The organism is Streptococcus sp. 22.1 (genome assembly GCF_016648645.1).
Lineage (GTDB): Bacteria > Bacillota > Bacilli > Lactobacillales > Streptococcaceae > Streptococcus.
Map to the genome: position 1 here is coordinate 1 of NZ_JACLQK010000012.1, position 57,671 is coordinate 57,671.

General features: G+C 37.1%; 53 protein-coding genes, 3 tRNA genes, 1 pseudogene and 1 other annotated feature (1 of these 58 running past the window's edge). Of the genes and pseudogenes, 25 read left to right on the forward strand and 32 right to left on the reverse strand.

Annotation, left to right across the window (positions count from 1 at the left end; all coding sequences use genetic code 11):
• Window positions 1-408: 408 nt before the first annotated feature.
• From H7U04_RS06995 to H7U04_RS07015, 5 genes are all read right to left on the reverse strand, one after another.
• Window positions 409-1,893, reverse strand: coding sequence for a tyrosine-type recombinase/integrase (locus H7U04_RS06995; protein ID WP_145517055.1), 1,485 nt, complete (start codon window positions 1,891-1,893; stop codon window positions 409-411).
• Window positions 1,894-1,902: 9 nt separating this feature from the next.
• Entirely contained in the window at window positions 1,903-2,151 is a 249-nt protein-coding gene (locus tag H7U04_RS07000; protein ID WP_145517054.1) for a hypothetical protein, read from the reverse strand.
• A gap of 65 nt (window positions 2,152-2,216) precedes the next feature.
• Window positions 2,217-3,245: a replication initiation factor domain-containing protein gene (locus H7U04_RS07005; RefSeq protein WP_145517053.1), complete on the reverse strand. Its 1,029-nt coding sequence runs from the start codon at window positions 3,243-3,245 to the stop codon at window positions 2,217-2,219.
• Window positions 3,246-3,247: 2 nt separating this feature from the next.
• Window positions 3,248-3,679 (reverse strand): hypothetical protein, encoded by a 432-nt coding sequence (locus H7U04_RS07010; protein WP_145517052.1) that lies wholly within the window; start codon window positions 3,677-3,679, stop codon window positions 3,248-3,250.
• A 274-nt stretch (window positions 3,680-3,953) separates the two neighbouring features.
• Entirely contained in the window at window positions 3,954-4,409 is a 456-nt protein-coding gene (locus H7U04_RS07015) for a hypothetical protein (protein ID WP_145517050.1), read from the reverse strand.
• Window positions 4,410-4,685: 276 nt separating this feature from the next.
• On the opposite strand from H7U04_RS07015, the gene H7U04_RS07020 reads away from it, so the two are divergent.
• The 6 genes and pseudogenes from H7U04_RS07020 (at window position 4,686) to H7U04_RS07040 (ending at window position 9,268) form a co-directional block, all read left to right on the forward strand.
• Window positions 4,686-5,606, forward strand: a complete 921-nt coding sequence (locus H7U04_RS07020) for a helix-turn-helix domain-containing protein (protein WP_145517049.1) — start codon at window positions 4,686-4,688, stop codon at window positions 5,604-5,606.
• Window positions 5,605-5,843: pseudogene (locus tag H7U04_RS11540) on the forward strand (Fic family protein); the annotation flags it as partial. The gene H7U04_RS07020 and the pseudogene H7U04_RS11540, both read left to right, overlap by 2 nt.
• Window positions 5,844-5,990: 147 nt before the next feature.
• Window positions 5,991-6,800, forward strand: a complete 810-nt coding sequence (locus H7U04_RS07025) for a hypothetical protein (RefSeq protein ID WP_201059459.1) — start codon at window positions 5,991-5,993, stop codon at window positions 6,798-6,800.
• A gap of 267 nt (window positions 6,801-7,067) precedes the next feature.
• Window positions 7,068-8,000, forward strand: coding sequence for a hypothetical protein (locus H7U04_RS07030; RefSeq protein WP_110980782.1), 933 nt, complete (start codon window positions 7,068-7,070; stop codon window positions 7,998-8,000).
• A 1-nt stretch (window position 8,001) separates the two neighbouring features.
• Entirely contained in the window at window positions 8,002-8,793 is a 792-nt protein-coding gene (locus H7U04_RS07035) for a hypothetical protein (RefSeq protein ID WP_110980781.1), read from the forward strand.
• Window positions 8,768-9,268, forward strand: coding sequence for a hypothetical protein (locus H7U04_RS07040; RefSeq protein ID WP_110980780.1), 501 nt, complete (start codon window positions 8,768-8,770; stop codon window positions 9,266-9,268). The genes H7U04_RS07035 and H7U04_RS07040 overlap by 26 nt, the downstream gene beginning before the upstream one ends.
• Before the next feature lie 233 nt (window positions 9,269-9,501).
• Here the strand turns inward: H7U04_RS07040 and H7U04_RS07045 are convergent, their stop codons facing one another.
• Window positions 9,502-10,110: an NUDIX hydrolase gene (locus H7U04_RS07045; RefSeq protein ID WP_110980779.1), complete on the reverse strand. Its 609-nt coding sequence runs from the start codon at window positions 10,108-10,110 to the stop codon at window positions 9,502-9,504.
• Between the two features lie 162 nt (window positions 10,111-10,272).
• Between H7U04_RS07045 and H7U04_RS07050 the strand changes: the two genes are divergently transcribed.
• The 3 genes from H7U04_RS07050 to H7U04_RS07060 are packed head-to-tail and all read left to right on the forward strand — an operon-like array spanning window position 10,273 to window position 12,012.
• On the forward strand, window positions 10,273-10,599 hold the full coding sequence (locus H7U04_RS07050) for a PadR family transcriptional regulator (protein ID WP_110980778.1): 327 nt from the start codon (window positions 10,273-10,275) through the stop codon (window positions 10,597-10,599).
• Complete coding sequence (locus H7U04_RS07055) at window positions 10,586-11,170, forward strand: DUF1700 domain-containing protein (protein ID WP_110980777.1); 585 nt, start codon at window positions 10,586-10,588, stop codon at window positions 11,168-11,170. The genes H7U04_RS07050 and H7U04_RS07055 overlap by 14 nt, the downstream gene beginning before the upstream one ends.
• A complete protein-coding gene (locus H7U04_RS07060) occupies window positions 11,167-12,012 on the forward strand; it encodes a DUF4097 family beta strand repeat-containing protein (RefSeq protein ID WP_110980776.1) in 846 nt (281 codons plus the stop codon). The genes H7U04_RS07055 and H7U04_RS07060 overlap by 4 nt, the downstream gene beginning before the upstream one ends.
• A 38-nt stretch (window positions 12,013-12,050) precedes the next feature.
• On the opposite strand, the gene H7U04_RS07065 is transcribed toward H7U04_RS07060, so the two are convergent.
• On the reverse strand, window positions 12,051-14,420 hold the full coding sequence (locus H7U04_RS07065; protein ID WP_110980775.1) for a YhgE/Pip domain-containing protein: 2,370 nt from the start codon (window positions 14,418-14,420) through the stop codon (window positions 12,051-12,053).
• Window positions 14,421-14,548: 128 nt separating this feature from the next.
• Here H7U04_RS07065 and H7U04_RS07070 point away from each other — a divergent pair, with 128 nt between their 5' ends.
• Window positions 14,549-15,088, forward strand: coding sequence for a TetR/AcrR family transcriptional regulator (locus tag H7U04_RS07070; protein ID WP_110980774.1), 540 nt, complete (start codon window positions 14,549-14,551; stop codon window positions 15,086-15,088).
• Window positions 15,089-15,162: 74 nt separating this feature from the next.
• Here the strand turns inward: H7U04_RS07070 and H7U04_RS07075 are convergent, their stop codons facing one another.
• A complete protein-coding gene (locus H7U04_RS07075) occupies window positions 15,163-15,525 on the reverse strand; it encodes a DUF1304 domain-containing protein (protein ID WP_110980773.1) in 363 nt (120 codons plus the stop codon).
• A gap of 115 nt (window positions 15,526-15,640) precedes the next feature.
• Between H7U04_RS07075 and H7U04_RS07080 the strand changes: the two genes are divergently transcribed.
• Window positions 15,641-15,829 carry a hypothetical protein gene (locus H7U04_RS07080; RefSeq protein ID WP_110980772.1) on the forward strand — a complete coding sequence of 63 codons (189 nt, stop codon included), beginning with the start codon at window positions 15,641-15,643 and terminating at the stop codon, window positions 15,827-15,829.
• Between the two features lie 210 nt (window positions 15,830-16,039).
• Here H7U04_RS07080 and rpsD read toward each other — a convergent pair whose 3' ends face one another.
• The 18 genes from rpsD to yfmF form a co-directional block, all read right to left on the reverse strand.
• Window positions 16,040-16,651 (reverse strand): 30S ribosomal protein S4, encoded by a 612-nt coding sequence (gene rpsD / locus H7U04_RS07085; RefSeq protein ID WP_002885833.1) that lies wholly within the window; start codon window positions 16,649-16,651, stop codon window positions 16,040-16,042.
• Between the two features lie 197 nt (window positions 16,652-16,848).
• Entirely contained in the window at window positions 16,849-17,151 is a 303-nt protein-coding gene (locus H7U04_RS07090; RefSeq protein ID WP_002885699.1) for a Veg family protein, read from the reverse strand.
• Window positions 17,152-17,176: 25 nt separating this feature from the next.
• Window positions 17,177-18,538, reverse strand: coding sequence for a replicative DNA helicase (dnaB, locus tag H7U04_RS07095; protein WP_073689270.1), 1,362 nt, complete (start codon window positions 18,536-18,538; stop codon window positions 17,177-17,179).
• A gap of 43 nt (window positions 18,539-18,581) precedes the next feature.
• Complete coding sequence (gene rplI / locus H7U04_RS07100) at window positions 18,582-19,040, reverse strand: 50S ribosomal protein L9 (RefSeq protein WP_002885729.1); 459 nt, start codon at window positions 19,038-19,040, stop codon at window positions 18,582-18,584.
• A gap of 1 nt (window position 19,041) precedes the next feature.
• The gene (locus H7U04_RS07105) at window positions 19,042-21,006 is read right to left on the reverse strand and encodes a DHH family phosphoesterase (RefSeq protein WP_073689269.1); all 1,965 of its coding nucleotides are present in this window, start codon (window positions 21,004-21,006) and stop codon (window positions 19,042-19,044) included.
• A 73-nt stretch (window positions 21,007-21,079) separates the two neighbouring features.
• Window positions 21,080-22,981 carry a tRNA uridine-5-carboxymethylaminomethyl(34) synthesis enzyme MnmG gene (gene mnmG, locus H7U04_RS07110; protein WP_110980771.1) on the reverse strand — a complete coding sequence of 634 codons (1,902 nt, stop codon included), beginning with the start codon at window positions 22,979-22,981 and terminating at the stop codon, window positions 21,080-21,082.
• A 179-nt stretch (window positions 22,982-23,160) separates the two neighbouring features.
• Window positions 23,161-23,775: a MarC family protein gene (locus H7U04_RS07115; protein ID WP_073689267.1), complete on the reverse strand. Its 615-nt coding sequence runs from the start codon at window positions 23,773-23,775 to the stop codon at window positions 23,161-23,163.
• A 19-nt stretch (window positions 23,776-23,794) separates the two neighbouring features.
• On the reverse strand, window positions 23,795-24,916 hold the full coding sequence (mnmA, locus tag H7U04_RS07120) for a tRNA 2-thiouridine(34) synthase MnmA (protein ID WP_060972944.1): 1,122 nt from the start codon (window positions 24,914-24,916) through the stop codon (window positions 23,795-23,797).
• 144 nt (window positions 24,917-25,060) lie between these two features.
• Window positions 25,061-26,770: a hypothetical protein gene (locus tag H7U04_RS07125; RefSeq protein WP_073689287.1), complete on the reverse strand. Its 1,710-nt coding sequence runs from the start codon at window positions 26,768-26,770 to the stop codon at window positions 25,061-25,063.
• 100 nt (window positions 26,771-26,870) lie between these two features.
• Window positions 26,871-27,569 (reverse strand): transglycosylase SLT domain-containing protein, encoded by a 699-nt coding sequence (locus tag H7U04_RS07130; RefSeq protein ID WP_073689266.1) that lies wholly within the window; start codon window positions 27,567-27,569, stop codon window positions 26,871-26,873.
• Window positions 27,570-27,752: 183 nt separating this feature from the next.
• On the reverse strand, window positions 27,753-28,334 hold the full coding sequence (locus H7U04_RS07135; RefSeq protein ID WP_073689265.1) for a LysM peptidoglycan-binding domain-containing protein: 582 nt from the start codon (window positions 28,332-28,334) through the stop codon (window positions 27,753-27,755).
• 300 nt (window positions 28,335-28,634) lie between these two features.
• Window positions 28,635-29,429: an energy-coupling factor transporter transmembrane component T family protein gene (locus tag H7U04_RS07140; RefSeq protein ID WP_002892171.1), complete on the reverse strand. Its 795-nt coding sequence runs from the start codon at window positions 29,427-29,429 to the stop codon at window positions 28,635-28,637.
• On the reverse strand, window positions 29,422-30,264 hold the full coding sequence (locus H7U04_RS07145) for an energy-coupling factor transporter ATPase (protein ID WP_073689264.1): 843 nt from the start codon (window positions 30,262-30,264) through the stop codon (window positions 29,422-29,424). The genes H7U04_RS07140 and H7U04_RS07145 overlap by 8 nt, the downstream gene beginning before the upstream one ends.
• Window positions 30,240-31,070, reverse strand: a complete 831-nt coding sequence (locus H7U04_RS07150) for an energy-coupling factor ABC transporter ATP-binding protein (protein ID WP_073689263.1) — start codon at window positions 31,068-31,070, stop codon at window positions 30,240-30,242. Before H7U04_RS07150 ends, H7U04_RS07145 begins: the two co-directional genes overlap by 25 nt.
• A 12-nt stretch (window positions 31,071-31,082) precedes the next feature.
• Window positions 31,083-31,625 (reverse strand): CDP-diacylglycerol--glycerol-3-phosphate 3-phosphatidyltransferase, encoded by a 543-nt coding sequence (gene pgsA, locus H7U04_RS07155; RefSeq protein ID WP_002892178.1) that lies wholly within the window; start codon window positions 31,623-31,625, stop codon window positions 31,083-31,085.
• Window positions 31,626-31,637: 12 nt separating this feature from the next.
• A complete protein-coding gene (locus H7U04_RS07160) occupies window positions 31,638-32,486 on the reverse strand; it encodes a helix-turn-helix domain-containing protein (protein WP_201059461.1) in 849 nt (282 codons plus the stop codon).
• Between the two features lie 58 nt (window positions 32,487-32,544).
• Window positions 32,545-33,822 (reverse strand): EF-P 5-aminopentanol modification-associated protein YfmH, encoded by a 1,278-nt coding sequence (yfmH, locus tag H7U04_RS07165; RefSeq protein WP_201059463.1) that lies wholly within the window; start codon window positions 33,820-33,822, stop codon window positions 32,545-32,547.
• A 1-nt stretch (window position 33,823) separates the two neighbouring features.
• On the reverse strand, window positions 33,824-35,074 hold the full coding sequence (gene yfmF, locus H7U04_RS07170; RefSeq protein ID WP_073689260.1) for an EF-P 5-aminopentanol modification-associated protein YfmF: 1,251 nt from the start codon (window positions 35,072-35,074) through the stop codon (window positions 33,824-33,826).
• A 77-nt stretch (window positions 35,075-35,151) separates the two neighbouring features.
• Between yfmF and yaaA the strand changes: the two genes are divergently transcribed.
• Both yaaA and recF read left to right on the forward strand, forming a co-directional pair.
• A complete protein-coding gene (yaaA, locus tag H7U04_RS07175; RefSeq protein ID WP_037599372.1) occupies window positions 35,152-35,529 on the forward strand; it encodes a S4 domain-containing protein YaaA in 378 nt (125 codons plus the stop codon).
• 2 nt (window positions 35,530-35,531) lie between these two features.
• On the forward strand, window positions 35,532-36,632 hold the full coding sequence (gene recF, locus H7U04_RS07180) for a DNA replication/repair protein RecF (RefSeq protein ID WP_073689259.1): 1,101 nt from the start codon (window positions 35,532-35,534) through the stop codon (window positions 36,630-36,632).
• Window positions 36,633-36,814: 182 nt separating this feature from the next.
• Here recF and guaB read toward each other — a convergent pair whose 3' ends face one another.
• Window positions 36,815-38,296 (reverse strand): IMP dehydrogenase, encoded by a 1,482-nt coding sequence (gene guaB / locus H7U04_RS07185; RefSeq protein WP_021144763.1) that lies wholly within the window; start codon window positions 38,294-38,296, stop codon window positions 36,815-36,817.
• A gap of 178 nt (window positions 38,297-38,474) precedes the next feature.
• Window positions 38,475-39,497 carry a tryptophan--tRNA ligase gene (gene trpS / locus H7U04_RS07190; protein WP_073689258.1) on the reverse strand — a complete coding sequence of 341 codons (1,023 nt, stop codon included), beginning with the start codon at window positions 39,495-39,497 and terminating at the stop codon, window positions 38,475-38,477.
• Window positions 39,498-39,542: 45 nt separating this feature from the next.
• Window positions 39,543-39,782: a binding site (T-box leader), on the reverse strand.
• A 144-nt stretch (window positions 39,783-39,926) separates the two neighbouring features.
• On the opposite strand from trpS, the gene H7U04_RS07195 reads away from it, so the two are divergent.
• The 3 genes from H7U04_RS07195 (at window position 39,927) to H7U04_RS07205 (ending at window position 45,132) form a co-directional block, all read left to right on the forward strand.
• Window positions 39,927-40,799 (forward strand): YitT family protein, encoded by an 873-nt coding sequence (locus tag H7U04_RS07195; RefSeq protein WP_037599377.1) that lies wholly within the window; start codon window positions 39,927-39,929, stop codon window positions 40,797-40,799.
• A 66-nt stretch (window positions 40,800-40,865) separates the two neighbouring features.
• Window positions 40,866-42,488, forward strand: coding sequence for an ABC-F family ATP-binding cassette domain-containing protein (locus tag H7U04_RS07200; protein ID WP_037602413.1), 1,623 nt, complete (start codon window positions 40,866-40,868; stop codon window positions 42,486-42,488).
• A gap of 49 nt (window positions 42,489-42,537) precedes the next feature.
• Window positions 42,538-45,132: a YfhO family protein gene (locus H7U04_RS07205; RefSeq protein WP_107372429.1), complete on the forward strand. Its 2,595-nt coding sequence runs from the start codon at window positions 42,538-42,540 to the stop codon at window positions 45,130-45,132.
• 96 nt (window positions 45,133-45,228) lie between these two features.
• Here the strand turns inward: H7U04_RS07205 and H7U04_RS07210 are convergent.
• A tRNA-Asn gene (locus tag H7U04_RS07210) sits at window positions 45,229-45,302 on the reverse strand.
• A gap of 22 nt (window positions 45,303-45,324) precedes the next feature.
• Window positions 45,325-45,396: transfer RNA gene (locus H7U04_RS07215), tRNA-Glu, on the reverse strand.
• A 186-nt stretch (window positions 45,397-45,582) separates the two neighbouring features.
• On the opposite strand from H7U04_RS07215, the gene H7U04_RS07220 reads away from it, so the two are divergent.
• Window positions 45,583-45,656 (forward strand) — tRNA-Arg (locus H7U04_RS07220).
• Window positions 45,657-45,680: 24 nt separating this feature from the next.
• Here the strand turns inward: H7U04_RS07220 and H7U04_RS07225 are convergent.
• Both H7U04_RS07225 and rlmH read right to left on the reverse strand, forming a co-directional pair.
• Entirely contained in the window at window positions 45,681-46,364 is a 684-nt protein-coding gene (locus H7U04_RS07225; protein WP_002892206.1) for a YoaK family protein, read from the reverse strand.
• Window positions 46,365-46,380: 16 nt separating this feature from the next.
• Window positions 46,381-46,860, reverse strand: a complete 480-nt coding sequence (gene rlmH / locus H7U04_RS07230; protein WP_107373293.1) for a 23S rRNA (pseudouridine(1915)-N(3))-methyltransferase RlmH — start codon at window positions 46,858-46,860, stop codon at window positions 46,381-46,383.
• 205 nt (window positions 46,861-47,065) lie between these two features.
• On the opposite strand from rlmH, the gene H7U04_RS07235 reads away from it, so the two are divergent.
• The 8 genes from H7U04_RS07235 to mfd all read left to right on the forward strand — a co-directional run.
• Window positions 47,066-48,301, forward strand: coding sequence for a S1C family serine protease (locus H7U04_RS07235; protein WP_002892211.1), 1,236 nt, complete (start codon window positions 47,066-47,068; stop codon window positions 48,299-48,301).
• Window positions 48,302-48,366: 65 nt separating this feature from the next.
• Window positions 48,367-49,134, forward strand: coding sequence for a ParB/RepB/Spo0J family partition protein (locus tag H7U04_RS07240; RefSeq protein ID WP_037598566.1), 768 nt, complete (start codon window positions 48,367-48,369; stop codon window positions 49,132-49,134).
• Window positions 49,135-49,372: 238 nt separating this feature from the next.
• On the forward strand, window positions 49,373-50,737 hold the full coding sequence (gene dnaA, locus H7U04_RS07245; protein WP_037599382.1) for a chromosomal replication initiator protein DnaA: 1,365 nt from the start codon (window positions 49,373-49,375) through the stop codon (window positions 50,735-50,737).
• A gap of 155 nt (window positions 50,738-50,892) precedes the next feature.
• Window positions 50,893-52,029 carry a DNA polymerase III subunit beta gene (gene dnaN / locus H7U04_RS07250; protein ID WP_110980770.1) on the forward strand — a complete coding sequence of 379 codons (1,137 nt, stop codon included), beginning with the start codon at window positions 50,893-50,895 and terminating at the stop codon, window positions 52,027-52,029.
• A gap of 51 nt (window positions 52,030-52,080) precedes the next feature.
• Window positions 52,081-52,272 carry a DUF951 domain-containing protein gene (locus H7U04_RS07255; protein WP_110980769.1) on the forward strand — a complete coding sequence of 64 codons (192 nt, stop codon included), beginning with the start codon at window positions 52,081-52,083 and terminating at the stop codon, window positions 52,270-52,272.
• 209 nt (window positions 52,273-52,481) lie between these two features.
• Window positions 52,482-53,597 carry a redox-regulated ATPase YchF gene (gene ychF / locus H7U04_RS07260; protein WP_073690163.1) on the forward strand — a complete coding sequence of 372 codons (1,116 nt, stop codon included), beginning with the start codon at window positions 52,482-52,484 and terminating at the stop codon, window positions 53,595-53,597.
• 71 nt (window positions 53,598-53,668) lie between these two features.
• Window positions 53,669-54,238 carry an aminoacyl-tRNA hydrolase gene (gene pth, locus H7U04_RS07265; protein ID WP_037597255.1) on the forward strand — a complete coding sequence of 190 codons (570 nt, stop codon included), beginning with the start codon at window positions 53,669-53,671 and terminating at the stop codon, window positions 54,236-54,238.
• On the forward strand, window positions 54,231-57,671 hold the 5' portion of the coding sequence (gene mfd / locus H7U04_RS07270; protein ID WP_110980768.1) for a transcription-repair coupling factor. 66 nt of this gene lie beyond the right edge of the window; only the first 3,441 of its 3,507 coding nucleotides appear in the window; the start codon lies at window positions 54,231-54,233; its stop codon lies off the right edge, out of view. Before pth ends, mfd begins: the two co-directional genes overlap by 8 nt.

The following is a 57,671-nucleotide window of genomic DNA, read 5'->3' on the forward strand; positions in this document are numbered from 1 at the left end:
TCCATGTACATATTCTTTCTAATAGTAAAAGCACTCTAATTTCTACAGTTTTAGCTCAATCATAGAAGTTAGGGTGCTTTTTAATCAAATGTTTTAAGAAAGTGTTACTATTCTGGATGTTTTTATAATATACGCAATTGTTTACACTACCAATCTATATCTTTTACTATTAAGAGTTTATGTCTGAGTCAACTCAATTTGACTTAAAAAGCGCACAAATTATCTACAATTAGAAAATCAGAAATGCGATTATACCAATATTCTTCGAAATCATACCATATGCCAGACCATATCTTGCACTCGTGGAAATTAAGTAAATCAGTACAAAGAAAGCCTTATGAAATTAATATTTCTAGGCTTTTTCTGTTGTTCAAAATTTAGTTTTGCCTGATTAAAACGTTACTTTTGTTATTCAATCAGCTTTTCTAGCTTTTCTACCGCTCCTCTCATGGTGTCTTTTTGCTTCTTAATCACATGAAGATAGACACGTTCAATCTCCTTGGAATCCTCCGAATGTCCTACAAACTCTCGAATGGTGGGAAGGTCAATGCCTTCACTTGCCATAATAGAGATAAAGCTATGACGGAACATATGAGGAATGACATGAATCGGTCTGCCAAAGTTTAGAAAGCTATCGATATCCTTATAGGGTTTACCAGCTTTCTTGTTATACTTTGCTGACTGACTAGAACCGCCTCTCAGGAATTGTGAAAGCTCGTTGTGATAAAGCGGAGAACCTTGCCGATTACCTGCCCTGATATAGGTTCTAGTAAAGAGATATCCCAAGTCTTGGTAAGTCGGATTGAATTGAGCTTGAAACTTATTTCTGTCAATGTAATGTCGCAAGATTTTCTCTATCTCGGGGCTCATTGGAATCGTACGGACACTTTCCTTGGTCTTAAGGTCTGAACGGTAACGTTCCTTTTCATCAAGATCAAGAGCTTCCATCACCTCGTCTGACTTATTCTTACTTGCCCTTTGCCAATGAACCTTTATCCACTTCTCCTCGAAATCAAGCATATCCTCATTCAATCCCAGAACTTCACTTGGTCGCATGCCTGTTAGGAAAATCATTCTCAGAACATCTGCGATAAGTTGATTATCAGGTCGGTTAATCCAGCTCTCTATCAGGCGGAGAACATAGTTAACCTCACTTGCTTCTAGATATTTTTCCGCAATGTCTTCACGTTTCTTGTCCTGCTCCTCACTCTTTGTCAGAACTCGCCTTTTAACCTTGTTGTTGGCAATCGGGTCTTGTGTAAGAGTAATCTGTCCATTTTCAACTGACCAGTCAAAAATCATTTTAAGGAAAATATGTAGATTTCTAGCCATGGATATCGATGAACTATCGATTAGACGTTGAATTTCATCTGTCATGGTAACAAATTTTGTGATGGACATCTTTGTATCAAAGTTAGGCTCGATATAGCGATTGTAGATAGTGACTCTCGTTTTGAGGGTATTATTGGCAGGTTTAACTCTATCATGCCATGATTTAAAGGCTTTACCATAGAGATTGCCGTTTTCATCAAAGGGCTTGGCAATTTCTTCTAGGGTTAAAAGTCTCTTGGCTTTCTTTGGCTTAACCCCTGTTATCTCGGCGATATAGTCATCAACTAATTTGTTCAGTTCTTTCGTGACTTGTGTAATCAGTTGGGAGTTTTTAATATCGTTGACCAAAAGACGCTCTTTTCCAGATGATGTCCTTTTGCTTGGGCTTGCCTTAGTGGTAAACCACCCTTTGCTGGCTCCTGTAGAAAGATATTTCTTGTGAGATTTTTTTGTAATAGGGTGGGTAAATCGCATAGCGAATTTCACTAAAACATTGCCGGATTTATAAGGATCAGGTCGCCAAGAACTGATGATGAGTACTCTTGAACCGTTATCTCTCATAGGTACCTCCTACACCATCTTTGCAACATACTGGTTGGCAATTTTATAGTCAAACCATGCCACGAAGACTTCCGAGTGGATAAAGACGTTACCATGCGTTCCTTTAATACCGAAGGCATATGGGCTGTCTTTCATCTGACGAATGTAACTATTAAGTGTTGCAACTGTCATGCCATGCCAGAGTTCAGCTAAAAAGACGGATTTTCGGTACCAGTTACGGGTCAAGTCAAAGTCATGTTCTGTTTTTAATGTTGCCATTGAATTCTCCTTCTGCTTTGGTTATAATCTAGTTAGTTATTTTTGGAAAGGCGATTTGTAGCGTGCTATAGGTCGTCTTTTCTTACACCCCAATAGGCTGAGCTTAACTGCTCTTGTTTGTACTGCTGAATGTCTGTTTCGTCTACTTCCGTTAGCTTGGATATACCAAGTTCAAGTAAGTGTTGAATATAATTATCTGCCTTTTCTCGTCCATGTGATTCTGCTTTTGCCACATAAAGTTTCCCAAGTGTCCGTGAGACTTGTTTTTCCGTCCATAGCTCAGACTGTTTTAGAGTTGGCTTCGTTCGCTTAACACTTAAGACGGTCTTTTCTCTTGTCTCTAGGTACTCATTCCACCACCTTACGTTTTTCCTTCGCCAACGATTAGAATCCGTGTCTCTCGGACTGACAAAGCGATAGTGTCCGTTAATCGCCTCAAAGTAAATCTCTTTGAGTGGTCGCCCATCTTTTATCTGTTTAGCTAGTAAATTTGCCTTTTCTTGCCAACATCTTAGCTCCGCTCTTGTCCATGATGACGGTGTTTCTGGTAAATCTTTGTCTAGTTTTTGTTCTAACAGCTTATTATAGACACACCATTGCTGAGTACCTCTAACACCAATCGTGACCATCTCACCGACCTTTTCACCATTTTCAAGAATGCTCTTTTCATGATAATCAAAGGTTTTAGCGGTTGATATGCAGAGTTGCTTTTTACAATAACTGTAAATGAGTGGGACGGATAGACTGTCATCAAAGATATCATTGGCGATATCTAGTCTTGTGACGTTACTGTGACATTCAGAAATACGCTTCATCAAGGTTACCCAGTTATTGACATTGCTTTCCATGTATTCTTCATACTGACGGCACCCCTGCCCTTTCAGTTCGATAAAGACCCCCATTTTCGATTCCCAATCCTTATTGAAATAAACCTTTATTTCTGAGAAGGCATAATGCCGTTGGTACTTGTTTATCCCCCATTCATTGAGGACAAACTTTTCTTTTGGAAGAATGAGGATTTTCTCAATGACATCATCTGGGGCTAAGCCTTTAATCGTTACGGCTAAGTAGTCTAACATCACTGAGTTATCCATGTCTAGGCTCCAATGAATTTAATATCGGTTGCCACTAGCTTTAAGCCACCCCAATTTCCACCACCGTTATTGTTAGCTCGCCAGCCAAGGTGGACTTCTGGATTGATAAGTTCTACTACGAGAGAGTTCAGCTCATCCTTTTCAACGGATTTGGCCAACTTGTCGAGGTTATCTACAATCTCCAAACGAATGCTCTTAAGGTCATCAGGGGAATATCCCAAGTCTTTCAAGGCTTGAATTTTGTCTGTATCTTGTACAAAACAAGTAATTTTAGCCACTTCATCTGTCGCAATGCTTTCGCCATTCACATTTTTATAGACTGGGGCGACCCGTGAAGAAAGGATGGTTACTTTCTTTGGAATGTCAAATTGTGATTTATCCAATTTCAAATCGCCAACTTTTACGGTTTCGTCTGTTAAGTTAAATTTTGTCATACATTTTTCTCCTGTTCATAAAAGCTACGCCTACATGAAATCTGTAGTAAACTATTGATATCATGGGCTTTATAAAGGTTTTTTCGTGATTTTTGCTTCAAATCGCTGAACCCCTTGCGTATCAAGGGATTTGACCACATTTCATGTATGTGTGCACCCCCTAATAGGGACTGGGGTGCAAATATCAAACCGAGTTCAGCCGTTTGCCACCTTCCCCACCTGCTCTGGGCTACCGTGTTGACCACTCGCCCAGCGGTGGGGTGGCGAACCGTCTTCATCGATGAAAGAAGCCAAGTCTCTTAGATGATTTCTCTTCCGTCTCTTTCTCCAAGGTCTGGATTCTAGCAAGAAGCACTTTTAACTCCTGTTTCAACTTTGCTAGGTTCCTTCGATAATCTTCTTGGATTTCCTTGATGGAGACCTCTAGCTCATCAACAAGCTCTCTAATAGGTTTTTGATTATCATTTTCTTTAGAAAAACCATAAACGCTTAGAATTGCTCTTTCCAGCCCCAACGAAGACTTCTTATCAGCAATCGCTTGAAAATGGTTTAGGTCATCCTCTGTAAAAAGATAGACTTTAGAATAAGATTTTCGACCCGTTCTCACTCTACTTTCTTTAAATTGAGTACCAGTCAGGCTTTCAATTTTTAATCGCCACTTTTTTAACGTTGAGACTGAGTTGAGGCCATCAACTCTATCCACTACTTCTTGATAATCGTATTCATTCATAATTCCTCTCTTTTCTGACGTTTGCATTCAGCTAGCAGTTATCCGAAATCTCTGATACATCATTCAAGGATTTTTCTACCTTCCTTTCTCTTTTGATTGTTGGGTTAACTCCTCCCACCGCCATATACGTTTTTATGTACGTTTAGCGGAAAATTTTTGAGCAATCTTAACGCCCACTAATAATTATATACGATATCATATACGGAGTCAAGAGTTTTGCTCAAAAAATGTACGATTTTATAAACTCCTATGTTATAATGGTCTGAGAGGTAACTTATGTTTGAAATACTTAAACCTGATAAAAAGGCTGTCGGGCGAAGACTTAGGCAAGTCAAGGATGAATTAAATTTGTCCTTTACAGATTTTGGAAATCGCCTTGGACTAAAAAAATCAACTATTAACGCATATGTAAGAGGAGACAACCTAGCTCCTCTTGAAGTTTTAGAAAAAGTATCAAAAATCTATGGAAAGCCTGTAGGTTGGTTTTATTATGGTGAATTGGAAGAATACATTGAACTTTACCTTAGAAAACTTGGTTATGGCACATTCCTAGATGAGTATCCTGATATTCCATTAAAAATAAAAGAAGAGCTTTTTAGAATAAAAACAAATCCAATACAATCGGTCACAAGAAGTGGGGGAGTAACCATTGGAACATTTGAAAATCCTGACTGGGAAAATGAATTTGGATACCCAAATGAAGGCTACCTAGATGATATCTTTTTTGAAATGCTTTATGATACGCTGAGGGGCACAATTAGGAAGGAAGCCAAAACCTACTTAAGCCAGCAAGACGGACTTGATGCTACTAAAATCAACGAACTTTCTGATTACTTTGCTAACCAAATCTACATCTCATATGACTTTGTCGGTAATTTAGAAGAGCTTTCCAAGGATAGAATCAAGCAAGAAATCAAAGAAGGCTATGAACGTCTGCTTAAGGATACATCCTCAACAGGTGTACAAGTTAACTATGATTCTAATTATCTACTTGGTTTTCTGATTAATACACTTGCAGATAGCAAAACAACACGCCAATTACTTTCAGATATATCCCAAGCAACTATCGGTATGCCTTTTTCACAATTTCATGAGGGACACGAGTTAGTTGAGATCATCCAATCTATCAGACCACGACTGATAGAACTTTACAATAACACGACCTTTGATGATTGGACTGACTGGGCAGAGAAATAACTTTAGAAAGGAAAAAGTCATCCCTAAACTTAATTCTGTTTCAGGTATTCAGCTTCTTGACTTTATATTCTCAGCTCCAATTTTTAAGGCAAAACAAGTTAGTGAACACCTAAAAATTTCTGAACGAACTACTTATACTTTACTAAATAAGCTGATTGACAAAGGTATCTTTTAACTGATAACGCTCAAAGGAATAGAACCTACTACTGTCCTCAACTTCTTTCAATCGTTCAATAAGGTATCTCTTAGTGAAGCAAAACCCGTTTTGGCTTCACTTATTTTTCGTTATATGAAGCAGAGTTGGTTTTCACTTCACTTAGCGAGTAGCAAGTGACTTATCATTTGTACGCTATTTACTTATATTTAATAAAAGGAATTTTACCCATGCCCAAAAATAGGATAAATAATTTCATCAATATAGGAGGCTTAATCTTAGTAGTCTCTTTTATACTATTAGTCCTTGATATAGTTAATCTTCCAACAAAACTTGGTCTTAATATAAAGACTTTAAACATCGAAGTTTGGAATATTTACGCTACACTTTTAGGAAGTGGGTTAACTCTATATGGTGTACTTATAACAATTAACAGTCAATATGAGTCACAGATAGAAGATACCAAACGGATTGTAAAGCCTTTAATTGATGTGTCACCCGTTGACGAGTATAATTACAAGGATAAGTATATTCAATTTGACTTTATGTTCCCAAAAGCATATCCAAACCTTCCAAGAAAGTATAATATTGACACTCCAAATGTCACTATCTCTCTAGAAAATCTTGGAACTAGAGAGCTGTATAATTTATATATAGGAAATTTTGAAGCTACTTATTTTGATAATGGCGACCATTATTATCAACTTAATCCAATTTTATATTCAAACCATAAGGTACAACTTAATCTTATGTTCTATGAAAAAATTGGTTATCTTAAAGAATTTAATCAGGAAGATAAATTTCATTTGCTCATTTCTCCTATCAAATTTTCAACCTATTTTCAGGATTGCTTAAATAATTGGTACGAACAATCGTTTAAATTACGTATTTTCCACCAAGTTCAAGCAGACAAGTCAGATGAAGAAACTTCACTAACAGTTAGTATTGAAAGAGTAGAGATATATTCTGCCCCTAAAGAAATTTCTCCCGATTCACTTCCGTGGGTAACTAATCCAAGTAAGTTAGTCCAGTTTGACTGAATCACCAATAAAGCGACCTCACTCCTATGCAATTTATTATCAGTGAACTAAATTTTGTCTGATTTTTGTCTGATTAAAACCAAAGCAAGGTCAAAATCACTCTATTTCATTAATAATTGAAAGATTGAAAAGCCCTTAAAATCAACGTTCCTGAACGTAACGAATATTGCCAAATTACACATTACGCTCACTGAGGTTAAATAATTGAATTAAAAACCATGAAAATAAGATTTTCATGGTTTTTCTATTACTCAAAGAGGATCTCCCATGACAAAAATAGAAACATTTAGATGGCGTATGTGGCATGTTTATCTCCTTATTTTTATCACTATTCTACTTACAGGTACATTCGTTCGCTATGGTTATAGAATTCAGGCCGCTTATTCCTTAGACGATAGACTTTACGACTATACTAACAAAAAAGTTACTGTAACATCCTTTCAAAACGTCAAAATTGGAAACTTTAACGTTTTAGGTGTTAAGTTTGGAAATGAAAAAGCACTGGAGAGAAGTCAATTAGCCGTCGGTCGCACCTATCTAGCCTTCCAAGAATCTAGGTATAAAGTATCTAAACACAAGAAGGACTCTAAAAATTATGATATTATTCACTATTATCAGCTCGGTAAAGACACTGGAAAAGGACACACTATTAATGTACTAAACCTTGCTAAGAAACTAGGATATGATAATCCCGGTTCCATGGATAATACCATGTACTCAGATGGTAAGGATGAGTTTGTGAAATTTTCATCCTATGATAACGAAAGAGTATTCTATGTCAATTTACGCACCCAGAAGGCAACTAAAACCAAACCAAAAAGAGTCAGTCAATACTACGGATTTGCTAAACCTTACCGCTATCTCCTTTCAAAGGATAATTTTTCTGTAGGTCATAAAGATGATCCCCTCACTATCAACTCCATGCCCCTTATCTGGACCAAAGAAAGAAATTTTGCTGATTACAAAGATCAAGATGATAACGAATACAGTGATCAATCACTCAAAATAAGATTTAGCTTAATTATTGTAACAACTGACTCACTTAATCTGGATGATGCTGTTAAACTACAAAAAGAGTTAACACCAGATAAGGAGGATATTTATTGGTATTTTACAAGCACTAACACAACTACTGGACGCCTCGAGGAAGTTAAAAGTCAAAAAGATTACAACCTACTAGTTAAGGAGAGTCAGAACTAAGATGGTAAAAAATAGCTTCAAATACCTTAAAATTACTATGCCCTTGATTTTATTATTGACCATGATTGCTATCTTTTTCTATTACAATGCTCAAGAAAATATTAAAGGTTTTTATAAAACTCGTGGATTTCAAGGAAAGGTGCAAATAACTGGTATCGGATGGGCAGATAAAATTACTTATCGTATGAATAAAGAAGATGAGGTTAAACATTACCTGATTTTCCATATTGATTATCAAGAGACCATTAATAACAAAAAAGAACATGTAAAGACTCAACTACCTCTCCATATTCAAGATTTACTCTATCCTTACATTGCCAGCCCAACAGAAAACGACTCAGATTTTAATCGCCAAAATAGTGAATATAAGATTTTACCTGATGAAAGGGAATATTGGGACGATTTTGTTAAAAAGTCTATTAAAATCAACCCTAGAAATCAGAAATTCATCAATGATATCTCTGAAGCTCTAAGCACAGAGAAAGATTTAAAAAATATTATTGTTCAAATAGAACCTGTACCATACACGACGCTCTATACTTATGAAAGGGGACATTCTAAAGCACTAGGTGGCTATTATGATTTTTCACTTAAAGATGCTCTACAAAGCAAAAAACTTACTGTTCAATTGAGTTTTCCTTCTGGTTCCACGACTAAAGAAATTGACTTACATTCTCAATTAGAACAAGTACTAAAAAACTCTGAACTACCAGATGGATGGTATATCTTAAATCAAAATAACGACTTTCCAAAAGAGGTACATATTGATGGTAATCAAATTAGAATTAACTAAAGAAAGCACTCAGAGAGAATTATCTGAGGAAGAATGGGCTTTCCCTATTTGGAGATGGGCGGCTTTCTCACTATTTGACACCCTAATCCTAGTTAGTCCCTTGACAAAAGAATTGATTTACCCTGGTGGGAGTGATTCTCGTTTTTACCTAGGTAAATCATTGGGTAACTTGATGCTAGATGATACACAACGCTTCATCTTTATTATTATCATTCTAACTCTATTGCTACCTGCTTTTGCCTTAATCATAGAAAGCCTATTATTTTCAAAAGGATATCCTCTACTTTCAATAATATGTAGCTGTCTAATTTTTGTTAGTGCAACAGTCCTATTTGTCTATAGTCTCAGTATTGTCCCAGATTTTTGGAGTTTTACTATTTATAGTTATATGCTTTACCTTCTCTTCAACATAGGTAACTCCCTAAGAAAGATCAATAGAATCATCAATCTTAGGCAGAATAACACCAAAGCATAACTGCCTGTATCCACCTCCCCTTCTTTTTAGCATAGGAATGACACAAACGAAACAAAAAATCATTGTCAACTCTGAAGTCGACCACCTAGCTAAAAGCTTCCATATTAATTTTGAAAATCATTTTAGGAATACTCTAGACTCATGTCCCAGAAATAAATTTCACTCCTTTTGTAGCAAATAAACAATTTAATTAATAGTAAAAAGATCAACATATGACCGTTGATCTTTTATTTTTACTCTAAATTTTTCAGAATATCTGTAAATCTGTGTGTAAACATAGCTGTCATCCCCCATATATTTTCTGTCAAGTTTCTGTAAAAAGGAATATGACGTTCACTATACCCAAAATTGTATTTTTCTCTGTTTTTTACCAGGAAAAATGGGAAATCTTTTGCATCACTCAAGGTAGAAGTCACTTTATAATAAATCGGATTCTCTGTCAACAACGTGTCAACATAGACTGTAAACAACCGTTTCACTTCTTCATTTGGATGAATATCCTCCCAATTTTCTATATTTATCTTTCCAACAAAGCAATGGATGGTTCTCCCCTGATGAATGAGATAATCAATCTCTCCCCAAATGTCAATTTGATCAGGAGTTAAGTTTAGTTCCTCACAAGTTTCTCGTATAGCAGCTTCTTGAAAAGTCTCACCATCTTCGACACGGCCACCAGGAAAAGAGACCTCACCTGGTTGAGAAATATGCTCACTTCGTACTTGGTAAAGGATTTGATACTTATCAGTTTTTACATCATATATCAAGGGTAAGAGCACTGCATAGCGTCCTTTCTCCCCTAGTGGCTTCGGCTCGTAATGAGCTAGTTTATCTTTAATAGTCATAAGAACTCCTTGACTTCATATTATCATAAAAAAGAAGTTATCCCTATTATATAAAATTTTTATATATAAAATATTGACATATCTTTCTAAAAGAGATACACTCAATGTGTAAAATAATTATATATAATTTTTATACATATCCTAAAAGCAAAGGAGCACACTATGTATTTTCCAACATCGTCAATCCTGATAGAGTTCCTAATACTAGCTATTATCGATAGAGAAGACTCTTATGGCTATGAAATTAGTCAAACCATTAAGCTTGTGGCTAATATCAAGGAGTCAACACTTTATCCTATTCTAAAAAAGCTTGAAAAAGCAGGCTATATGACCACCTATAGCCAAGCGTATCAAGGGCGTAAACGTAAATATTACAGTATTACCCAAGAGGGAAAAAATCAACTTCAATTTCTTAATGAAGAATGGTTAACCTACAAAGAAACTATGGATGGTATTGTAGAAGGGAGATTAAGACATGACAAGGACTGAATATATAGCCAAATTAACAAAATATCTACGAAAATTACCACAAAAGGACTATGAAGAGGCCCTCGAATATTTCATGGAATATTTTGAAGAGGCTGGACCTGAAAATGAAGCTCGGGTTATTGCGGAACTGGGTACACCTAAGGAAGCCGCACATGAAGTCATTAGTCGTCTTCTAGAAGAAAAGATTGTTGAGGACAAGAGCAGCTTACGCAATAAAACAGCTATCCTTTGGATTGCGATTCTAGCTGTTTTAGCCAGTCCAGTTGCCTTACCAATTCTACTATTCTTCTTAGCTATGATAATGACACTTCTTATGATTATTTTCGCAGTTATAGTGACTGCCTTAGCTCTTACTTTTGCTTTACTCATTAGTGGTGTTTACACTTTCTTTACAAGCTTCTCTCTCTTAAGTGTTTCACTAGCTTCAACACTGTTTGGAGGAGGTCTAGGTCTATTGATGTTTGGAGGAGCACTCTTACTACTTTTGATTTCGTTTGAAATCTGTAAACTTATTGTAAAGCTAATTACCCTATTGATTAAATGGCTCATCAAGAAAGGAAGAAAATCATGAAAACTTGGAAAAAGATTGTCCTCGGAGTGTCTCTTATCTCTCTATTTTTAGGAGGAGGATTAGTAGCTTGGGGTTATAGCCAAGGTGGCTTAACAGATTTACAAAATCAAACTATAAGTGAGCAAGATTATGTCAAGAAAGAAGTTGAGGACTTCAATAAAATTGATATTAAAAGTAGTAACTACAATGTGCTTATAAAAAATGGTGATGTTGACAAAGCAACGCTTTCTTACTACCAAAAAACAAAAAATCCAATTGACACATCTGTAAAGGATGATCAATTGACTATCAATGATAGCAACTCTGAATTAGATTCAACTTCTAACAAACATATTAACTTTTTCGGATTAAAAGATTTAGTAGAGCTTTCTACTCTCAACGAGGAAGTCAGAAATAAAACCATTGTCATTACACTCCCTAAAAAACAAACGATTGATTTTTTAAAGGTTGATTTAGCAACTGGAAATCTAGATTTAAGTAATAGCACCATCAAACAAGCAGATATCAATCTAAATGTAGGGGACCTAACTTTTACTAAAATGATTGTCAGCAACCTAAAAGCTAACCTTGATGTTGGTAGTGTTGATAGTAATCATACACTTTTTACTAACTCAGATTTATCTATTGCAATGGGAGATTACTCTGGAGATAACCTAATTTTCAATGGTCACAATAAACTTGATGTTACATCTGGTGATATTGAACTAGCTCTTAAAGATTATATGCTCAATGTTCAAGCCGATAGTCACTCAGGAGAGGTTGACATTACAAATAACCTTAAGATTTCAAAGGATAATACACTTACCATTACATCAGATCTCGGTGATATAACTGTTGAATAACATAAAAAAGCCCGCTCACATTAGAGCTGGCTTTTAGTTTATTCATTTTCAAACTTTGGTCTATAAATCATAATACCTACAACTACAAAGATAAGTAAGAAAATAAATAGCATACGAACTTGATCTGAGATCTGTCCTGTCATTGAAATAGTTTGACGAAGACCTGATACGGAGTAGGACATTGGTAAGAATGGTTGGATGACCTTAAAGAACTTAGGACTAAGTTCAATTGGATAAGTCCCTGCACTAGACCCTAGTTGCAAAAGCAGCATAATCATGGAAGCAAATGCGCCATATCTATCATTCCAACCTACAAGGGCTGTAACCAGCGCCATTAAAGTACATGCTGCAAGGAGAATCATACCAAATGTAGCTAATGGATGATTTGGTTCAACTCCCACAAATCGAATGGCAATATAAAGCGCAATAGCAGCCATAGTTGTAATAATACCATTGATAAGTAACTTATTCTTAGCCCAATCAAAACGGCCCGTAAATTTTCTTCCTGTCAAGCTCTTAGCAAAGATAACATTAGTTGAAAGAGCGACAACCATAAGAGAAACAGAAATCATATATGGAGCCATTCCCACACCATTAGTGTCAACCTTATCCTTATCAGTTTTCTTCTCTTTGAGCGGAGCACTCACCATTTTTGCATTGTCTGAGTTTACAGAAACAAGAGAGAGTTGCTGATTAGCTTTGTTTAATGAATCAGATAATGTAGAAAGGTTAGTTGACAGACTTGTCAAACCATTTGTTAAGGTGTTTCCTCCAGTTGCTAATTGTTGAGCACCTGCATTGAGAGCACTTGTACCACTTTGAAGAGTAGAAAAACCAGTCATTAAACTACTACTGTTAACATCTAGAGTTTGAGCGCCACTAGCAATTGTTGACACAGCACCAGTATAAGTTGACAAACCAGTTGAAAGTGCGCTTGCACCTGTTGCTAGAGTACTTTGAGCGGTTGACACACCTGAAGCCACTTGAATTGCTCCTGGTGATAATTGATTGACAAGTACCGAATTGACATTAGCAATATTAGCTTGCATTGATGATACCGTTGATGAAGCTACAGGAAGAAGAGCATTCGCCGAACTTGCAATGCCTGAAATAGACGTTTGTAGAGAAGCCAAACTACTTGAATCGCCGCTACTAGTTGTTGTCGTACCTGTCAAGCTAGATAAAGCAGTTGACATACTTGACACATCAGATGCAATAGTTGAAGCGTAACTACTAGCTGTAGATCCTGCATTACTAATTGCCGATGTAATCTCTGCTTGTTGATCTGCAGTCAAGCTTTGATAAGCAGCTGTTCCTTGTACCGCAGCCAAATCATTTGCTTTATCAGTTGCACTAGCTGTAGCTATAGAGCTAGCTGCAGAAGAAATATTTGAAAGATAAGTCGCTATTGAACTTGTATCTACTGATGTTGTTGATGTTCCACTTGGTAATGATGTGTTACTTACCGCTGTATTAAGATTTTGAATTGCTGTATTTAAATCAGTTAAATTAGTTGATAGGGTTGACAACTGTGCTTGCTGTTCTTCGGATAAACTTGTTGCTGTGGCCATTTGACTGAGCGCTGTTGACAACGAATCTGCACCTGTAACTAAGGTATTCATGGCCTCTGCTCCTGATACAAATTGACCTGCAGCAGAATTAACAGCCTCAGAGTTCGCATTTAACTGTGACAAAGCGCCTGACAAAGTTGACACACCTGAAGTATAGGCAGACGCGCCTGAACTCAAGGTATCAACACCTGTAGCCAATGTTTGTGTAGATCCAGCAAGAGTTCCTAAGCCATTTGATAAGGTCTGACTCCCAGACTGAAGTGCGCCTGCACCTGCATATAATTGACTAGCCCCATTCGCTGCAGTTCCCATACCACCCTGAAGTTGAGACATACTCCTAAAGACAGCTCCAACATAAGTTGATGTAATATTTTTAGAAACAGTATCCTTCAACTTAGACATGGCAGAATCGCTCATTTTTGAAGAAACGAAGCTATGTCCTGCTGTTGTTTGATAAGAAATTTCCAGTTTCTTGGGATCATTTGTCAAAAGACTTGCTGCATTACTTGAGAGGTTTTCTGGAAAAGTGATTACCATATAGTAATCACCATCCTCAATCCCTTTTTGGGCTTCATTTTCAGTCACAAAGTGATAGTCTAGATTTTTGTTTTTAGACATATTGTCTACCATATCATGACCAATATTCAGAGTCTTATTCTGGAAACTAGCACTCTTATCTTTGTTCACTACTGCCACTGGTAAGTGTTTGACATTACCATAAGGATTCCACATAGAAGACAAAAAGATTAGATTATATAAAGCAGGTATCAATGAGACACCAATAATAGTTATCCAGAGCTTTGGACTTTTAAGAAGAGCCTTTAATTCTGCTAACATATTTCTCCTTTTTAGACATTGTGTTTATTTTTATGATATAATCAATTATAAACTCATTTACCTGAAAATCAATGTTAAACAATCGCTTTTTGGACACATAGTCTAAAAGTGTATAAAAGGAGATTTGTATGTCAAAAGATCAAAGACGCGCGCAAACAAAAAAAGCTCTTTTAGATGCTTTAGTAATATGTCTTGAAGACCAAGATTTCAATGATATTACTACCATTCGTCTGGTTCAAACAGCAGGGATTAGCCGTTCGAGTTTTTATACCCACTACAAAGATAAGTATGAAATGATTGATAGTTATCAGAAAGAGCTTTTCCACAAGCTAGAGTATATCTTCGATAAATATGAAGGAAAGAAAGAGGGAGCCTTTCTCGAAATCTTTGAATTTCTCACTCGTGAAAAGCTCCTATCAGCTCTATTGTCTACCAATGGATCAAAAGAAATTCAAGATTTTCTAATACACAAACTTCAGCGTATGATAGCTGAGGACTTCATTGTCCCTAGTGCTGAAGAAAGATCTCTAAAAGGATTTGAGAAAGACTATGCCAGTATTTATTTTGCGCACGCTATTTTTGGTGCTTGTCAAGCCTGGATAAATAAAGGAAAAAAAGAATCCCCCCGAGAAATGACAGATTTTCTTCTACGATTTATTCCACAATAAAACAACTTCAAAAGCATAAAAAGCTGCAAACCATTTCAACAGTTAAAGCAGCTTTTTCTTTTACAATAAAATCCTTAAAATAAGGAAATGATAAGTGAAAGTAAGGTCAAGATTGCGGGTCCACCTTGCGTTAAAATAATTTTCTTATTTGCAGTCATAGCACCATAAATAGCAGCAAAGAAAACATTGAGTACAAAAACAGTTACAAGTAGCTGACTACTTGTGAAAATCCCATACAAGAGGAATACAGCAATCAAACCATTGTAAATCCCTTGATTTTTAAATAAGTTTGTAACAGAATCACGTTGAAGTTCTTCTTTACTCATATTGAAAACACGACTAGTCGTGTCTGAATGTGTCGCAAAAGTTTCCAAATACATGATATAGAGATGCTCCAAAGCAACAATCCCAGCTAAGATCAGTGTAATAATAGACATAGTAGCCTCCTTCTTAAATAACTTTGACAGTATATCAAAAGTAAACTTTTAAAACAACATGTATGCTTCATACAATTTGAAATATGGTAAAATAAAGAATGAAAGAGAGGTTCTTATGACAAAGACAGAAGTAATCCAACATCTCCAAAAAGATTTGGGAATTCCTAGATTTCAGGCTTATATAGAGGATAAAGATTACTCCGAAGAGGAGTACGACCAACTAAAAAAAGATTTTGAAAGCTACTTCACCAACTACGTTTCAAACGTTTCAGCAGATTTTGAAGGCGGATTGGATAATAAATAATTTATACCTCAAAATCATCTATCATCATGTTACGAATCCCTTAGTCACTTGTATCAGACTAGGGGTCTTTTTAATATTCGAAAACAAAAAGCCGTCTCATTCTATGAAATGGCTTTAGGAAACTTGTAACTGAACAAACCTAGAAATCAATGATTTAAGACAAACAAAAAAGCCCATAACAACGGGCTTTTCGATACAATAATCTTAAAATTAAAGCATTTTGTTGTAGAATTCAACGACAAGTGCTTCGTTGATTTCTGGGTTGATTTCATCACGTTCTGGAAGACGTGTCAATGAACCTTCAAGTTTTTCAGCATCGAATGATACAAATGCTGGACGTCCGATAGTAGCTTCTACTGCTTCAAGGATAGCAGGAACCTTAGCTGATTTTTCACGAACTGAGATTACTTGACCAACTTCAACGCGGTATGAAGGGATATCAACACGTTTACCATCAACAAGGATGTGACCGTGGTTTACGAATTGGCGTGCTTGACGACGAGTAGTTGCAAGACCAAGACGGTAAACAACGTTGTCAAGACGACGTTCCAAAAGAACCATAAAGTTGAAACCAAGTGTTCCACCTTTAACTTTAGTAGCTTGTACGAACAAGTTACGGAATTGTTTTTCACCCAAACCGTATGAGAAACGAAGTTTTTGTTTCTCAGCCAATTGCAAACCGTATTCTGAAAGTTTTGAACGGTTGTTTGGACCGTGTTGACCTGGTACGTAGTTACGACGTGCCAATTCTTTACCTGTGCCTGTAAGTGAGAAACCAAGGCGACGTGATTGTTTCCATGATGGACCTGTATAACGTGACATTAATAATGTCCTCCTATAAAAAATATTTTTAGGAAATAACGTTTTAGATAAACCTGATTCGTTCAGAAAGACTTCGCCCAAACAGCAAAGGTTACTTTTCTAGCCGACTTCCTGTTGACGAGCTTCATTTTATCCTGCTATTATTTCACATACTTAAATATTTTACCACGAAAAAAAGCCCAAGTAAAGGCTTTTTCTTATTTATTTTCGATTTCAGCTTGTTCCTCAGGACTCAAATAACGAATGAGAGTCTTCTCAGTCAAAATATCTGAATAAGTGTAAGATTCAACATAACTATTATTAATAGCTCCTGCTTGGGAACTGAAGTCTTGATATTCAACAATAAACAATGATGGATAAACTTCTGTCAATCGACCAATTTTATTCTTTTCACGTTTACGCCCATTCTCTAGGGTCAATTCTACTAGCTGACCTTCATGTGACTTAATAGCTTCCTTGATGTTTTTCATCTTAGCAACATCTGCAAATGCATCACTCATATATATATCTCCTTAAATCTGAAAATTATGATTCCTCAAACTGAGCAATCGATGAAAATTTATTGTATTCTTTTTGGAATAGTAACTTGACTGTTCCACGCGCACCAGCACGGTTTTTTTCTAGGATAACTTCGATGGTATTATCTTCAATCGCATTTTCTGGTTCTTCACCCTCTTTTCGGTAGTAATCATCACGATACAAGAAGGCGACAATATCGGCATCCTGCTCGATAGATCCTGACTCACGGATATCAGATAATACTGGACGTTTGTCCTGACGTTGTTCAACCCCACGAGATAACTGACTCAAGGCAATTACAGGAACTTTGAGCTCCTTGGCCAGGATTTTTAACTGTCTTGAAATATCTGAAACCTCTTGTTGGCGATTTTCTGGTCGCGTACCTGTAATCAACTGCAAGTAGTCAATCACAATGAGACCAAGACCACCCTCTACTTCTTGTGACAATTTACGGGACCGTGCACGAATCTCAGTAATCTTTATACCAGGGGTATCATCTATGTAAATAGGTGCCTCAGCCAGTGCTCCTTGAGCAATCATAACATTATTCCAATCTTGCTCTGTCAATTGACCTGTACGTAAAGCATGAGAATCAATCATCCCTTCAGCTGCCAACATACGATCAACTAAGCTTTCTGCACCCATCTCTAATGAAAAGACTGCAACAGCTTTATTTTGCTTGGTGCCAACATTCTGAGCAATGTTCAACACAAAGGCTGTTTTACCAACTGCGGGGCGAGCTGCTAAAATAATTAATTGATCAGGGTGTAAACCTGTTGTAATCTTGTCAAGGTCACGGAAACCTGTTGGTAATCCAGTAACATCTGATGTTTGCTGGGAACGCATCTCCAAGGTATTAAAATTAACGTCAAGAACTTCAGATATTTTGCGGAAACCACTACGATTACTATGCTCTGAAACATCAACCAAGGCTTTCTCAGCATTCGCAATAATTTCATCAGATTCTGTTGCGCCCTCATATGCTTGGTTGACAGTCTCTGTCAGCCTATTTATAATACGTCGAAGCATGGCTTTCTCAGCCACAATCTTAGCATAGTACTCAGCATTTGCGGATGTTGGGACACTATTGACCAAATCTACAAGATAAGAAATACCCCCTATATTTTGGAGGTCATCTTGGTCATCTAAAATGGTACGTACTGTCGTGGCATCAATGGCATCATTTCGATCCGACAGCGTTACCATTGCTTTAAAAATGACACGATGGGAATACTTGTAAAAGTCGTCTGCTTCGATAAATTCTCGAACTGTAATCAACTTTTCCGGGTTAATGAGAATAGCCCCTAGAACAGACTGTTCCGCTACTAAATCATGAGGTTGTACTCGTAATTCTTGAGCCTCTACCACAATTATTCCCTCCTTTACAAGATTTACTTATAGTGTCAACGAATTACTCAGCACTATTTTTGATGTTAAGTTTAATTTGTGCGCTCACTTCTTTATGAAGCTTTACAGGAACCTCAATCAGACCAATCGCACGAATAGGATGTTCAAGTTCAATATGACGTTTATCAACTTTTATACCAAATTGTTTTTGAAGTCCTTCTGCAATCTTTTTGGCTGTAATTGAACCAAAAGTACGTCCGTCTGGTCCGACCTTCTCAGTAAATTGAAGACGATTTTCTTCTTTTTCAAGTTGCTCTTTAACTTGCTTCGCTTCAGCCAACAACTCTGCTGCATGTTTTTCTTCAGATTTTTGCTTGCCTTTCAACTCACCGATAGCTTGGTTTGTCGCTTCCTTAGCAAGATTCTTTTTAATCAAGAAGTTTTGAGCATAACCTGATGGTACTTCTTTTATTTCGCCTTTTTTACCTTTACCTTTAACGTCTTGTAAGAAAATAACTTTCATTTTAGTCCTCCTTGGGAGCCAACTCTCCCATAATAGTTTCAATCAATTTATTTTTTGCTTGAGCAACACTACAGTCTCGCAATTGGCAGGCAGCTAAGTTGAAATGGCCACCACCACCCATTTTCTCCATAATACGTTGTACATTAATCGTTTTATGACTTCGAGCAGAGATATTCACAGTAGAATCGCTTGTCCTAGCGACAACAAAAGTTGCTTCGATACCTGCCATGGAAAGCATCGTATCTGCTGCCTTAGAAATCACAACATTATTATAACATTTAGGATTATCACCTGAGGCAACAATGATATCATCTGTAATACGTTCACCTGATAGAATTAACTCATTGATACGTCGATACTCTTCAAAATCAGTAGCAGAGATTGTTTGGATTTCTCCACTGTCACTTCCTAAACTACGTAGATAAGAGGCGACATCAAAGGTTCTACTAGTCACACGAGTTGAGAAATTTTTAGTATCCAGCATGATACCTGCCATAAGGATAGAGGCTTGGATTTTACTCAAACGTTCTGGGGCACCTTGGAATTGCAACAACTCCGTAACCAATTCACAGGCTGAGCTTGCCCCACTTTCAATAAAGGTCAAAACAGCATTTTTAGGAAAATCGTCATCTCGACGGTGATGATCTACCACAATAACTTCATTAAATCGATCATAAAAATCCTTAGACAAAGTTAAATTGATTTTAGAATGGTCAACCATAATTAGTAATGACTGTTGGTTGACTAACTCTTCAGCCTCTGAAAGTGTAATAAGAGGTGATTGACCATCTTCTTTTAAGCGTTCGACCGCACGCTCAACATCTGCATTCATAGCCGTATCATCGTAAACAGCATAGCTTTTTCGAACAATTTGACTAGCAAAATGAGCCATACCGACAGTGGCCCCTAGAGCATCCATATCGAGATTCTTATGTCCGACAACAAACACTTTTTCGACTGTTTTCAACTTATCTGAGATTGCAGTCATCATAGCCCTTGTTCTTGTACGAGAACGTTTTACTGTTGAGACAGAACCTCCTCCAAAATAAAGAAGTTCCTTGTGATCATCGTTTTCCTTGACAACAGCTTGATCTCCACCGCGAACTAGTGCGATGTTCAGATTCTGCAAGGCAACCTGACCGATTTGATCATGCTTAAGCGTACCGAACGAAATTCCCATGCTCAAAGTCAGTGGTAAACCACGCTCTTGAGCCTGCTGACGAAAGTCATCCAAGACAGAAAACTTTTGATCCATGAATTCTGTCAAAACACTGTAATTGGTGAAGAAGTAAAAACGATCGCCTTCAATACGTCGATAATGAATATGCTTAGCCTTAGCAAACTCAGAAATAAACCCTGCCACGAATGTGTTGATTTTTGAAACATCGGCATCGGGTAAACTTCCTGTCACATCGTCGTAGTTATCAACTGAAATAATCCCGATAACAGGACGAGTCATATTTGGATCAGCATTTTCATCTTGATCATAAACATTGTCAATAAAATATGTCAACTTATTGTCAAAATCCACAAAAGCGGCATATTTATTGTCACCAACGGTTATCACATTCGAAGGCGAACCTTTTCGTTTCTGGGAAATAAAATCCGCAATCAACTGTTTATTGAAATTTCCATTTTCATCCGAAAGTACTAGCTTCGCATAGGGGTTGAACCATTCAATATGATCGTTCTCATCAAAAGTGATAACCCCAACAGGCATCTTTCCGAGAAGGGTCTTCAAAGAATCTTCAACATCCTGATTCAGTTCATCTAATTGCTCTATTTCTAAGGACTCATATGTTGTCTTTTGGTAATGCAATAAGGCAACAACTACTACCATAATAATAAAAAGCGCAAAAATGAGGGCAGACTCCGATTTTAGTACGCGAACAAAAATAGTAGCAATTCCAAAAAGAATTAACCCAATCATTATAAGATGAATCGTTGCAAAGTGAAATCTTTTCATATAAAACCTCTTAATCTAACAATTATAACATAAAAAAGCCTTAATTAAAAGGCTTTTAAACGTGTTACCACCGTTAATCTACTTTTCTGCGGGCCTTATTATTGCCTTCAAGATAAACCATCAGAATTGAGATATCTGCTGGATTGACCCCTGAAATACGACTCGCTTGACCAATGGTCTCAGGATTGATTTTCTTAAATTTTTGACGAGCTTCAGTAGCAATAGAATCAATAGCATCCCAATCAATATTTTGGGGAATCCTCTTTTCTTCCATACGCTTCATCTTAGCTACTTGATCCAAAGCTTTATTGATATAACCTTCGTACTTGATTTCAGTCTCAAGCAACTCTATAATCTTAGCGTCCAAATTTTCTGCAGCTGGACCCACAAACTGAGTAGCTGTGGCGTAATCAATCTCTGGTCTACGCATAAACTCTTTAGCTGTCATGGCATCTGTCAATGGCTTAAAGCCTAGAGCTTGAATTTTCTCATTCGTTTCTTTAATTGGTTTTAATTTTTCTTTTGATAAACGTGTCAACTCGCTGTCAAACTGATTTTTCTTAATTTCAAAGATATTCCAACGTTCATCGTCAACCAAACCAACTTCTCGACCAATAGGTGTCAAGCGCATGTCAGCATTATCATGACGTAATATGAGACGATACTCTGCGCGTGATGTCAATAAACGATATGGCTCCAAGGTTCCTTTCGTGACAAGATCGTCAATCATTACACCAATATAGGCATCACTACGTTTGAGAATAAGCTCAGGTTTACCTTGGACTTTCAGAGCTGCATTGATACCAGCAACTAGACCTTGACCTGCTGCTTCCTCGTATCCAGAAGTTCCGTTGGTCTGTCCTGCTGTAAAGAGACCTGAAATTAACTTCGTTTCAAGTGTTGCACGTAATTGATGAGGGAGCACGATATCATATTCAATCGCATAACCAGTTCGCATCATCTCTGCCTTCTCGAGACCTTTAATTGAGTGAATCAACTCTTTTTGAACATCTTCTGGCAGACTAGTTGACAGGCCTTGCACATAGACTTCTTCAGTCTCTCTTCCCTCAGGTTCAAGGAAAAGTTGATGGCGATTCTTATCGGCAAATCGGACAATTTTATCTTCGATTGATGGACAATAACGAGGTCCTACACCCTTGACAATACCTGAAAACATTGGTGCACGGTGTAAATTATTATTGATAATATCGTGGCTCTCTTGATTCGTATAAGTTAGCCAACAAGGTATTTGATCCTGAAGATAATCTTCATCTTTCGACAAGAATGAAAAATGATTTGGCTTTTCATCACCTGGTTGAATTTCAGTTTCTTCGTAATTAATTGATGATGCCTTAACACGAGGAGGGGTACCCGTTTTAAATCTTCCTATTTCAAGGCCAAGATCCCTCAGGTTATCTGCCAATGTAACAGATGCAAGGCTATTATTAGGACCTGAAGAATATTTGAGCTCACCTAGGATAATTTCACCACGCAAAGCCGTTCCTGTTGTTACAATAACCGCTTTTGCTCCGTATTTTTGATTTGTGGCTGTTCTGACACCAACTACCTTACCATCTTCAACAAGAATTTCATCAACCATTGACTGACGGAGAGTTAAGTTTTCCTGACGCTCAACTGTATGCTTCATCGTCATAGCATACAAGACTTTATCTGCTTGTGCACGTAAAGCTCTGACAGCAGGTCCCTTACCAGTATTCAACATTTTCATTTGAATATAAGTTTTATCAATATTTTTACCCATCTCTCCGCCGAGGGCATCAATCTCACGGACAACAATACCCTTGGCCGATCCTCCAATAGAAGGATTACATGGCATAAATGCCAGCATCTCTAGGTTAATAGTCGCTAATAAAACCTTACATCCCATGCGGGCTGCAGCTAGGGAGGCTTCTACTCCCGCATGACCAGCACCAACAACAATTACATCAAAATTTTCATCAAACTCGTAAGACATTTTTTAGATTTATGCAGTGATTTACAATCAACTGCCCCATCCTTTCTTTATTTTTTTCCTACAAAAATAGCCAAAACTCCAGAAAACTGTACGCAAAAACGCACAATTCTCATGAGCTTTGACCATCATGACTATTGTTAAAGTTATTTTATCAAATCAAATCGTTTTGTCAATGCAAATCACTGTTTGATCAAGGTCTGCACACTGACGATAATCATCTGTATTCCTATCGAGAATAGTAAAAGTCCCATCATTTTCGTTATAATTTTCATCAAATTTTTTCCAAAGAAGCCTGCAATTTGTTTTGCACTTCTTAGTAGGAGATAAGTGATTACACATAGTATAGCAAAAGCAACTACGGTTATTAGTTGATTCCGCAAACCTCCATTAGCCAAGCTTAAGGCAGTTGTAATTGTTCCTGGTCCTGCAAAAAGCGGCATTGCAAGAGGAGAAATAGCAATAGACATTGGATCTGAATTTACTGCTTGCTGCTCCATTCCTTTATAGCTAGGTGAATGATTACCATTAATCATATGATAACCGATAACGGCCACTAATATTCCACCAGCAATTCTGAAAGAAACAATTGTAATTCCAAATACTTTAAAAATGAAATCTCCTGAAAAGATAAAAACAGTTATAATAACAAAGGCAATCAAAAGACTCCTAAAAGCAATTTTTCGTGAAATTTTTTGACTATCATCTGCTACTAAAGCCATGTAAGCAGGAAGATTTGAAATTGGATTCATTATAGCGAAAAATGCCATAAATGCAAAAAACAATTGTGAACTCATCGTTATTACTTAACTCCAGTTAGATATACTGACAAACTTTTCCGTCTTTATACGCTTGGTCAATAATACCGCCGCCCAAACATTCCTGACCATCATAGAAAACAACAGCTTGACCAGGTGTAATAGCACGCTGAGGTTCAGCAAAAATAACCTCTGCTTTATCACCCTTAACCTTTACAGTAACTTTACTATCAGGTTGACGATAACGGAATTTTGCTGTGCATTCTATTTCAAATTCTTCTGGCATATCTCGAGTAAAGTGAATCATTGAAGCATCAAGTGAAGTTGACATCAACGACTCATGGTGGAAACCTTGACCCACGTAAAGAATATTTTTAGAAAGATCTTTCCCTACTACAAACCAAGGAGCATTATCGCCACCTTTTTGACCACCAATACCCATACCTCCACGTTGACCAATGGTGTAATACATGAGTCCGTTATGTTCCCCCATATCACGACCATCGACAGTCATCATACGACCTTTTTGAGCTGGCAAGTATTGGCTAAGAAACTCTTTAAAGTTTTTCTCACCAATAAAACAAATTCCTGTCGAATCTTTTTTCTTGGCTGTTGCAAGACCTGCACGTTCAGCAATCTCACGAACTTCTGGCTTTTGTAGATGTCCTAAGGGAAACATCGTTTTCTGCAACTGCTCTTGCGAAAGTTGACTAAGGAAGTAGGTTTGATCTTTATTATTATCTGCACCACGCAACATATGGACAATGCCGTCTTCATCGCGAACAACTTGAGCGTAATGTCCTGTAGCCACATAATCTGCTCCCAATGTCATCGCATAATCTAAGAATGCCTTAAACTTGATTTCCTTATTACACATAACGTCTGGATTAGGTGTACGGCCTGCACGGTACTCTGCTAAGAAATACTCAAATACACGATCCCAGTACTCTTTTTCAAAGTTGACAGAGTAATAGGGGATACCAATCTGATCAGCTACTGCTGCTACATCTTTATAATCTTCGGTTGCTGTACACACACCAAACTCATCTGTGTCATCCCAGTTTTTCATGAAAACACCGATTACATCATAACCTTGCTCTTTTAAAAGTAAGGCTGTCACTGATGAATCAACGCCACCACTCATACCGACAACAACACGTGTTTTTGAATTATCAGTCATAGATAACTCCTCCCATCAAATAAAAATTAACATAGACTTGAAGGGTCTAGTTATTCAAATATCGATTTGAAGGTCGATTTTGAAGCGTAAAAGCACGCAAGCCTAATTATATCATGATTAAAGAATAATGCAAAAAGGTTACCACTAGGCAACCTTTTTTATACTTATTTTTGTGTAAAGCCACTGTAAACCTATTACTCCCAGAACTATTATTGGAATCACTAACGCTACAAATAGCCATCCTGGCTCCTGATAACTTAACACAAGTTTATTCTGTCCTTTTTGTGATGAAACGGTCGGTGTACCAATCGTTGACAAACTATAGTCATCCTTGTCTAGTTCTTTACCATTTAGTGTCAAGATAGAATCTTTATAAACAACTATTGGTAGATTCAGTTCCTCCCCTTCAGCAGCTGGCCAAGTTAATACAAGATAACCATCTTCTACTAGCTTTTCTGCCTTCTGATTCGTAACGATATTTTTATAATAAAGATCGTAAGTATTCTGCTCACCTATTTTCCCATAAATCGGTACGTAATCTGGTGTGGGTTTGACAACTAAATTTAAAAACTGTGACAAGTCACTGTCATTCATGGTAAGACTTATCGTCTGGTAATCTCCTTCAACGTAAGTATGTTTAACAATGGAAATAAGTTCACCATCTTGTGCCGCAGTTTTTACACGATCGGTAGTATCCATCATATTCTGAATAAGACCAACGCCCGCAAAGGCAAAGAGTAAAACAGCAATACTTTTTCGCCAGTTTACAAATCGCGTGACCGTTAACCCTGTAATTGCTAAAAGTAAAATAGTCGCAGGAACAAAAAATCTAAATGGAAATTGAATCAATTCAGCAAATGTATTTCCATTTTCTACTAGATACTGCCATGGAAAAAGACCTGTCGATAAGAAGAAAAAGATAAAATAAATAAAATGCAGTATTTTTTTCCATTTAGCAAATTTCTTCCAATTCAAAACAGCGTAAATAAACTGTAAAATGAGTAACACCATTAAGGAAATTGGGGTATATAGCCAGTATCTTGCCGTTCCATCTATCCCATTCTTACCTATTTCTCTATTTATAAATGGATCTAAAAGGTGATTAGTCCCTCTCAAATATAGGAGTACTAACCAGATATTGACAGTCAGTAAGAGGAACAGAATGACTGCTATAACGACTTGCACGAAGGTTTCCTTTTTCTTTGCGATAGGAGACTTTACAAAAGTGTAAAGATAAAAAGGAAGATACATCATCACTAGCATCAAAGCACTAAGTACGTGAACCTGAAAAATCAATGCCATAGATAAGGCAAGTCTAATTGGTTCTACTTTTTGATAAAAGACATAGTGAATTGCTGGAATAAAACAAAAAGGTAGTAAAGCTGCTCCCCAACTAGAGAACCCCTGACGCATCGTCCAGTATTGAATAGAGAATGTTGTCGCATAAAGTAAACCTAGTGACAAGGCAATTGTTGTCTTAACTTTACACTGCTTGAGCAAAGCATACATTGAGGACTCAGACAGTATATGTAGTAATACCCTTGACACAATCTGATAACGAAACCAAGTGCCACTTATTAAAACAAGCCCTCCTTGTAAATAGGCAAAAAAAGGACCGTAAAGAGCATTGACAATGCGGCCTGACTGTTGGAATCCATATAAAGATAAAAAGTAAGAAAGGTTACCATTTTTTAGTTGCATAGCAGCTTCATAGAATCTGTTATAGTGAAAGATGGAATCTGAACCTAAAATGACTTTTCTTGTAAATAGTTGTGGTGTAACCAATAACACAGCAAAAGCTATAATAATAAGAGAAACCCACAACTTTTCTCTTGATTTAAAAATTTGTTTCATTGCTATACCTTTCATTCCTATTATAACAAAAAGCTCTATAAAACATATTAACCACATCCAAATTAAAAAGCTGAGAGTATGCTCCCAACTTCTATTAATATTAGTAATTCCAAGCTGACAAACCTTGTGCGTTATAGGCATTCAAGGCTGATTGAATTTGATCCTCAACCGTTGCAGTAGAGCCCCATCCAGGCATTGTCTGAAAAAGACCTGATGCACCTGAACCATTTGCTGCAGTATGGTCACCATTTGACTCACGCGCAATAATTGACTCCCAAGTTGACTGAGGAACACCAGTAGCAGCTGCCATCTGTGCCGCTGCATAAGAACCAACTTCTCCTGCAGTGTTACCATTTGAGAGAACAACTGACCCACTACCACTTGCAGCAGCCGAAGGAGCTGTCCCAGTATTTTGAGTCGACGTAGTATCAGTACTCGTTGTAGCAGTGCTTGTAGTAGCAGTATCTGACTGAGACTTTTCAGCTGCTTCTACCGCTTCTCCTGTTGTTTCTGACTGAGGCTTACTTTCTTCAACCTTTTCTTTATTAGCCTTATTATCTTTACTTGAGCTAATTTCTGTTGATTTTACTAAATCTGCTGTCGATTCTGACGTTGTTGATGCTGTTGAAGGCGCTGGAGTAACAGAATCTGAAAATGCATTAACCAACCCTTTATTAATTAGTGTAGACAGTGATACTGCCAAAATGACAATAAAACTTGTTACAATTGCTACTGGTACCGCCAATGATTTCTTCGCTGCAAATTTAATACGGCGTCCCTTATAACTTTTTTTAAACATAAATCCCTCCTAGTTAATTCTAGTTACATTCATCATAACCTAGTAATATTACTGCCGATTATTTGTATTATGTCTAATGTTACAATTATTTATCAATTTAATAAAAAAATGCCAAAAATCTGGCATTTTTCCCTTATTTGTATGAGGTTTTACTAGTTTTCCTCATAAGTCAGTAATAATGATTTAGTACCAACCATTAGCATTCCAGAAAGCAAGAGCTGCAGTCCATGAACCATAACGGCTTGCTACATAATTATCTGCTACTTTCTCTTGATTTTCAGGAGACAAGTCTCCATTCAAATATGATGATGCTAATTGGTAACGTCCATAATATTGCCCATTTTGAGCTGTATAGCTACCGCTTGACTCACGTTGTGCAATTTCTTCTTTGGCAGCTGCCTCTGAAGAAGAAAGATTTGTATTGGTTGCTTGAGTATCTTCACTTTGTGTAGACTCTGTTGATTGTGTTGATTCAGCAGTTGCTTCTGTTGCTTCTGTTGTAACTGAAGGTTCTGTAGTTTCTTCAGTAGTTTCATTAATTGTTAAGTTTTGACCAATAGAAATCTTATTGGCATCTTGAATACTGTTTTTTGAAACGATTTCATCTACAGTCGTACCATTCTTCTTAGCAATAGCTGAAAGGGTATCGCCTTTTTGAACTGTGTAAGTTTCTGCATTAGCTAAGGCTGTTGCTCCAAGTGTTGCTACTGTAACAAGTCCAAAAAGACCTAATTTTTTAGTGTTAGATGTATTCTTTTTTTGCATGATGATGCTCCTTTATCTATTTATAGTCCAATCCATATTAGTCAAAGATATTAAGTTATTTTATTGTTTATGACTAATGGGTAAATCAACTGGCTTATTCTATATAGGGATTTTTCAATCCAGATTAAGCTGAAGAACTATAACCATGTATCTATGATACCTTGGAAATATAACATCCCCTTGTTAGGGATATTAAAAATATTACAAGTAGGTTGGGATTAGACGAAAAAAGAACGCCTACGTGGGCGTCCATCTAAAATTTCTAGGTCTTAAGACCTAGTTTTTATTTATCTCAACGAATTAACTCTTAAGATAAAAAAGCATTAATCCTAAAGCTAAAATAGCAATAATTGATAAGGTATCTCGACTATTCCATGAAAGTCGACGATATTTTGTTCGTCCTTCACCACCTTGATAGCCTCGTGCTTCCATAGCAATCGCCAGAGCATCTGCTCGTTTAAAGCTTGATGCAAACAAAGGAATTAAAATAGGTATTATTGACCGTACTTTCTGAATAATATTTCCTTCACCAAAGTCAACACCACGCGCCTTTTGAGCATTCATAATACGAGTCGTATCATCCATCAAAGTTGGTACAAAACGTAGACTCAAAGATAGCATTAAACCAATTTCATGTGCTGGCACTTTGAAAACAGTAAGTGGTTTTAAAAGTGATTCAACTGCATCAGATAAACTTAAAGGTGTTGTCGTTAGAGTAAGTAGGGTAGAAAAACTAATAATGAGGATAAATCTAAGAAATATCATCCAACCTTGATTTAAACCGACTTCCGTAATCTTTAAAAAGCCGATAGACCAAAGCACACTCCCTTTTGTATTGAAGAAAACTTGAAATAGGGTAGAAAATAAAATAATCCAAATCATTGGTTTAATTCCACCTAAAAAGAAACCAAGTTTTATTTTAGACAAGAAAACCAAGAAAAGTGTAAATAAAGTTATTACAGCATAAGTTAAGGGATTATTAGCCCAAAAGATAATAACAATATAAATCAGCATGGCTAATAATTTACTTCTAGGATCTAATCGGTGTATAAAAGAGTCCCCAACAATATAACGTCCAATAATTAACTTATCCATGCGACACCACCTCTACGAATTCCTCGATTGTAATAGGGAGAGTTTCAAATCGATAACCTTTTTCTTGTAGCTGTAGTGCAAACTCTGTAATTTTAGGAACACCTAATTGTTTTTCTTTAAGAAAAGTAACCTTTTGAAAAACATCTTTAGGAGCTCCCGAAAATACCAGTTGCCCTTTTTCCATAACATTCACAGCTGTCGCATAATCGGCAACATCATCCATCAAGTGAGTGACTAAAACAATCGTCATTCCAGAAAGATGTAACTCCTTAAAGAGAGACATCAATTCCTTCCGTCCCTGTGGGTCTAGACCGGCAGTCGGTTCATCCAGCACTAGAATATCTGGTTGCATAGCTAGAATCCCTGCAATGGCAACACGTCGCATTTGCCCTCCTGATAAATCAAAAGGATTCTGTCTATGAAATTCTTCCGGGAGTCCAACTAATTTTAGACTTTCAATAGCACGTTGTTCTGCTTCTTCCTTAGAAACTCCGAAATTTTGAGGTCCAAAGGCAACATCTTCTAAAACAGTCTCTGCAAATAACTGACTTTCTGGAAATTGAAAAACTAAACCTACATTCTTACGAATTGGTTTTATGTCCTTGTTCTTTGATTGACTGGTTATGATAGTATCATCAACTTGAACCTGACCACTAGTTGGTAAATAGAGGCCATTCAAGAGCTGCATAATAGTAGATTTACCACTTCCTGTATGTCCAATAAAGGCTGTATATGAACCATCTTTTATCGTCGTTGTCAATTCAAAAAGGGCACGCCCCTCAAAAGGAGTACCCGCTTGATAGATATAACTTACATTTTCGAGAGAGATTCCCATAATTGTTCTACCAATTCCTTTTCTGTCAGATAGTCTTCACACTCTATCAGACCTTTATTTCTTAGCTTTTGAGTTAATAATGCACTAAAAGGGATATCCAAACCTAAGTCAATTAACTCTGTGCCTCTACTAAATAGTTCACGAGGACTTGAAACAGACTCCACTTTACCTTTTTTCAAAACCAAAACACGGTCACTCAAAGCGACCTCATCTAGATCATGAGTAATTGATAAAACAGTCATTCCGTATTCTTTACGAATAGCTTTAATAGATTGAATCAATTCCTGGCGACCTTCTGGGTCCAGCATGCTAGTTGCCTCATCCAAAATCAAAATTGATGGTCTCATAGCTACAATACCTGCGATAGCCACACGTTGTTTTTGACCTCCAGATAATCTAGCTGGCTCTCTATCCTTAAATTCTGACATTCCTACAAATTCCAGAGCCTCTTGAACTCTTGAAGCCATTTCTTCATAGGGAACACCTTTATTTTCAAGACCAAAAGCAACATCGTCTTCAACAGTCGCCCCAACAAATTGATTATCTGGATTTTGAAAGACCATGCCAATCTTATCACGAATATCCCAGACATTCTCTTCTGTTAATTCTTGACCATCAACGATAATCTGCCCAGACTCTGCCACTAATAGTCCGTCAATAAGACGTGCTGTCGTGGATTTTCCAGAACCATTATGCCCTACAATGGATAGCCACTCCCCACGTTTCACGTGAAACGATACATCATCAAGAATATAGGATGGTTGATCTTGATGATATTTAAATTTTAAATTTTTTATTTCAATCATTTGTTTATCGTACTACTTGAAAGTATCCTTAAATAAGAAACCTGCACCTTTGAAATAATCATAGCCTGAGTAAATTGTAAAGAACAAAGCGATATAAAGCATAATTGTTCCAATAAAATGCAAATGACACAATAATAGAATGATAGATAACATCTGAGTCACTGTCTTAATCTTACCAGGCATAGCTGCAGCGAGAACTGTACCACCGTTTTCCACTAATAAAAGACGAAGACCTGTGACTGCAAGCTCACGACAGATAATAACTGAAACCACCCAGGCTGGCGCTTGATCAATACCGACTAACATAATAAATGCTGACATCACTAGCATCTTATCTGCCAATGGATCTGCAAATTTCCCGAAATTAGTAACAACATGCCATTTTCGTGCCAAATAGCCATCTAAATAATCTGTAATACTGGCAATAGCAAAGACAACCGCCGCAGCAATATGCATAACATTACTTGACGCAAGTGATGTCATCAGTAAAAAGATAGGAATCAAAACAATTCTAGCAAGTGTCAATAAATTAGGTAAATTTTCTTTTTTAAACATTTCTTCTCGATTCTATTGGATTCTTAATGTGAGGTAGCTAGGTGTATTTTTATCTAATTGAGATAAATCAAGTGACTCCCCATTTACCTTTAGAGTTACTTTTGAAGATTGAGCAATAATAATTTGAGTTGGTTTCGTTTTATCAGAAAAATCTAAAGAGTATTTTGAATTTTTCGTTTTTGAAAGGAGGTAACTCTCTGAATTATCTACTGAAAACCAGGTGTCATCATTATTTTCTGATAACTCTACATCTAAAACTACTGAAGAATTTACATTGGAGAAATCAACCATTAGCTGATTTCCTTGAGTTGTCGTTGTTACATTTGCCCCCGAAACGGTAACCTCAGAAATGCTTCGTGACGATTTAGCCTTACTAGCCGTTGATAGATGATTAACTGTAGAGATAGTATTCGGTTTTATCACCTGAGGTTGATTAGAAAGATGTCTAATAATAATATAACCTACTGAACAAATGATAAGTAACGAAACCGCACTAAGAATTAGTAAAGGTAGATAGTTAGACTTTCTTTTTTCTTCACGTTTATGCTTTAAAAAGCGTGACATAGGTGCTTTGGTAGCTATGCTTTCTTCCTTACGTTCAACTGGTTTCTTTTCTTTTTTTAGTTTTTGCTCGCTCTGTCTCTGCTCCTCAAACAGACGCTTTCCATCTAAACCAACCGAAGTGGCATACTTTTCAAGCGCTTCTTGCTGAATGTCCTCTGGCAAAGCTTTAAGTTGATCCATTTCCATAGCCAGAAGAAACTGAGCTTCTACTCCAGAAATTTTTTCTACATCATATAAACTTAATTCTTTCTTTATACGTGCTGCACGTAATTGCTCACCTAGAGAGTGTAACTTCATTTTTCCCCTTTCTAATATTCTTCTTTGTTTTCGTGTCTCTATTATAGCAAATAATCACTTATTTAGGGAAGACAACAAAATCGGTAATCTCTATATTTGAGAGATAATGATTCAAAAAATCCTTCAAATCCTTGGAAGTAATGCTCATCAGTTCCTGACCAAAATCAAAGTATGTTTTATCATTCTCAAAATAAGCTAAATACTGACTTCCTAAATTCTGGATATTGTCTAGACTACGTAAAAATTCACCATAGAAAGCTTTCTTTTGCAAATCCAATGCCTCATCCGTCAACAGTCTTTTTTTATCTGCCGACGTCATCACTTGACGAATTAAGCTTGACATACGGATAGGTTCTGCAGTGTCCATAGTCATAATGACAAATGAATATCGATTAGATACCTCATATTCAATTGATACAGACTCGTCTATTTTTCCTTCAGCATACCAATTTTGATAATAAGGAGACGTCCAGCCAAACAGTAAATTAAACAACAACTGTACCAGTATGTTTTCTCTCATACGATTATCAGTAAAAGGAACACTCTTAAAACCAATGGCTAGCTTTGAGATGAAAATCTCCATTTGAAGACTATCTAATTTTTGGATATCTGACTCAATGGGGTTCTTTTCTTTTTCAACTATTCTCTCAGGTAGTGTAAACCCGCTTTGTTTTTCATTGACAAAAGTGTAAACATCTTCAACATCAAAATCACCTACCAAGACGAGATGACAGTTTGCTGGCCTGTAAAAGCAGTCAAAATTATCTTTCAAGTCATTTACAGTAATTTTTTCAATACTATCAACACTTCCAGCAATGTCTTGTTCTAATATAGTATTAGGATACAAACTTTGCAAACAACCCAGATATACTCTATAATCAGGATCATCCTGATACATATTTATTTCTTGTTCAATAATTCTTTTTTCATGATTGACAGCATCTTCAGAACTTGTAAACTTTGATGTAAACTTTAATAAAAGTTCTAAAGACTCCTCAAAGTGGTCAAGGGTAGAGAAATAATATGTTGTCTTATCCAAGGTTGTAAAAGCATTGACATCAGCTCCAAGCTTGACAAAATCCAATGTCACATCCCTTCCCTGTTCATCCTCAAATAGCTTGTGTTCTAGAAAATGAGCAATACCTGCAGGGTAAGATTGTAACTCACCATCAATATAAAAGTGATTATCTAGCGCCCCAAAATTCGTTGACAGAAAGGCGGCTTTTTCTAAAAATCCTTTTTTCTTAATAATTGATAAAGACATACCATTATCTAAAATTGCTGAATAAACTTCTTCATCAATTTTTTGATAATAACGTTTCTTCAAAGCAGCCATTCTAAGACACTCCTTCTAAAAAGAACAAACTCTGTAGCTTAACTTGACGCGCTACACGGCAAACATCTTTTTTAGTAACCTTCTCAATCTCATCTAACCAATTCTCTAATGAAAGACTTTTATCGCCAAAAATCACCTTATTAAAACGTTGTTCCACCAATGTTAAGGCATGATCTTCAGAGAGTAGGGCATTCATTCGTATGATTTTTTTGGTTTGATTCAGGAGAGAACTTGAAAAACGTCCTAATTTAATGTAATTCAATTCTCTACTAATTCCTCGCATAGCCTGATTTCTATTAGATTTTTCAATTCCAGCGTAAACTTCTAGTAAACCTGTAAAGACATCAAATTGACTACTAATTGAATAAGCCAATCCTTCCTTTTCTCGAAGCGTTGTAAATAAAGCAGAGTGGGCAAATTCACCAAACATGGCATTGAATACAATTAAAGCAAAGTAATCTTTATCTCCATATTGACATGAAAATTGGTACCCTAATTGTAAAATAGATTGACTACTCTGTCTAGGTTCTATCTTTTCTTTCACCACATTGACATAAGGTTGACTATAGCTAAACTGTAAATCAACTTGACGTCCCTCCAAAGGAAAACGATGTAAACCTTGGAGTACTTGATAATCATCAAATTCTCCAACCATAAAGATATCAATACGATCTCTTGTCAACATACTTTGAAATTCTTGATAAGCTGTAAACGAAGTCTCGGCTTCAACAAGTTCTGCTTGACCATATTTGGGAACTTTCAAGCCCTCATTTACAAAATAAAGCTCTCTTCCCTTAACTTCACTGTAATAGTAATTATTCTCTGTGTCAACATCAAGGTAGGTCTTTAAATTTTGTTTCTCTATATCAAATACTTTATTTTGGTATTGAGCTACTCTTGACAGTGGCTTGTAAAGACACTCTTTCAAAAATCCTAGAACTTCCCAAAATAATCCATTATTCTTAGGGATAAAGGCATCTTTCAGGTATGTCAACTCTATGTCAACACTATGTGTCAAGCCTTTAGTTAACACTCTAGTTGACAACTGTGTTCCATAAAGAGAAGCTAATCTCTCTTTAAAAGACTGTACTGTTGGATACGTCTGATTGGCTGTAGCCAACATTTGTGAAACCAGAGCTCGTTTAGCAATTGTCTGTTTATTCAAAGAACCTGTCATTCTAAAAACAATACGATTAGTTTTATATTTTTGTGTTGGAATGAAGTGTACATAGACACCATCAGCAATTTTCATTGATAACCTCTAAAAAGTTTATGCTTCCAATTATACCATTTTTATGCTATCTTATCTCAAGAGAAAGTTGAGGTACTATGGAATATAAATTATTTGATGAATACATCACACTGCAGGCACTTTTAAAAGAATTAAGTATCATTCATAGTGGCGGAGCTATTAAAGGTTTTTTAGCTAACAATACCGTTTTATTCAATGGTGAAGATGAAAAACGTCGTGGAAAAAAACTTCGTTATGGAGATGTTATTACCATTCCGTCTGAGAAACTTGAAATAACGATTGTAGCTCCTACAACAAATGAAATTGAAGAGCATCAAAAAGAAGTCGCTGAAAAAGCACGTGTTGCTGCCATTGTTAAAAAAATGAATCAGGATAATAAAAAGAAACAAAAGGCACATCCGTCAAAAGAAGGCAATAAAACTAAACGAAAACCCGTTCGTTTCCCAGGAACCTAACTATGTGGCTCGAAAATATTGATATTCAACACTTTAGAAATTATACTGAAGCCTCTGTGAGCTTCTCACCTCATCTCAATATTTTTCTTGGTCGCAATGCTCAAGGGAAAACAAATATTCTTGAGGCCATCTATTTTCTAGCATTGACACGTAGTCATCGGACCCGTTCAGATAAGGAACTGATTCAATTTCAGCAATATACTCTCAAACTGAACGGCATCGTGCATCGTCATAGTGGAAAGCTACCTCTGGAAATCAGTTTATCTAATAAAGGCCGCATAACAAAGGTCAACCACCTCAAACAAGCTAAATTATCCGATTATATCGGTCACATGACAGTGGTACTCTTTGCTCCTGAGGATTTACAACTTGTAAAGGGATCTCCAAGCCTAAGACGTAAATTTATAGATATTGATTTAGGACAGATTAAGCCTGTTTACCTTTCAGACCTATCAAGTTATAATCATGTACTCAAGCAACGTAATGCTTATCTCAAATCTACTGACAATGTAGACATTAATTTTCTCTCAGTGTTAGATGAACAGCTTTCCGATTTTGGAGCACGCGTTATCGAACATAGACTAGAATTTATCAAGCAATTAGAGGAAGAGGCAGATAGACATCATAGTAATCTCTCAAATCAGATAGAGCGCCTTAAAATCTCCTACGAATCTAATATACCATTCGGGAATAACAAAGTTATTCGTGAATCATTTTTAACCACGTTAAAGCAAAATCACAAAAGGGATATCTTCAAAAAGAACACTGGTGTTGGTCCACATAGGGATGATTTGACATTTTACATTAATGACATGAACGCATCTTTCGGCAGTCAGGGGCAACAACGTAGTCTCATTCTTTCTTTAAAAATGGCTGAGATTGCTCTGATAAAAAAAGTAACAGGTGAATTTCCAATTCTTCTCCTCGATGATGTCATGAGTGAGCTTGACAATCACCGTCAACTCAAACTGTTAGAAAGTATTGACGAAGAGGTTCAAACCTTCATGACGACAACTTCACTTGATCATCTGAGTAAGCTACCACCCGATTTAAAGACCTTCTTAGTCAAGAATGGTATTATTTGTGAAAAACAAGTCGATTAAGCGACTTGTTTTTCTGTTTTTTGTGCTTTACATATATGACAAGTGATGTTAAAAAGAGTGTAAATGAAAACTCACCCAAACCCTTTGTTAACAATTTTGTTTGTGTAAATATATTGTAAACCTACTGTAAAAATTAATGTAAAGAAAAAGTACTTACCTGAAGTAAGTACTTTTATGTTTTTTTAATGAGCTGAGTAGTTAGGCGCCTCGTTTGTAATTTGAACATCGTGAGGGTGACTTTCAATAAGTCCTGCACCTGACATTTCAACAAACTGAGCTTTGTCATGTAAAGCCTGGATATCTTCTGCACCTGTATAACCCATACCTGCACGGATACCGCCAATCAATTGGAATACGATATCAGCAGCAGAACCTTTATAAGCTACACGGCCTTCAATTCCTTCTGGAACAAGTTTATTCGCTTCATTAACTGCACCTTGGAAGTAACGATCGCTTGATCCCTTCTTCATCGCTGCAATTGATCCCATACCACGGTAAGATTTGTATTTACGACCTTGGAAAATCTCAGTTTCACCTGGTGCTTCATCAGTACCAGCAAACATAGAACCAAGCATTACAGCATTACCACCTGCTGCAAGAGCTTTTACAATATCACCTGAGTATTTGATACCGCCATCAGCAATGATTGTTTTTCCGTATTCACGCGCAACACTAGCTGCATCGTAAATAGCAGTGACTTGAGGAACACCTACACCCGCAACCACACGTGTTGTACAAATAGAACCTGGTCCGATACCTACTTTAACAACATCGACACCTGCTTCATAAAGTGCACGCGCACCTTCAGCTGTTGCGATATTTCCTGCAATCAAAGTACGGTCTGGGAAGTGGGCACGAATTTCAGCAATTTTACGAAGAACACCTGCTGAATGACCATGTGCAGTATCAATGACAATAGCATCTGCGCCTGCTTCAAAAAGAGCTTCTGCACGTTCAAAGGTATCAGAAGTAACACCTACAGCACCTGCTACCAAAAGACGACCGAACTCATCCTTAGCTGCATTAGGAAACTCGATAACTTTTTCGATATCCTTAATAGTAATAAGTCCTGACAAACGACCTTCTTCATCAACTAGAGGTAGCTTTTCAATACGATGCTCATGAAGAATACTTTCAGCCGTTTCAAGATCTGTTTCAACTGGAGCAGTGACCAATTTCTCAGAAGTCATGTGTTCTGAAATTGGAGTATCGTAATTAGAGATAAAACGCATATCACGGTTTGTGATAATACCAACCAATTTACGATTTTCAAGTGTCTCAACAATCGGAACCCCTGAGATACGGTAACGTTGCATCAACTCTTCAGCTTCAGCAACTTTATTTTCAGGCGTTAGGAAGAATGGATCAATGATGACACCATTTTCAGAGCGCTTTACTTTTCGAACTTCTTCAGCTTGTTCCGCAATAGACATGTTTTTGTGAATGACACCCAAACCACCTGCACGAGCAATTGAGATAGCCATCTTACTATCTGTGACCGTATCCATGGCTGCAGTGATAATTGGGATATTTAATGTCAAATTTTTAGCCAATTTCGTCTTCAAGTTGACGTTGTTTGGTAGAACATGACTTTCCGCAGGAATAAGCAATACGTCATCAAAAGTGTAACCTTTTTTCAAGAATTTAGTGTCCCAATTTGACATTATAATCGTCCTCTTTTCTCAAAGTTTTGAGGTACAAAAACCCCAGCCTATTTTTTAATTGTTAATATCATATCATGCTAAAATGATTTGTCAACAGATTTCGCATAAGATTCTAAGAAAACCTTTTTCCAAATAAAAATAGGGCTCCAGATTATCTTGAGTCCCTACTTTTTATTTCTTAGAAATACTTAATTCCCATCGCTTCTTTTACTTCTGCCAATGTTTGTCCAGCAACTTCACGCGCTGCTTGACTACCTTTTTCAAGCATACGGAAAACTTCTCCCATATCCTTGGCATATTCTAAACGACGTTCACGAATTGGAGCTAACTCACGTTCTAAGATTTCTAGAAGATAACGTTTTGTCTTCACATCTCCTAAACCACCTCGTTGATAATGTTCTTTCATTTCAGCAATTGTAGTAGCATCCTCTTCGCGACCAAAGATATCAAGATAATGGAAAACCATATTACCTTCAATTTGGCCTGGATCTTCCACACGAATATGATTTGGATCCGTATACATGCTCATGACTTTTTTACGAACAGCGTCCTCATCATCTGAAAGGAAGATACCATTACCTAAGGATTTTGACATCTTAGCATTTCCGTCTAGACCTGGAAGGCGTCCTGCAGCTTCATTTTTAGGGTAGATTCCCTCTGGCTCAACCAAAATATCACAATGATAAGTATGATTGAAGCTACGTGCAATTTCACGTGTCTGCTCAATCATTGGCTTTTGGTCATTACCTACAGGAACATAATTTGCTTTAAAGGCCGTGATATCAGCTGCCTGAGAAATTGGATAAACTAAAAAGCCTGTTGGAATAGATTCTCCGAAGCCTTTTTGAGCAATTTCCGTCTTAACCGTTGGGTTACGCTCTAAACGTGCCAATGAAACTAGGTTCATGTAATACATAGTCAACTCAGCCAACTCAGGAATCTGACTTTGAATAAAAATAGTCGACTTCGTTGGATCCAAACCTACAGAGAGATAATCTAAAGCAACATTCCCAATTGATTCTTTGATAATCTCTGACTCTTTGGCGTGATCCGTAAGGGCTTGCTGATCAGCTAAAAAGACAAACATGTTATATTTATCTTCGTTTTGTAAAAGGACACGATTTTTTAAACTACCAACATAGTGTCCTAGATGAAGTTTCCCTGTTGGACGGTCTCCCGTCAAAATAATAGGTTTCGTCATATAATTACCTCTCTAATACAAAAAAAATCCCCACGCAAAAACATGCGTGAGGGCGTTAATCACTTTTGATACGCGGTACCACCTCAGTTGATAACTCTTTCTGAAGCTATCATCTCAAACCTTCTCAACAAAGAAGTTGCACGATAAGGGGTGCCAAACCTAACGTTTATGTGTTCACGTTAACCGTCAATTCTCTTCAGCCCATTCATTCCACCTTCATACTGGTTTTCAGCAACCACCAGCTCTCTATAAAAAAGGAAAGAATTACTCTTCTGATGACTATTATTCTACATTGTTTTATCTATTCTTGTCAAGATTATGTTTCTAGTTTCACGTGAAACACAACCTTAGATACAACCAAAATAGTCAATACTTGACGGAAACTTAAAAAGACTTGATAATAAGAATATCATTTCTAGGAGATAATATATGAAACGTCGAATAATAGATATACTTTTAGTTACAATCGGTTCTTTTATAGCTTCGGTTGGCTATAACTCACTTTTAGTTAAGAATAATATTGCCTCGGGTGGTGTCGGAGGGCTAGCCATTAGTTTAAACGCCCTTTTTGGTTGGAACAATGCTAACTTCGTCTTAGCAACCACCATCCCTTTGTTAATTTTATGTTGGTGCTTTCTTGGTCGCGAAGTTCTCCTAAAAACCTTCTATGGATCTCTTATCTTCCCAACTTTTATTAAATTAACCGAGGGCTTACCTACACTCACCAAACAACCTTTGTTGGCTGCTATTTTTGGTGGGATTGTATTAGGGTTAGGACTAGGAATAGTCTTTTACGGAAATTCCTCAACTGGGGGAACTGGAATTATCACACAAATTCTCCACAAGTATACGCCACTCCCACTAGGAATGGTACTACTTATTGTTGATGGAATCATTGTCGCAATCAGTGCTATTGCCTTTCCACCTGATACTGTTATGTACTCCATTCTCTCACTTGGAGTTGTTTCTCTTACAATTGATAAAATGATGGTCGGACTCAATTCATCACGAAATCTTCTAATCATTTCGCAAAATAGTGAACAAATCCTAAACTACATCACTAGAGTGGCTGATCGAGGAGCAACAAAAATTCCAGTTCTTGGTGGACATACTGGACATGCACAAAATATGATTATGACTACCTTGTCAACTCATGAGGTTCCGAAAGTTCAAGAAGAAATCCAAAAAATAGATGAAACCGCCTTTATCGTCATTGTTCCTGCTTCTACAGTTATGGGACGTGGATTTAGCCTCCAAAAAGATTACCAAAAAGTTCCAAATGACTTTATTAATCCCTTATAAAATCGATTGAAATAAAGTCTAATTTCTCGTAAAATAGTAGTTAAGAATAAAAATAAAGGATATTATATGCTTACTGTATCGGATGTATCGCTTCGTTTTAGCGATCGTAAACTTTTTGATGATGTTAATATTGCCTTCACGCCAGGTAATACTTACGGTCTTATCGGTGCCAATGGTGCTGGTAAATCTACTTTTTTGAAAATTTTAGCTGGTGATATCGAACCAACAACAGGACATATCTCTCTTGGTCCTGATGAGCGTCTTTCTGTTCTTCGTCAGAACCACTTTGACTATGAAGATGAACGCGTCATTGATGTTGTTATCATGGGGAATGAACGCCTCTACGATATTATGAAAGAAAAAGATGCCATCTACATGAAGGAAGATTTTTCAGATGAAGATGGTGTCCGTGCTGCTGAATTAGAAGGTCTATTTGCTGAATTAGGTGGTTGGGAAGCTGAAAGTGAAGCCTCACAATTACTTCAGAACCTAAATATCTCAGAAGACCTTCACTATCAAAACATGAGTGAATTGGCTAATGGTGACAAGGTGAAGGTGCTCCTTGCAAAAGCGCTTTTTGGTAAACCTGATGTACTTCTTCTTGACGAACCTACCAACGGTCTTGATATCCAGTCAATCTCTTGGCTTGAAGATTTCTTGATTGATTTTGAAAATACGGTCATTGTCGTATCCCATGACCGTCATTTCTTGAATAAGGTATGTACGCATATGGCCGACCTTGACTTTGGTAAAATCAAACTCTATGTCGGTAACTATGACTTCTGGAAACAATCTTCAGAATTGGCTGCACGCTTGCAGGCTGACCGTAATGCAAAAGCAGAAGAAAAAATCAAAGAACTTCAAGAATTCGTTGCACGTTTCTCTGCCAACGCTTCAAAATCTAAACAAGCGACTTCTCGTAAGAAAATGCTTGATAAAATTGAACTAGAAGAAATCGTCCCATCAAGTCGTAAATACCCATTCATCAATTTTAAAGCAGAGCGTGAAATCGGTAATGACCTTCTAACAGTTGAAAATCTCACTGTTAAGATGGATGGTGAGACTATTCTTGATAACATTAGTTTCATCTTGCGACCAGGAGATAAGACTGCCATCATCGGTCAAAACGATATTCAAACAACTGCATTGATTCGTGCTCTTGCCGATGATATTGACTACGAAGGTACAATCAAATGGGGTGTTACTACTAGCCGCTCTTACCTTCCAAAAGATAATTCTAAAGACTTTGCATCCGGTGAATCAATTCTCGAATGGCTCCGTCAATTTGCCGAAAAAGGTGAAGATGATGATACCTTCTTGCGTGGATTCCTTGGACGTATGCTCTTCTCAGGAGATGAGGTTAATAAATCTGTTAGTGTTCTCTCAGGGGGAGAAAAGGTACGTGTCATGCTTTCTAAGCTCATGCTTTTGAAATCTAACGTCCTTCTTCTAGATGATCCTACTAATCACTTGGATTTGGAATCAATCTCAAGTCTGAATGATGGTGTCCGTGACTTCAAAGAGTCTGTTATCTTTGCCAGTCATGACCATGAATTTATCCAAACAATAGCGAACCACATCGTAGTCGTTTCTAAAAATGGGGTTATTGACCGTATTGATGAAACTTATGATGAATTCCTTGAAAATGAAGAAGTGCAAGCTAAAGTCAAAGCACTATGGGCTGATTAAACTATAAAAAGATGCAGGTTGGGATATCCCAACCTGTCTTAGTATCATTATGACAAATAAAAAATACCATACGACTTTATTATTTTATCTGGCTGCCTTTTTCTTGCCAGTACTAATCATGATAGGTGTGCTGTATAGCCAAAAAATCTATCCTGGTAGTGAGCGGACTATTTTAACAAGTGATGGTTTTCATCAGTATGTGATTTTTGCAACTGGACTTAGGAATATACTTCATGGAGATGGAAGCCTCTTTTACACCTTTACAAGTGGGCTAGGTCTTAATTTCTATGCTCTAACAAGCTATTACTTAGGTTCCTTCTTGTCTCCACTTTACTATTTCTTTACTGTCAACCAAATGGCCGATGCTTTTTATTATATAACACTGCTTAAGTTTGGTCTTATTGGGCTCTCAGGAGCTTTTAGCTTTAAGCGTCTCTTTACAAAAGTGTCAAGAAGTTTCATCCTATGTCTTTCTACAGGATTTGCTTTGATGAGCTTTGCTACCAGTCAGTTAGAAATTAACACCTGGCTAGATGCCTTTATTCTAGCACCTCTAATCATATTAGGTTTACACCTCTTACTAAGATTCAATAGACGGGGCTTATACTTTTTTAGTCTAACCTGCCTTTTTATCCAAAACTACTATTTTGGATATATGATGGCGATTTTCCTAACCCTTTACACCATAGTACAATTGATAACTATCAAGGGGTGGAAGAGTAAGATTCTTCATTTCATAGACTTTGGAATTGTTTCTATACTTGCTGGTTTAAGTAGTGCTGTCATGTTACTGCCTACACTACTTGACTTGACCACACATGGTGAAAAGTTTACAGGGGCGTCAAGTTTGTTGACAGATTCCACCTATTATTTTGACTTCTTTGCGAAAAATCTCGTTGGAGTTTACGATACTACTAAATTTGGATCAATACCTATGATCTATGTGGGAATCTTACCTTTGATTCTTTTTCTACTTTTATTTATTAGTAGGGAAGTCAAGCTATCATTACGTATAGGTTATCTCCTATTAGTAGCTTTCTTTATCGCTAGCTTCTACTTACAGCCTCTTGATTTGTTTTGGCAAGGAATGCATGCACCCAACATGTTTCTCCATCGCTATTCTTGGCTCCTATCTCTCCTAATTGTTCTTTTGGCAGGAGAAACACTCAACCGAATTAAAAACTTTTCTTTTAAAAGACTCCTCCTATCTTTCTTAGGATTGAGTACCGCTTACTTACTAACTTGGATTTTCCAATCTCACTATAGCTTCATTGAATCAGTCTCCTGGCTATTAAGCCTAGCATTTCTTCTAGCCTATGCCATTCTATTTATTAGCTATTTTAGACAGCAAATTCCTGGGAGTGTTTTTCGCTGTTTCACCTTCTTATTCTGCATTTTTGAGCTTGCATTAAGTACTTACTATGTTGTTGGAGCTCTGGGAAATGAGTGGGTATTCCCAACTCGTGAAGGCTACCTACGAAATATGTCTGCCATTACAAAACTAGTTTCAGATACTAAGCAAGCGAATAAGACTTTTTACCGTACTGAAAGGTTAGAGGCTCAAACTGGTAACGACAGTATGAAATTTAACTATAATGGTATTTCTCAGTTTTCATCCATTCGAAATACTGCTTCAAGCTCAACACTCGATAGGTTAGGCTTCAAATCTGAAGGGACTAATTTAAACCTACGTTACCAAAATAACACCATTATCGCTGATAGTCTCTTCGGAATAAAATATAATTTATCGAACTTTGACCTTAATAAGTATGGTTTTAATCACGTAACTTCTGAGAAAACAATGGGACTTTATCAAAATAATAATGCAAGCCAGCTTGCTATCTTAACTGATAGCATTTACAATAATATTGACTTCACTGTCAATACGCTTGACAATCAAACTAGCTTGCTGAATACTCTCTCTGGACTTAACTTAACCTATTTTAAACGAGCTCCATCTCAACTGTTTGATAAGGATGCTAGATCTTTGAATCAGCGCGTGGCTAAAAACGTTAGCAACTCGAATAAAGATTTTGTAACAATCACCTATCAAGTTATTGCTCCACCACATAGTCAACTCTATGTTAGTATTCCTAATATTTCTTGGTCTGATGACAATAACCACACTCTGTCAATTACTGTAAACGGTGTGACAAAGAATCAAGTTACTGACAATACCTTTGATTTCTTTGACCTTGGCTACTTTGAAACAGAATCAATGGTTACCATCAAACTTAGTTTCCCTGGCAATAAAGCAATATCCTTTGATAATCCTAGTTTTTATGCCCTTGATACTCAAAACTATCAGATAGCTATGAATACTATTAATGAACGTGATAGCAAGGTTACTACGTCAAAAAATAAAGTGTTCGTTGATTATAGCAGTAAAACGAATGCGTCACTATTCTTTACCATTCCATATGATAAGGGATGGACAGCGACCATAAATCATAAAAAAGTTAAGATTCAACGAGCTCAAAAGGGGTTCATGAAAGTCGATGTCCCTAGTGGAAAAGGAAAAGTTGTTCTAACCTTTATTCCCTATGGACTTAAGACAGGTTCATTGATTAGTCTATTGGCAAGTATCATATTTTGTTGCTACGCTTACTTCATCAGAAAAACAACTATTATTCAAAAAAGCTGATTATCTTAAATTAAATAGGTCTGGAACAAGTGTTCCAGACCTATTTAACTTTGGGTACAAAAAAACTCAAGCTATACAACTTGAGGTGTCTTATCACTCCGCCAGTAGGACTCGAACCTACGACATCATGATTAACAGTCATGCGCTACTACCAACTGAGCTATGGCGGATAAAACTGCTAAGTAGCAAAAATAGTCCGTACGGGATTCGAACCCGTGTTACCGCCGTGAAAAGGCGGTGTCTTAACCCCTTGACCAACGGACCAAGTTCTGAGATTTTTATCTCGTTAATACTCTTATTATTATATCAGAGTATTCGATTTTGTCTATACTTTTTTTCAAAAAAAATATTAAATTTTGCTAAATTTATTCGAATTTTACCTTAGTTTTTATCTTGCTTTTACAAAGTATTGACATGTTGCTATATATTTTGTAAACTAATAGAGTTATTGGTCCCATAGCTCAGCTGGATAGAGCATTCGCCTTCTAAGCGAACGGTCGCAGGTTCGAATCCTGCTGGGATCAGATAAAAAACGCAATCTAGAATTTCTAGTTGCGTTTTTCTTTTGCCTCGATAAATAAGAAATAATTTAAAACAAACAAGGGAAGCAAAGTCGTATATAGGCTGTATTCATGTAAATATTGAGCAAACCAAGTTGAGGCTGCGACTCCTACCATGAATGTAAAGATGATAATAGTTGTATAAGAAGCTTGTTTAAGCGCTTTGGCATCACCCTCGTCAATAGCCCTAGCAATGGTTAAAGAAGTATTAGTAATATTACCAGTCATCATAAAGGAAGCATAATTTACACCTCTGACTCGCTTAAAAATACCTACTTGAAGAGAGGCGAAGAATGCCAAGCCTGCAATCGTAATAGTAGAATCAACGTATGGTGTAATAATTGCAAGAATAGTCATCAAGAGAAGGGCAAGTCTAATCGCTTGCAAATGCCATCCCCACTTATGGTTAATGAGCCACTTCTTAACAAAAAAAACAAAAAACTGACCTAAAACAAAGAAAAAGATAGGTATTACATAGCTAAAAGCTCTTGCAATATGCCCCTCAACAAGGTGAATGACCAAATAGAGGAGATTGCCTGTCTGGATACTTGCAAATCGACCGTCTTGAGTATTGTAAGTATAGGCATCAATGAAGCCTCCTATATAACTAACTAGAGTTGCTACTCGTAATCCTTCAAAAACACGATAGGAGCGTTTTTTCATTCTGAACATGTCTGTTTCCTTTTTTCTACTTATGATAAGGACTTCCCTGCTGAATCATGAATGCACGATAAATTTGTTCTACTAATACAAGGCGCATAAGCTGATGAGGGAATGTTAAGAGACCAAAACTCATCAATCGATTAGCTCTCTTTTTTACTGTTGGAGAGAGTCCCAAACTGCCCCCTATAATAAAAGTAATATCTGAATAGCCTCTAAGGGTCACTTGCTCTAACTCTTTAGCAAATTGTTCCGAGGGAAATTGTTTTCCTTCAATAGCTAAGGCAATGACATAATCACGATCACCTACTTTAGCCAAGATACGCTGTCCTTCTTTGTCTAGGATAGCTTTATTTTCAGCTTCACTTGCATTATCTGGCGTCTTTTCATCCGTTAATTCTATAGATTCAAATTTTGTGAAGCGTCCTAGTCGTTTGACAAACTCCGCAATGCCATCTTTCAAATATTTTTCTTTCAGTTTTCCAACGGTAATCAATTTAACTTTCATAGGCTTATTATAGCACATATCCACAATCTTTTAACACCTTATCCACACCTTTTTCGTGTCAAGCATCTATAGTTATCCTTATAAAATCGCTTTTTATCTACACTTTTTGAAACTTATCCACAGACTGTTGATAACTGTTTTTTAAAATCACTTTATGATATAATTAAGCTTACTTTGATATGTTTATCAAAAAGGAGGACTAAACGTGAAAAAATTTAACTGGAAAAAAATAGTAGCGCCAATTGCAATGCTTGTTATTGGCTTACTAGGTGGTCTACTAGGTGCCTTTATCCTATTAACAGCAGCAGGGGTATCTTTTACCAATACAACAGATACAGGTGTTAAAACAGCTAAGACCGTATACAACAATACAACAGATACAACTAAGGCCGTTAAGAAAGTACAAAATGCCGTTGTTTCTGTCATCAATTACCAAGAAGGCTCATCTTCAGATTCCCTAAATGAACTTTATGGTCGTATTTTTGGTGGAGATGATAGTTCTGATTCTAGCCAAGACAAATCAAAAGATTCTGATGGATTGCAAGTCGCTGGTGAAGGTTCCGGTGTTATCTATAAAAAAGATGGGAAAGAGGCCTACATCGTAACCAACAACCACGTTGTTGATGGTGCTAAAAAACTTGAAATCATGCTTTCAGATGGATCAAAAATTACTGGTGAACTCGTTGGTAAAGATACTTACTCTGACCTAGCAGTTGTCAAAGTTTCTTCAGATAAAATAAAAACCGTCGCAGAATTTGCAGATTCAAACTCCCTCACAGTTGGTGAAAAGGCAATTGCTATCGGTAGCCCACTTGGTACCGAATACGCCAACTCAGTAACAGAGGGAATCGTATCTAGCCTTAGCCGTACCGTAACTATGCAAAACGACAATGGTGAAACTGTCTCAACAAATGCTATCCAAACAGATGCTGCCATTAACCCTGGTAACTCTGGTGGTGCCTTAGTCAATATTGAAGGACAAGTTATTGGTATTAACTCAAGTAAGATTTCATCAACGTCAGCAGTCGCTGGTAGTGCCGTTGAAGGTATGGGATTCGCCATTCCATCAAACGATGTTGTCGAAATCATTAATCAATTGGAAAAAGACGGTAAAGTTACACGCCCAGCCCTAGGAATCTCAATGGCCGATCTTAATAGCCTTTCTAGCAGTGCAACTTCTAAATTAGATTTACCAGATGAAGTTAAATCTGGAGTTGTTGTCGGTAGCGTTCAAAAAGGTATGCCAGCTGACGGTAAACTTCAAGAAAATGATGTTATTACTGAAATTGACGGTAAGGAAATCAGCTCAAAAACTGATATTCAAACCAATCTTTACAGCCATAGTATCGGAGATACAATCAAGGTAACCTTCTATCGTGGTAAAGAGAAGAAAACTGAAGAACTTAAATTAACAAAATCTACAGAAGACTTATCTGACTAAGTCATTGACAAATCTGTCAAAAGACCTTTACAATAATGTAAAGGTCTTTTTTGGAAAGGAATAACATGCAAGAACAACTCAAAGCTTTACCTATTAGTGAAATCTACCCAAATCCTTTTCAACCTCGTATAGAATTCTCTGATGAAGAATTAGCAGAACTGAGCCAATCAATCGCTGAAAATGGACTGATACAGCCAATCATTGTCCGAAAATCGGACATTATTGGTTATGAACTAATTGCTGGGGAAAGACGTTTACGTGCATGTAAACGTCTGGGAATGACAGAAATCCCTGCAGTCGTAAAGGAAGTCTCAGATCAAGAGAGTCGTAAACAAGCTATTATTGAAAATTTACAACGCTCGAATCTCAATCCTATTGAAGAAGCAAAGGCCTATCGTAGTTTAATTAATGAGTTAGCTTACAGTCACGAGGAACTGGCAAAAGCTATGGGGAAATCCAGGCCCTATATCAGTAACGCTCTCAGACTCCTCCAACTTCCCAAAGAGATACAGACAAGTATCGAAAATGGCAAACTGAGTCAAGGACATGCTAGAGCGCTTTTATCTGTTGAGGATACCCAAAAGCAATTAACTATCTATCATCAGGTGCTTACTGAAAAATGGTCCGTTCGTACTCTGGAAAAAAGACTTCAAGAACTTCCTAAAAAACAAAAATCAAAAAAAGATATTCACATAAAAGATAAAGAAAAAGAACTAGAAAAATCACTTGGTCTCCCCGTTACTCTTCGTTATCACAAAAATCACTCTGGAACTATTCAGATCCACTTTTCGACGGAAGAAGATTTTAACAGAATTATCAACAAGCTAATTTGACCTGTGAATTGATGAGAAAAGAGAAACAAACTTATCCACATCATAAAAATGTTGCCCTCCCTTTATTTTAGAGGGTTTCTTTTTTTATTCACAACTTGTGGATAACTCTTGTGCACAATGTGAATTGTCTTTTTTTAGCTGTGGATAACTCGAGAAACTTTTATCTTCTGACCTGTGGAAAACTTTTTTGTTTTATGATAGAATCAGAGAACAAGAATAAAGAAGGAGAATTGATGGAATGACCGAAAAAGAGCATTTTTTTTGGAATAAGCTCTTAGAGCTAGCCAAAGAGGAACTAACACAAGCCACTTTTGATTATTATGTCCTAGACACCAAGCTCATCAAAGTTCAAAATAACGTTGCTACAATTCTGCTTGAAGAAGTCAAAAAGCTATTCTGGGAAAAGAATATGCAATCTTTCATTTTGATGGCTGGTTTTGAAGCCTATAATAGTGAAATAAAAGTTGAGTACGTCTTTGACGAAGCGCTCATAAACGAGGCAAATTCAACTGTAGCAAATAATGACTTTGGTAATAAAAAGGAACAGCAGACCCCTGCTCTTCCTACATTGGACTCAGACTTAAATAGTAAGTATACCTTTGATAATTTTATCCAAGGGGATGAAAATCGTTGGTCAGTTGCTGCATCTTTAGCTGTAGCTGACTCACCAGGAGCTACTTATAACCCTCTATTTATTTACGGAGGACCTGGTCTCGGGAAAACTCACTTGCTCAATGCCATTGGAAACAAGGTCTTACATGATAATCCTCAAGCACGCATTAAATACATCACTGCAGAGAATTTTATTAATGAATTTGTTGTACATATCCGTTTAGATAAAATGGACGAACTAAAACTTAAATATCGTCATCTGGACGTTCTCTTAATTGACGATATTCAATCATTGGCTAAAAAATCAACGCAAGCCACTCAAGAGGAATTCTTCAATACTTTCAATGTCCTTCACAATAATAACAAACAAATTGTCCTGACCAGCGACCGTAATCCAGATCAATTGAACGAGATGGAAGAGCGTCTTGTCACGCGCTTTAAATGGGGGTTAACCGTCAATATCACACCACCTGACTTTGAAACGCGAGTGGCCATTCTTACTAATAAGATTATGGACTATGATTATCATTTTCCTCCTGAAACAATTGAGTATTTAGCTGGCCAATTTGATTCAAATGTCCGTGACTTGGAGGGGGCATTAAAAGATATTAGCTTAGTTGCCAATGTTCGCCAGTTAGATACTATCACAGTTGAGGTAGCTGCTGAAGCTATTCGCGCACGTAAAATGGATGGTCCTAAGTTAACTCTTATTCCAATTGAGGATATCCAAACTGAGGTAGGGAAATTTTATAATGTCACTGTAAAAGAAATTAAGGCAACTAAACGAACACAAAATATTGTCTTGGCACGTCAGGTAGCCATGTATCTTGCGCGTGAAATGACTGATAACTCCCTTCCAAAAATTGGAAAAGAATTTGGCGGAAGAGACCACTCAACTGTCTTACATGCATACAATAAAATCAAAAATATGATTGCCCAAGATGACAGTTTACGCATTGAAATTGATACCATCAAAAACAAGATAAAATGACACTTGTGGAAAACTATTAAAAATCATTCAAACTTTTCCACAGGCTGTGCACAAGTTCAAAGCCTTGATAAAACTATGTTTTGTAGACTTATGCACAGTGTCCACAAGACCTACTACTACTACTAAAATAATACTAATAAAAATAAAGGAGCATCATGATTCAATTTGCGATTAATAAAGCTTATTTCTTACAAGCACTTCATACGACTCGCCGTGCTATTTCTTCTAAAAATGCTATCCCAATTCTATCGACGATTAAAATCGAAGTTAACAGTGATGGTATCTATTTAACAGGATCAAACGGGCAAATCTCAATTGAAAATAGTATTTCAGTTTCGGAAGAAAATGCAGGTCTATTAATTACACAGCCAGGTAGTATTCTTTTGGAAGCAAACTTTTTCATTAATGTTGTCTCAAGCTTGCCTGATGTTACCCTTACTTTTGAAGAAATCGAACAATACCAAGTTTTACTAAAGAGTGGTAAATCAGAGATTACTTTAAAAGGGAAAGATGTTGAACAATATCCCCGTATTCAGGAAGTTGATAGCTTGACACCATTACTCATGGACACAAAAGTGTTAAAATCTATCATTGCTGAAACTTCATTCGCAGCAAGCACACAAGAAAGTCGTCCAATTTTAACCGGAGTTCACTTTGTTCTTTCAAATCATAAAGATCTCAAAGCTGTAGCAACTGACTCTCACCGAATGAGCCAACGTCAACTTGTTTTGGAGCATTCTGCAGATAACTTTGATGTCGTAATCCCAAGTCGCTCACTTAAAGAATTGTCGGCAGTTTTTAGCGATGATATTGAAAACTTAGAGGTCTTCTTCTCAGCAAATCAAATTCTATTCCGTAGTGAAACAATTTCTTTCTATACACGTTTACTTGAAGGAAATTATCCAGACACTAATCGTCTCTTGTCCGATTCATTTGAAACAGAAGTTGTTTTTGAGACAGCTAGCCTTCGTTCTGCTATGGAACGTTCATATTTGATTTCTAATGCTAGTCAAAGTGGTACCGTTAAACTCGAAATCATTAATGGTAGTGTCAGTGCCCATGTTAATTCGCCAGAAGTCGGAAAGGTGAATGAGGATATTGACGTGCAAGATGTTTCAGGTAGTGATTTGGTCATTAGTTTCAATCCAACCTACCTAATAGATGCTTTGAAAGCTCTTAAGAGTGAGACTGTCCGTGTACGTTTCATTTCACCAGTACGTCCATTTACATTGACGCCAGCAGATGACAGTGAGAATTTTATTCAATTGATTACACCTGTAAGAACAAACTAAAATCGAAAAAGTTATCCACTGTGGATAACTTTTTTACTAGAAAGGGAGTTTATGTACCAAATTGGAAGTTTAGTTGAAATGAAAAAACCACATGCTTGTACTATCAAAGCAACAGGAAAAAAAGCTAATGAATGGGAAGTAATCCGTCTTGGAGCTGACATTAAGATTCGTTGTACGAATTGTAATCATGTGGTCATGATGAGTCGTCATGATTTCGAGAAGAAACTTAAGAAGGTTTTATAACAGATGTTGGAGAGACTATATAACGAGAGTTTTATGTTAAGAAAATTAGTTCACTAGCAATATAAAGACTTTCTAAAGTCCCTAATCATCTTCTTTATAGCATTCTTTGCCTTGCTTTCCTTTTTATGATTCTCAAAGGGAAGTTGCCTATTTTTAACAATTTTTGTGTTATAATTAACTGAATTACTTTTTTATGGAGAAATAAATTAATGGCTTTAACAGCAGGTATCGTCGGTTTGCCAAACGTTGGTAAATCAACTCTTTTCAATGCAATTACAAAAGCGGGTGCGGAAGCTGCTAACTATCCTTTCGCGACAATTGATCCAAACGTCGGTATGGTTGAGGTACCAGATGAGCGTTTGACCAAACTGACTGAACTTATTACCCCTAAAAAGACAGTTCCAACTACATTTGAGTTCACAGATATTGCGGGTATCGTAAAAGGAGCATCAAAGGGTGAAGGTCTTGGAAATAAGTTCTTGGCGAACATTCGTGAAGTAGATGCGATTGTCCATGTGGTTCGTGCTTTCGATGATGAAAACGTTATGCGTGAACAAGGGCGTGAGGATGCCTTTGTAGATCCGGTGGCTGATATTGATACAATCAATCTAGAATTGATTTTGGCTGACCTTGAATCAATTAACAAACGTTATGCGCGTGTCGAAAAAATTGCGCGTACACAAAAAGATAAAGATTCTGTAGCAGAGTTTAATATTCTTCAAAAGATTAAACCCGTTCTAGAAGATGGTAAGTCTGCACGTACGATTGATTTTACTGAGGAAGAGCAAAAAATTGTTAAGGGACTCTTCCTCTTGACAACAAAACCAGTGCTTTACGTGGCTAACGTTGATGAAGATCAGGTCGCAAATCCTGATGATATTGATTATGTGAAGCAAATTCGTGAGTTTGCAGCGACTGAAAATGCAGAAGTAGTTGTTATCTCGGCACGTGTTGAGGAAGAAATTTCTGAATTGGATGATGAAGACAAAGAAATGTTCTTGGAAGACCTTGGTTTGACAGAATCAGGAGTTGATAAACTGACACGCGCAGCCTATCACTTGCTTGGTCTTGGAACTTACTTTACTGCTGGTGAGAAAGAAGTACGTGCTTGGACCTTTAAACGCGGTATCAAGGCACCACAGGCAGCCGGAATTATCCACTCTGACTTCGAGAAAGGCTTTATCCGTGCCGTAACCATGTCTTACGATGATCTCATTAAATATGGTTCTGAGAAAGCTGTTAAGGAAGCTGGTCGCCTTCGTGAAGAAGGAAAAGAATACGTTGTCCAAGATGGCGACATCATGGAATTCCGTTTCAACGTTTAGAAAATAAAAATAGTGCACAAGGCTGAAAAGTATTTTTCAGTCCTTTTGCTGTTTATCAAAGAGGAGAAATAATGACAAAATTAGTAGTTGGCTTGGGAAATCCTGGTTCAAAATACCATGAGACACGTCACAATGTTGGTTTTATGGCTATTGACCTAATGGCTAAGGAACTGGGATTAACTTTTTCTGAAGAAAGGACCTTTAAGGCTGAAGTGGCTTCGACCTTTTTAAACGGTGAGAAGGTTTATTTTGTGAAACCAACAACCTTTATGAATCTATCAGGTCTAGCTGTTAGAGCATTACTAGCTTATTACAATATTCCCATGGAGGATTTTATCGTCATTTACGATGACTTAGATATGGAAGTTGGGAAATTGCGCTTTCGTCAAAAAGGTTCAGCGGGTGGTCATAATGGTATTAAATCTATCATTGCTGAAACTGGCACTCAAGAATTTGACCGTATAAAAATTGGTATTGGCCGCCCACAGAAAGGAATGACGGTCGTTAATCATGTCCTTGGAAAATTTAGTGAAGATGACTATGCCACAATTTTACTGACTTTAGACAAGGTAGAGACAGCCCTCAATCATTATCTGAAAACCAATGATTTCGAAGATACTATGAGGCGTTATAATGGCTAATACTCTATTAGATCTTTTTGAGAAGAATCATCAATTGCTTGAGTGGCGTGATAAAGTAACCCTATTGAGTAGGCAGTTGGTCATGGGATTTTCTGGTTCCAGCAAGGCAGTTGTCATGGCATCCGCTCTTTCTGAGCAGGTTCCTAAGATTTTAATAGTTACTTCAACACAAAATGAAGCTGAGCAACTGATAGGAGATTTGTCAGCTATCTTAGGAGAGGATAAGGTTTATTCTTTTTTTGCAGATGATGTAGTAGCTGCAGAGTTTATCTTCTCTTCACCAGAAAAGACCCATTCTCGTCTTGAAAGTCTTAATTTTTTAATGGATAAAGAGGCCAGTGGGGTTTTGGTCATGAGTTTAGTTGGTACTAAGTTACATTTGCCTAACCCTAAGGTTTATAAAGACTCTCGCATTGACTTAACACTAGGGGAGGAACATGATTTAGAGGCTCTCAGTAAGCATCTGACTCATATTGGATACCAAAGAGTGGAGCAAGTTCTCTCACCTGGTGAGTTTAGTCGGAGGGGCGATATTTTAGATATTTATGAAATGACTTCAGAGCTCCCCTACCGTTTAGAATTTTTTGGAGACGAGATTGATGGCATTCGTCAGTTTGATAGCGATAGTCAGAAATCTTTAGACAATTTAGAGCATGTTATCGTATCACCAGCAGATGATATTATCTTAACAAGAGAGGATTACCAACGTGCTGAGAAGGCCCTAGAAAGTGCGGTCTCAAAGGCAGAAGGTCCTCATAAGGCTTACCTTGAGGAAGTTCTGTCGGTTACGATTGATGGATACCGTCATAAAGATTTACGTAAGTTTTTGTCTCTCTTTTATGATAAGGCTTATACCTTATTTGACTACCTTCCCAAAGGAACTCCTGTATTCATTGATGATTTTCAAAAGATAGTGGACCGCCATGGACGTCTTGAATTGGAGGTGGCTAATCTTTTAACTGAGGATCTTCACCAAGGCAAGTCTCTGAGTCATCTAAATTACTTAGTGGATTCATTTAAGACTTTACGTAACTATCAGCCAGCTAGTTTCTTTTCGAATTTTCATAAGGGCTTGGGAAATCTTAAATTTGATAAGTTGTATCAATTTACGCAATACCCAATGCAGGAGTTCTTTAACCAGTTTCCACTTCTAGTTGATGAAATACATCGCTATACCAAGAATAAGGCTACAGTTATTTTACAAGTGGGGTCTGAAAAGCAACTCAAATCTTTGAAGGAAACCTTGGAAGAATATGATTTAGATTTACCACTTAGTAGTTTTGGAGATTTGATTCCTTATAAGCCTCAATTAGTTATAGGAAACTTATCCAATGGTTTTTACTTTGCTGATGAAAAGCTTGTTCTGGTCACTGAACGTGAGATTTTCCATAAAAAAGTAAAACGTCGTGCGCGTGCCAGTCACGTTTCCAATGCTGAGCGTCTAAAAGATTACAATGAGCTTGAAAAAGGTGATTATGTTGTACACCAGACTCATGGTATCGGACAATTTAAAGGTATTGAGACTATTGAGATTAAAGGGGTGCATCGTGACTACTTGACCATCCAATATCAGGATGCTGCAACAATTTCTCTACCTGTTGAGCAGATTGAGAGTCTCTCTAAGTATGTGTCAGCGGACGGGAAAGAGCCTAAAATTAATAAACTCAATGATGGGCGTTTCCAAAAGACTAAACAAAAAGTAAGTAAGCAAGTAGAGGATATTGCTGATGACCTCCTAAAACTCTATGCCGAACGCAGTCAACTTAAAGGTTTTGCATTTTCACCAGATGATGATAATCAAAGGGATTTCGAAGATGATTTCGCCTATGCTGAGACAGAGGATCAATTGCGTTCTAGCAAGGAAATTAAGGCAGATATGGAGTCAGACAAACCCATGGATCGTCTCTTGGTTGGTGATGTTGGTTTTGGTAAGACAGAGGTAGCTATGCGTGCCGCCTTCAAGGCAGTCAATGATGGAAAGCAAGTTGCTATCCTAGTTCCTACAACGGTTCTTGCCCATCAGCACTATTTGAATTTTAAAGAGCGTTTTGAAAATCATGCCGTTGAAGTAGATGAACTCAGTCGTTTTAGAAGTAAAAAAGAGCAGAATGAGACTATTGAAAATCTAGCTAAAGGGCGTATTGATATTATTATTGGTACTCACCGCCTACTGTCTAAAGATGTTAAGTTTTCTGACTTAGGCTTGCTAGTAATTGATGAAGAACAACGTTTTGGCGTGAAGCATAAAGAGAAACTTAAGGAGTTGAAAGCTAAGGTTGATGTCCTTACTCTAACTGCGACACCTATTCCTCGTACGCTTCATATGTCTATGCTAGGTATTCGTGATTTGTCGATTATTGAGACAGCCCCTACCAACCGTTATCCAGTTCAAACTTATGTTATGGAAACTAATCCTGGTCTTATTCGAGAAGCGATATTAAGAGAGATGGACCGAGGTGGTCAGATTTTTTATGTTTATAATCGTGTTGAAACCATTGATCAAAAAGTTTCTGAATTACATGAGCTAGTCCCTGAAGCACGTATCGGATTTGTTCATGGTCAGATGAGTGAGGTTATGTTGGAGAATACCCTCTTGGATTTCTTGAATGGTGATTACGATGTATTGGTAGCAACGACCATTATCGAGACAGGGATTGATATCTCCAACGTTAATACTCTCTTCATTGAGAATGCAGATCATATGGGCTTATCTACCCTTTATCAGTTGAGAGGTCGTGTGGGACGTAGTAATCGAATTGCTTACGCCTATCTCATGTATCGTCCTGACAAAGTGTTGACGGAAGTCTCTGAGAAGCGATTGGATGCTATTAAGGGCTTTACAGAACTGGGATCAGGTTTCAAAATAGCCATGCGTGATTTATCAATTCGTGGTGCGGGGAACATTCTTGGTGCTTCTCAAAGTGGTTTCATCGACTCAGTCGGGTTCGAGATGTACTCGCAACTCTTGGAAGAGGCTATCAATAAACGTCAAGGTAAAACTCAAGTTCGACGTAAAGGAAATGCAGAGTTCAATCTTCAGATTGATGCTTACCTCCCTTCTGACTATATTTCTGACGAGCGCCAAAAAATTGAAATTTATAAGCGTATTCGAGAAATTGAGAATCAGAAAGATTATCAAGACCTTCAAGATGAGCTTATTGACCGCTTTGGAGAATATCCAGACCAAGTTGCCTATCTCATTGAGATTGGTCTGGTTAAGGCCTATTTGGATGCTGCCTTTGCAGAATTAGTTGAGCGTAAGAACGATACTATCACTGTTCGTTTCGAAAAAGCCTCTCTCAAATTCTTCTTGACTCAAGATTATTTCGAAGCCATCTCTAAAACGCATTTAAAAGCAAAAATCAGTGATAACCAGGGGAAAGTTGAGATTACTTTTGATGTTCGTAACAAGAAAGACTATGAAATTCTTGAA

Coding starts and splice junctions, on each gene's coding strand:
- H7U04_RS06995 (WP_145517055.1), bottom strand. CDS start 1,893: ATGAGAGATAACGGTTCAAGAGTACTCATCATCAGTTCTTGGCGACCT.
- H7U04_RS07000 (WP_145517054.1), bottom strand. CDS start 2,151: ATGGCAACATTAAAAACAGAACATGACTTTGACTTGACCCGTAACTGG.
- H7U04_RS07005 (WP_145517053.1), bottom strand. CDS start 3,245: ATGGATAACTCAGTGATGTTAGACTACTTAGCCGTAACGATTAAAGGC.
- H7U04_RS07010 (WP_145517052.1), bottom strand. CDS start 3,679: ATGACAAAATTTAACTTAACAGACGAAACCGTAAAAGTTGGCGATTTG.
- H7U04_RS07015 (WP_145517050.1), bottom strand. CDS start 4,409: ATGAATGAATACGATTATCAAGAAGTAGTGGATAGAGTTGATGGCCTC.
- H7U04_RS07020 (WP_145517049.1), top strand. CDS start 4,686: ATGTTTGAAATACTTAAACCTGATAAAAAGGCTGTCGGGCGAAGACTT.
- H7U04_RS07025 (WP_201059459.1), top strand. CDS start 5,991: ATGCCCAAAAATAGGATAAATAATTTCATCAATATAGGAGGCTTAATC.
- H7U04_RS07030 (WP_110980782.1), top strand. CDS start 7,068: ATGACAAAAATAGAAACATTTAGATGGCGTATGTGGCATGTTTATCTC.
- H7U04_RS07035 (WP_110980781.1), top strand. CDS start 8,002: ATGGTAAAAAATAGCTTCAAATACCTTAAAATTACTATGCCCTTGATT.
- H7U04_RS07040 (WP_110980780.1), top strand. CDS start 8,768: ATGGTAATCAAATTAGAATTAACTAAAGAAAGCACTCAGAGAGAATTA.
- H7U04_RS07045 (WP_110980779.1), bottom strand. CDS start 10,110: ATGACTATTAAAGATAAACTAGCTCATTACGAGCCGAAGCCACTAGGG.
- H7U04_RS07050 (WP_110980778.1), top strand. CDS start 10,273: ATGTATTTTCCAACATCGTCAATCCTGATAGAGTTCCTAATACTAGCT.
- H7U04_RS07055 (WP_110980777.1), top strand. CDS start 10,586: ATGACAAGGACTGAATATATAGCCAAATTAACAAAATATCTACGAAAA.
- H7U04_RS07060 (WP_110980776.1), top strand. CDS start 11,167: ATGAAAACTTGGAAAAAGATTGTCCTCGGAGTGTCTCTTATCTCTCTA.
- H7U04_RS07065 (WP_110980775.1), bottom strand. CDS start 14,420: ATGTTAGCAGAATTAAAGGCTCTTCTTAAAAGTCCAAAGCTCTGGATA.
- H7U04_RS07070 (WP_110980774.1), top strand. CDS start 14,549: ATGTCAAAAGATCAAAGACGCGCGCAAACAAAAAAAGCTCTTTTAGAT.
- H7U04_RS07075 (WP_110980773.1), bottom strand. CDS start 15,525: ATGTCTATTATTACACTGATCTTAGCTGGGATTGTTGCTTTGGAGCAT.
- H7U04_RS07080 (WP_110980772.1), top strand. CDS start 15,641: ATGACAAAGACAGAAGTAATCCAACATCTCCAAAAAGATTTGGGAATT.
- rpsD (WP_002885833.1), bottom strand. CDS start 16,651: ATGTCACGTTATACAGGTCCATCATGGAAACAATCACGTCGCCTTGGT.
- H7U04_RS07090 (WP_002885699.1), bottom strand. CDS start 17,151: ATGAGTGATGCATTTGCAGATGTTGCTAAGATGAAAAACATCAAGGAA.
- rplI (WP_002885729.1), bottom strand. CDS start 19,040: ATGAAAGTTATTTTCTTACAAGACGTTAAAGGTAAAGGTAAAAAAGGC.
- H7U04_RS07105 (WP_073689269.1), bottom strand. CDS start 21,006: ATGAAAAGATTTCACTTTGCAACGATTCATCTTATAATGATTGGGTTA.
- mnmG (WP_110980771.1), bottom strand. CDS start 22,981: ATGTCTTACGAGTTTGATGAAAATTTTGATGTAATTGTTGTTGGTGCT.
- H7U04_RS07115 (WP_073689267.1), bottom strand. CDS start 23,775: ATGAGTTCACAATTGTTTTTTGCATTTATGGCATTTTTCGCTATAATG.
- mnmA (WP_060972944.1), bottom strand. CDS start 24,916: ATGACTGATAATTCAAAAACACGTGTTGTTGTCGGTATGAGTGGTGGC.
- H7U04_RS07125 (WP_073689287.1), bottom strand. CDS start 26,770: ATGAAACAAATTTTTAAATCAAGAGAAAAGTTGTGGGTTTCTCTTATT.
- H7U04_RS07130 (WP_073689266.1), bottom strand. CDS start 27,569: ATGTTTAAAAAAAGTTATAAGGGACGCCGTATTAAATTTGCAGCGAAG.
- H7U04_RS07135 (WP_073689265.1), bottom strand. CDS start 28,334: ATGCAAAAAAAGAATACATCTAACACTAAAAAATTAGGTCTTTTTGGA.
- H7U04_RS07140 (WP_002892171.1), bottom strand. CDS start 29,429: ATGGATAAGTTAATTATTGGACGTTATATTGTTGGGGACTCTTTTATA.
- H7U04_RS07145 (WP_073689264.1), bottom strand. CDS start 30,264: ATGGGAATCTCTCTCGAAAATGTAAGTTATATCTATCAAGCGGGTACT.
- H7U04_RS07150 (WP_073689263.1), bottom strand. CDS start 31,070: ATGATTGAAATAAAAAATTTAAAATTTAAATATCATCAAGATCAACCA.
- pgsA (WP_002892178.1), bottom strand. CDS start 31,625: ATGTTTAAAAAAGAAAATTTACCTAATTTATTGACACTTGCTAGAATT.
- H7U04_RS07160 (WP_201059461.1), bottom strand. CDS start 32,486: ATGAAGTTACACTCTCTAGGTGAGCAATTACGTGCAGCACGTATAAAG.
- yfmH (WP_201059463.1), bottom strand. CDS start 33,822: ATGGCTGCTTTGAAGAAACGTTATTATCAAAAAATTGATGAAGAAGTT.
- yfmF (WP_073689260.1), bottom strand. CDS start 35,074: ATGAAAATTGCTGATGGTGTCTATGTACACTTCATTCCAACACAAAAA.
- yaaA (WP_037599372.1), top strand. CDS start 35,152: ATGGAATATAAATTATTTGATGAATACATCACACTGCAGGCACTTTTA.
- recF (WP_073689259.1), top strand. CDS start 35,532: ATGTGGCTCGAAAATATTGATATTCAACACTTTAGAAATTATACTGAA.
- guaB (WP_021144763.1), bottom strand. CDS start 38,296: ATGTCAAATTGGGACACTAAATTCTTGAAAAAAGGTTACACTTTTGAT.
- trpS (WP_073689258.1), bottom strand. CDS start 39,497: ATGACGAAACCTATTATTTTGACGGGAGACCGTCCAACAGGGAAACTT.
- H7U04_RS07195 (WP_037599377.1), top strand. CDS start 39,927: ATGAAACGTCGAATAATAGATATACTTTTAGTTACAATCGGTTCTTTT.
- H7U04_RS07200 (WP_037602413.1), top strand. CDS start 40,866: ATGCTTACTGTATCGGATGTATCGCTTCGTTTTAGCGATCGTAAACTT.
- H7U04_RS07205 (WP_107372429.1), top strand. CDS start 42,538: ATGACAAATAAAAAATACCATACGACTTTATTATTTTATCTGGCTGCC.
- H7U04_RS07225 (WP_002892206.1), bottom strand. CDS start 46,364: ATGTTCAGAATGAAAAAACGCTCCTATCGTGTTTTTGAAGGATTACGA.
- rlmH (WP_107373293.1), bottom strand. CDS start 46,860: ATGAAAGTTAAATTGATTACCGTTGGAAAACTGAAAGAAAAATATTTG.
- H7U04_RS07240 (WP_037598566.1), top strand. CDS start 48,367: ATGCAAGAACAACTCAAAGCTTTACCTATTAGTGAAATCTACCCAAAT.
- dnaA (WP_037599382.1), top strand. CDS start 49,373: ATGACCGAAAAAGAGCATTTTTTTTGGAATAAGCTCTTAGAGCTAGCC.
- dnaN (WP_110980770.1), top strand. CDS start 50,893: ATGATTCAATTTGCGATTAATAAAGCTTATTTCTTACAAGCACTTCAT.
- H7U04_RS07255 (WP_110980769.1), top strand. CDS start 52,081: ATGTACCAAATTGGAAGTTTAGTTGAAATGAAAAAACCACATGCTTGT.
- ychF (WP_073690163.1), top strand. CDS start 52,482: ATGGCTTTAACAGCAGGTATCGTCGGTTTGCCAAACGTTGGTAAATCA.
- pth (WP_037597255.1), top strand. CDS start 53,669: ATGACAAAATTAGTAGTTGGCTTGGGAAATCCTGGTTCAAAATACCAT.